This is a genomic window from Rathayibacter sp. AY1A5 (genome assembly GCF_002930875.1).
Classification (GTDB): domain Bacteria; phylum Actinomycetota; class Actinomycetes; order Actinomycetales; family Microbacteriaceae; genus Rathayibacter.
The window spans coordinates 171117-212543 of sequence record NZ_PSTM01000003.1 but is presented as its reverse complement, the minus strand read 5'-3'; the positions used below and the strand labels follow the sequence as shown (position 1 = coordinate 212543).

Here is a 41427-nt window from a genome sequence, read left to right as displayed (position 1 = left end):
CGGCTCGATGACGGGAGCGCCCAAGCGCCGGGCGGTGGAGCTGCTGCGGGAGTGGGAGGGCGGTCCCCGCGGCGTCTACTCCGGCGCCTTCGGCCGCCCTCCCCGACAGGACCCCTGCGATGACGCACCTCCCCTCCGGCCGCTCCCTGACCGCCTCCCTCGCGGCGCTCGCCGCCACGGGCGCGCTCCTGCTGGGCTCGCTGCCCGCCGCCGCGGTCGAGGCCCCGCCCTCGGCGTCCTCCGCCGTCGCCTCCGCCGCGGTCCTCCGTGCCGGCGAGCAGCTCGCGCGCGGCGAGCGCCTGGTGTCCCCCGACGGCGCCTCCTCCCTCGTGATGCAGACCGACGGCAACGCCGTGGTCTACGCCGCGGGCGGCCGTCCCACCTGGGCCTCGGGCACGCAGGGGCGCGGCGACAGCCTGCGGATGCAGGACGACGGCAACCTCGTCGTGTACGCCGCGGACGGGCGCCCGGTCTGGGCGAGCGGCACGGTGGCCGACCCCGGCGGCGAGCTGCGGATGCAGGACGACGGCAATCTCGTCATCTACCGCCGCAGCGGCTCGGCCGCGTGGGCCAGCAGCATCGGCGGCCGGATCGACGAGCCGCGCACCGACACCCTCCGCCGCGGCAGCACCCTCTACGCGGGGAACCGGCTCGCCACCCCGGGAGGCACCACGGCGGTGATGCAGGCGGACGGCAACCTCGTCGTCTACGGGCAGGGCGGGGCTCTCTGGGCGAGCGGCACCCGCGGCCGGGGCAACGTCCTCCGGATGCAGGACGACGGGAACGCCGTGGTCTACACCGCGGACGGCGCGCCCCTGTGGGCCTCGGACACGTCCGGCGAGCCGGGCGCCACGATGGTCCTCCGCGAGGGCGATCTCCGGATCGCGGACGACTCCGGCGTCCTCTGGAGCAGTGCCGCGCTCGTCGTGCGCGACTCGCTCTCCCCGAGCGGCCTCGTCGTCGCGGGCACGCGGCTGACCTCGGCGAGCGGGCAGTGGCGGGCGGAGATGCAGCGCGACGGCAACTTCGTCGTCTACGGGCCGAGCGGTGCGGACTGGGCGACGAACACCTCCTCCGCCTCCGGTGCCGCCTTCTCGATGAGCTCCGAGGGCCGGCTCGACGTGGCCGACTCCCGGATCCTCTGGCTGCGGTTCCCGAGGATCTCCTTCGGCATCGGCCAGAGCGGCGTCGTCGCGCCCTACCGCCTCGTGCTGCAGGACGACGGCCGCCTCGTCGAGTACGACGGCATCGGACGGGCCGTCTGGGCCAGCCGGGGCTGACGCGCGACGCATGATGGAGGGGTGAGCGATCCCGGCGACTTCATCCGCTCGGCCCTGGAGTACGAGGGCGACGTCTGGCGCGCGCAGGACGTGCGCGAGCGCCTGGGATCAGGGCTCGACTCGACAGGCGCCTCGGTCGGGGCGGTCCGCGGCACCGTCCGCGACGCGCTGAGGAAGTTCCGCTCGCTCGAGCACGACGACGTGACCGCCCTCTCCTCCGAGCTGTGGGAGCCGGCGGTGTTCGAGCCGCGGCTGGCGGCCGTCGTGCTGCTGCAGTCCCGAGCCGAGTGGCTGCGCGGCTCCGACCTCACCCGGCTCGAGGGCTTCGTCCGCGACTCCCGCGTGGACGAGCTGAGCGACCCGCTGGCCCGCGACGTCGTCGCTCCGCTCCTGGCAGGGCTGCGCGGTGCGGCGCGGACCCGGGCGGACGCGGTCCTCGACCGCTGGGAGGCGGAGGGCGGGCGCCTGGCGCGCGCGGCCTCCCTGGCGCGGGCCTCGGTCCCGACGGAGCACGGCTGAACGGCCGCTCGGACCGACCGCCCCGCGGAGCCGGACGCCTGCTCAGGCGGCCCGGTGCTCCTGAGCCGCCGTGCCGTCCGCCACCCGGATCCGCGTGTCGAACTCCAGGCCCGGATCGACCCGGTGCGCGATCAGGACCACCGTCCGCCCCTCGGCGGCGCGGAGCAGATCCCCGAGCAGGGCGTCGGCCACGGGAGCGTCCACCGACGCCGTCGGCTCGTCCAGCACCAGGACGCGGAAATCGGCAAGAAGTGCGCGTGCGAGGGCGATCCGCTGAGCCTGGCCGCCCGAGACGAGCGAGCCCCGCTCCCCCACCCGCGCGTCGAGCCCGCCGCGTGCAGCAAGCCAGGGGCCGAGCCCGACCCGCTCGAGCACCGCCTCGAGCACGGCGCCATCGGCCTCGGGCCGCGCGAAGAGGAGGTTCTGCCGGATCGTGTCGTCGAAGAGGTACGGCTGCTGCTCCACGAGCCCGACCCGCTTCCGCACCTCCGCCTGCGGCAGCGTGCGCGCCTCGACTCCGCCCAAGAGGTAGCTGCCGGAGTGGTCGAGGAAGCGCACCAGAGCGTGCGCGAGCGTGGTCTTCCCGGACCCGCTGCCGCCGGTGACGAGGACGCGCGCACCCTCCCGCAGGTCGAGCGAGACGCCCCGCAGCGCGGGCGTGTGCGCGCCGGGCCAGCTCACCGACAGGTCGCGCAGGACGATGCCGGCGCCCCGGGGAGCCGGGGCATCCGGGTCCACGTCCGCGTCGGTCGCGAGCGCCGGCGACGCCGCCTCGGCGTCCAGATCGGCCAGGCGCTGAGCGCTCGAGAGCGCGGTGCGCGCCGCCTGCACGGCGAGCGGCGCGGCGGCGGCGACCTCGAAGACCGCGAGCGGCACGAGCGCGACGACTCCCAGCGCCGGACCGCCGAGGTCGCCGATCACCGGGATCCCGAGCACGAGGCCCGCCCAGACCGCACCACCCGAGCAGAGGGCGAGGACGGCCGCGGCCAGTCCGGTGGAGGCCGCCCGTCGACGCGCCGCCCGGGCGAGCGACTCCTCCGCGCGTGCCACGTCCGCCAGAGCGTCACCCGCCGCATCGAAGGCGATGAGCACGTCGAGGCGGGTGACCAGCAGGTTGAGGCGCTCGGCGAGCTCCCCGCGCAGCGGCGCCAGCTCGCGGTCCGCCTGCGCGGAGAGCCGGCCGGCGCCCAGGGCCCCACCGGCGAAGGCGAGGACCAGCAGCGCCAGCAGCACGGCGCCCATCGCCGGCAGGAGCAGCCAGACGCCGACCACGGAGACCGCAGCGACCAGCGCCGCGACGACCAGCGGCTGCACGACGCGCAGCGGCACGTCCTGCTGGGCGTCGACGTCCGCCACCACCCGGGAGACCAGGTCGCCGCGGCGCACGCGGCCCAGCCCGTCCGGCGCGACCGGCACCAGGCGCTCGTAGACGCCCGCCCGGAGCTCCGCGAGCGCGCGGAAGGCGGCGTCGTGGCCGGTCAGCCGCTCGAGGTAGCGGAAGAAGGCCCGCGCCAGCGCGAACGCCCGCACGCCCACGACGGCCATGGAGAGGAACAGGATCGGCGGCTGCTCGGCCGCGCGGACGATCAGCCAGGCCGAGCAGGCCAGCAGCGCCACGACGGCCGAGGAGGAGAGCAGCCCGAAGGACAGACCCGGCAGGAAGCGGCGCGGCCCGGGCATCGCGGCGCGGAGGACGTCGGAGCGGTTCACCTCGCGACCGCCCCCGCCGGCGCCAGGGCGATCACGGCGTCGGCCGCCGCGACGGTCGCCGGCCGGTGGCTGGCGACGACGACGATCGTCCCGCTCTCCGCCAGCGTCCGGAGTCCGGCGAGCAGCGCCCGCTCGGACTCCTCGTCGAGGGCGGCGGTCGGCTCGTCCAGGGCCAGCACCGCGCACCCGCGCTCGAGCAGGCGGTGCACAGCGCGGGCGACGGCGACACGGGCGCTCTGCCCGCCCGAGAGGCCCGTCCCCTCGGCGTCGAGCCGACGCTCGGGGTCCACGTCGACCGCGGCGATCGCCAGGGCCCGCCGCACGCGCTCGGGGTCCGGCGAGAGTGCTCCGAGCCCGACGGCGGAGGCGACGCTCCCCGGGAGCAGGTCGGGCCGCTGGCCCGCCCAGGCGAGCGTCGACCGCAGATCCGCGACCGGCGACCCGCCGAGCAGCAGCGTGCCCGAGAAGGGCACGAAGCCCGCGAGCGCGGCGAGCAGCGTCGACTTCCCGGACCCGCTGGGCCCGGTCACCGCGGTGATCGACCCGACGGGGAGCACCGCGTCGACAGGAGCGAGCGTCCGCCCGCGTCCGTCGTCGACCGCGAGACCCCGCAGCTCGAGCGCCCCCGTCGCCGCCGGGGCCTTCCCGCGAGCGGGCAGGGCCGCCGCGCGCTCGAGGACGGCGAAGGCGCGGTCCGCCGCCTGCACCCCGTCCGCCGCCGCATGGAACTCGGCACCGACCTGGCGCACCGGCAGGAACACGTCCGGCGCCAGCACCAGGACGAACAGCCCGACGGCCAGCCCCAGCGAGCCGTCGACGAGCCGCAGCCCGATCGAGACGGCGACCAGTGCGACCGAGAGCGAGCCGGCGAGCTCCAGCACGAAGCCGCTGACGAAGGTCACCCGCAGCACCTTCATCGTGTGCACGCGGTAGTCCTCGGTCAGCGCGCGGATCCGCGTCGCCTGCCGCTCGGCCCGCCCGAAGATCTTGAGTGTTGCGAGGCCGCCGACGGTGTCGACGAAGCCGGACGCGAGCGCCTGCAGCCGCTCCCACTGCCGCGCCTGCACGGCCTGGGTCGCCCAGCCGATCAGCACCATGAACACCGGGATGAGCGGCAGGGTCACCACCAGGAACACCGCGCTGAGCGGATCGGCGAGGAAGACCACGAGCGTCAGGAGCGGCGTCGCCACCGCGGTGGCGATCAGCTGCGGGAGGTAGCGGGCGAAGTAGCCGTCGAGGGAGTCCAGTCCGCCGCCCAGCAGCGCGACGACCCCGCCCGAGCCCCCTTCGGAACGGCCCGCCGGGCCGAGCTCGACCAGTGCGGCGAGGACCGCCTGCCGCAGCTGCGCCTTCGCTCCTGCTCCTCCGCGCACCGCGTTCACCTCGGTCGCCCAGGCGAGAGCCGCCCGCGCCGCGACGACCGCGAGCAGGGCGGCCAGCAGCGGCGCGAGATCGTCGGCGGTCCTCCCGTCGACCGCACCGGCCACCAGCTGCGCCACGAGCCACGCGAAGGCGACGATCGCCAGGGTCCTCGCCAGCGCGAGCACCCCGCCGAGCAGGAGGAACACGCGGGCCGCCCGGGCGTAGCGGAGCAGGCGAGGATCGAGGGGCTTCACGTCAGTGGGCGTCGACCGGGATGTGCGCGCGGCTGATGCGCTTGCGGAAGATCCAGTAGGTCCAGGCCTGGTAGCCGACGATGAGCGGCACGAACACCAGGGCGGTCCAACTCATGACCGTCAGCGTATAGGGCGTGCTGGAGGCGTTCTCGATCGTCAGCCCGTAGGCGGGGACGTTCGAGGCCGGCATCACCGCGGGGAACAGCGTCGCGAAGAGGGCGAGCACGGCGAGCGCGATGGTGCCGGCCAGCAGCGCGAAGGCGCGTCCCTCCCGGCCCCGCGTGATGGCGAGCCAGCCGCCGACGAGGGTCGCGGCCGCGCCCGCCGAGAGCGCCCAGGAGGCGGTGCTCCCCTGGCCGAGGTTGGTCCAGGCCAGGAAGACCGCGGCGACGACCACGGTGAGCAGCCCCGCGCGGGTCGCCAGGCGGCGCGCACGCTCGCGGATCTCCCCCTCCGTCTTCAGGGCGACGAAGACGACTCCGTGCGTGAAGAAGAGCAGGAGGGTCGTCGCTCCGCCCAGGAGCGCGTAGGGGTTCAGCAGGTCCAGGACGGTGCCGGTGAAGTTGTGGTCGGCGTCCATCGGGACGCCCTGCACGATGTTCGCGAAGGCCACGCCCCAGAGGAAGGCGGGCACCGCGGAGCCGACGACGATCATCGTGTCGAAGCGCCGCTTCCACTGCGCCTCCGGACGCTGGTGCCGGTACTCGAACGAGACGCCGCGGGCGATCAGCGCGAGCAGGATGAGCAGAAGCGGCAGGTAGAACCCGCTGAAGAGCGTGGCGTACCACTCCGGGAACGCGGCGAACAGGGCGGCGCCGGCGACGATCACCCACGTCTCGTTCAGGTCCCACACCGGGCCGATCGTGTTGATCAGCACGCGGCGGTCGGTGTCGTCGCGCCCGAGGAACGGGAGCGACATGCCGACGCCGAAGTCGAACCCGTCGAGGACGAAGTAGCCGATGAAGAAGAACGCGACGATCCAGAACCAGAGAACGGCGAGATCCATGAGGGGTGCCTCCTAGTAGACGGTGCCGACGAGCTGCGGGCGACCGCTCTCCTCGTCGACCTCGGGAGCGTCGTCGGGGCCGGCCTGCGCGGCCCGCTTGATCAGGCGGAACTCGACCACGGCGAGCGTGCCGTAGATCGCGGTGAAGGCGAGCAGCGAGATCAGAACCTCGAGGCCGCTCACTCCGGGCGAGACTCCGTCGGCGGTCTTCAGCAGTCCGAACACGAGCCACGGCTGGCGGCCCATCTCGGTGAAGACCCAGCCCACGATCATCGCCATCAGCGGCAGCGGGGCGGCCCAGATCGCGACCTTCCACATCCACTGCTTCGGCTCGCGGCCCTTCCGGGTGAACCAGAGGCCGGCCGCGGCCACGCCGATGGCCAGGACGCCGAGCGCCATCATCCAGCGGAACGACCAGTAGGTGACCCAGATGATCGGCGTGTAGTCGCCGGGTCCGTAGACCTGGGTGTACTGCGCCTGGAGGTCGTTGATGCCCTCGACCGTGCCGGTGAAGGTGTGCGTCGAGAGGAAGGAGAGCAGGTAGGGGATGCGGATCGAGAACAGCTCGCTCGAGCCGTCCGGCGTGCCCCAGGTGAAGACGGAGAAGGAGGCGTCGACGCCTGTGGAGGTCCTGTAGAGCGCCTCCGCGGCCGCCATCTTCATCGGCTGCGTGTCGACCATCGCGAGGCCCAGCGAGTCGCCGGTGAACAGGGTCAGGCCGCCGCTGACGAGCATCATCCAGGCGCCGAACCTCAGCGCGGGGCGCATGGTCTCGAGGTGCTGGTTCCGGGAGAGGTGGTAGGCCGCGACGCTGATGATGACGGCGGCCGAGACCATGAAGCAGGCGAAGATCGTGTGCGGGAACGCGGCGAGAGCGACCTTGTTGGTGAGGAGCGCCCAGATGTCGGTGAGCTCCGCGCGGCCCTTGGTCTCGTTGATGCGGAAGCCGACCGGGTTCTGCATGAACGCGTTCGCGGCGATGATGAAGTAGGCCGAGAGCGTGGTGCCCAGCGTGGTCAGCCAGATGGTGGCCAGGTGCAGCTTCTCGGGCAGCTTGTCCCAGCCGAAGATCCAAAGGCCGATGAAGGTGGCCTCGAGGAAGAAGGCGAGCAGGCCCTCGAACGCCAGCGGGGCCCCGAAGACGTCGCCGACGAAACGGGAGTAGTCGCTCCAGTTCATCCCGAACTGGAACTCCTGGACGATCCCGGTCACGACGCCCATCGCGAAGTTGATCAGGAAGAGCTTCCCGAAGAACTTCGTCAGCTGCAGGTAGTGCACCTTCCCGGTGCGCACCCAGCAGGTCTGGAAGATCGCGACGGTGAGCGCCATGCCGATCGTGAGCGGCACGAACAGGAAGTGGTAGATCGTCGTCAGACCGAACTGCCATCTCGACAGCAGGAGCGGGTCCAGGAGTTCGTTCACAGCTCCGAGAGTAGGTCGGCGGAAGGGGTCCGACGGCCTCCGATCCCAGTACTGGGGCGGATGTGCGGCCTTCCGCGAGCTCCTGGCGGCACCCTTTCCGGGGTGGCCCCGGACGCCCCTCCGAGCGCTCCCGCCGACCGGTCGCTCGACGTCGAGACAGTCCCTCTCGACGTCGAGGGAGTCCACCGCGCGGCGACTGCGGAGCGGGGCTCGCCTCCGTCGGACCAGCCGCCGCCGGCCTCTCGACGCCGAGCGATCAGGCGGGCGACGGAGCGCTGAGACTTCCTCTCACGGGCCTTCAGCGGATTCCCAGGCGCACATCCGCGCGATCGGCTCTGGGAAACCGTTCAAGAGACTCCCGGGGCCGATGCCGAGGCGCCGTCGGCGGGCGCCCCGCGGTCAGCCGGCGTCGACGCGCGAGCGGGAGCCGGAGAACCAGGCGGGCGCCTGGAAGCCGTACTTCAGCACGGGCAGGTCGCGGGTGAGGCGCCAGTAGCCCAGTGCTGCCGCGACGCCGATCCCGCAGACCAGGAGCGGCACGACCGGCCCGATGACGTCGAGCCAGCGCTCTCCGTCGAAGAGCAGCAGGGCGCTCGTGGCGAGCGAGACGAAGAGGACGTGCACCACGTACACCGGGAGCGTGTTGCGGCCGATGAAGGTGATCCAGCCCGCGCCGCGCCGGTTCGAGAGGAAGCGGGCGACCACGAGCCCGGCGAGGACCGCCAGCACGCTCACCAGGACCAGCCCGATCGTCAGCAGCGGGAAGCGGGCGCGGACGGCGAGGATCACGCCGGCGAGCACGAGGAACAGCACGCCGAAGCCGACTCCGCTGAGGATCCCGCGGCGCTCCACGAACGCGATCACCGCGTTCCGCAGGTAGAGGCCGAGCAGGAAGAACATCAGGTAGCGGGCCATGCCGTCCCAGGCGATGTTCCCGGTGCCCTCGGAGGTGCTGGAGCGGACGGCGTACCAGACCACGGCGATCGCGGTCGCGATGCCGATCTGCACCCGCCAGTCGATCCGGCCCTGCGCGAGCTTGGCGGCCACGAAGAAGATCGTGAGCGCGTAGAGGAACCAGAGCCCGTTGTGCGGCATCACCGGCTGGAGGAGCAGCGCGAGCGGGTCGGACTCGTCGGTGCCGCCCGGGTTGGGCACCACCAGGAAGAAGAGGAACCGCACCACGGACCAGAGCAGGAAGGCCCAGACCAGCAGGCTCAGCCGCGAACGCCAGAGCTCCGGCCACGACCGGGTGAGCACGGAGCCGGCGAACAGCCCCGAGGCGAGGAAGAACAGCGGCATCCGGAAGGTGATGAGGAGGAGGTTGATCTCGTTCCACGAGTCGGGGGCGATCCCGGCCGTCGTGGTCCACTGCACGGAGTGGGCCAGGGCGACCAGGATGATCGCGATGCCCTTCGCCGTGTCCACCCAGGTGATGCGTGCGCGTGCCATGAGTCCTCGTCGTGATCGTCCATCGGAAGTCGGCCGGCGGCGACGATGGCGATGGCGATGTGCAAGTGTCGCACGGCTGTGCATCCTCTGTGATGTTCTGCGCGTATTCGATCACGGCGATCCGGTGACGGAGAGACGGCCACCGGGTGCGCGGGTCCTCGGACGGCCTCCTCGTGGACGACGCGCCCCCGCCGATGCCCGAGGATCGAGCCATGACTCGAGCGACGCCCTCCGGCTCCGCCCCCGGCCCCCGCCGCATCCGCCTCCGCCTCCTGGTCGCGCTGCTGGTGCTCGCGCTGGTCCTCGCCGGCGCGGGCATCGCCCTCTCGCTCGCCTCGCGGAGCGGAGGCGCGGGCGCTCCGGCCGCGAGCTCCCCCGACCCCGGCCCGACCTCCTCCGTCGACATGGCCGAGCGCGTCGCCGGTCTCGAGAAGCGCTTCGCCGCCGGGTTCCCGCAGCACAGCATCGTCCTCACGGGCAGCTCCACGATCGGCCGCTGGACGACCTCCAAGGAGGACCTGCGTCCGCTCGAGACCTACAACATCGGGATCGGCGGCACGACCGTCGCCGATCACCTCGCGTGGCTGGACCGCATGGTCGTCCCCTTCGATCCCCGCGCCGTGATCGTGTACGTGGGAGCGAACGACATCAGCGGCGAGGAGGGCTCGCGCACCGGCGCCCAGACCGCCGGCGCCGTCGTCGAGTACCTCCAGCGCGTGGAGGAGGTCGCCCCCGACGCCGAGCTGTTCTACGTCGAGATCGCGGAGACGCCCGCCCGCGCCTCCGTCGGCGCCGAGGTCCGCGCCGCCAACACCGCGGTCAGCGCCTACGCCGAGACGGACGACCGCGTCACCTTCGTCCCCACCGCCGACGCGCTCGTCACCTCCGACGGCTCTGTCGACCCCTCCCTCTTCGTCGACGACGGCCTGCACTTCGACGAGGCCGGCTACGCCCGGTTCTCGGAGGCGGTCCGCGCGGTGGTCCTGCCCGCTCTGGAGTGAACCGGCGGGCCGACGCACTGCAGCCCCGCTCGACGTGAGCGGCCCGGGGACACCGCGCCCGGAGCCCCCAGTGTTGACCCTGAAGGGGGACACGGCCCCTCCGCCGCGCGCGCCTATCCTGGCCCCGCGTCATCGCCGACAGCGCCCTCTGCACCGCCGCAGACCGCCGCTCGCTCAGCAGCGCCGACCGTCTCGGAGTCACCGATGCCCCGCTCGAGGATCCGCCCCCGCGGTCTCGCCCTGCTCACCGTCCTGGCGATCACGGCCGCCGCGCTCGTCGCCGGGCCCGCGGGTCCGGCGTCCGCCGCTCCCGTCGTGCCCGCCGGCTTCACCGACTCCCGGGTGGCGGCCGTCCCCGCGCCGACCGCCCTCGCCTTCACGACCGACGGGCGCACCCTCGTCTCCTCGCAGACCGGAGCGATCCGGGTGATCCGCGGAGGCAGCCTTATCGCCACCCCGGCCCTCGACCTGCGCTCGAAGGTCTGCGCCAACGGCGAGCGCGGCGTGCTCGGCCTCGCGGTCGACCCGGCACCGGGCTCGCGCACCGTCGTCGTCTACTACACCGCGAAGGGCTCCGACTCCTCCTGCCCGACCAACGCCGGCGGCACGGTGAACCCCGCGGGAGCCCCGCGCAACCGCGTCTCCTCGTTCCAGCTCGGCACCGACGACCGCATCGACCCGGCCTCCGAGCGCGTCCTCCTCGACGGCATCTACTCCCCCGCGAGCAACCACAACGGCGGCGACCTCGCCATCGGCAAGGACGGCCTGCTCTACGTCAGCGTCGGCGACGGCGGCTGCGACTACCGCGGCGGAGTCGGCTCGCCGGGCGGCAGCGGCTGCGGCGGCCGGAACGACGCCGCCCGCGACCCGAACATCCTGAACGGCAAGATCCTCCGGATCACCCTCACCGGCGGCGTCCCGGCCGGCAACCCCTACCTGGGCACCGGGACCGCCTCCTGCCGGCTCGCCCCGGCCGCCGAGGGCCTGCGCTGCCGCGAGACCTTCGCGAGCGGCCTGCGCAATCCGTTCCGGATGGCCTTCGACCCGAACGCGACCGGCACCGTCTTCCGCATCAACGACGTGGGCCAGGACGCCTGGGAGGAGATCGACCAGGGCGTCGCCGGCGCCGACTACGGCTGGAACACCCGTGAGGGCCACTGCGCGAAGACCGGCTCGGCCTCGAACTGCGGAGCCGCGGCGCCCGCCGGGCTCACCGACCCGGTCCACGACTACGCGCACAGCAGCGGCTGCGCCTCGATCACGGGCGGCGCCTACGTCCCCCGCGGCGTCTGGCCGGCCGCCTACGACGGCGCGTACCTCTTCGGCGACTACGTGTGCGGGAAGATCCGGACCCTCGGCCGCACCGGCGCGGCCGGCGACCTCGTGACCGGCCTCGGCGGCAGCAGCGCAGTCGCCATGGCCTTCGGTCCCTCGCGCGGGACCCAGGACCTCTTCTACACCAGCTACGCGAACGGCGGCGAGGTCCGGCGCCTCGCCTACACCGCCGCGGCGAACCGCGCTCCGACCGCGGCCCTCACCGCCGCCCCCTCCTCCGGCGCGGCTCCTCTCGCCGCGCGGCTGAACGGCTCGGGCAGCAGCGACCCGGAGGGCGGTGCCCTGACCTACCTGTGGTCGTTCGGCGACGGCACCCCCGACCGCATCACGACCGGCCCGACCTTCACCCACAGTTACGCCGCCGGCAGCTGGACCGCGTCCCTCCGCGTCCGCGATCCGAAGGGAGCCGTCTCCGCACCCGCGACGACGAGGATCACCTCGGGCGACAGTGCCCCGACGGTGAGCATCACCGCACCCGCCGACGGAGGGGTGTTCGTGACGGGCCGGAGCTACGGCCTCCGCGCCACGGCGACCGACGCCGAGGACGGCGTCCTGCCCGCCTCGGCGCTCACCTGGACCGTCCAGCGCCGCCACGCTCAGCACACGCATCCCTTCCTCGGGCCGCTGACGGGGAACGACCTCTCCTTCGTCGCCCCCGGCCCGGAGGACCTCGCCGCCGCCGCGGACAGCGACCTCCTGATCAGCGTCACCGCGACTGACTCGAGCGGAGTGTCGACGACGGCGACGCGGACGTTCTCCCCGCAGAAGGTGTCCGTCACCCTGGCCACCGCTCCCGCCGGCCGGACGGTCGTCGTCAACGGCACCGAGGTCGCCGGAGGCACGACCGTCGTCTCGTGGGCGGGCTCGGCCCTCCAGCTGGAGGTCCCGGACCAGACCGACGCGTCGGGCACGGCCTACCGGTTCTCGTCCTGGTCGGACGGCGGCGCCGCCTCGCACAGCGTCGTCACTCCCGGGAGCAGCACCACGCTGACCGCGACCCTCGTCTCCGCCGGGCTCCCCGGCGCTCCGACCGCCGTCACCGCCACGGCGGGCTCGGACGGCACGGCGACGCTCGCGTGGTCGCCCCCCGCGGGGACCGGCGGCTCGGCGGTCACCGGCTACCGGGTGTCGCGCGACGGTTCGGACACGAACGGAGCCGGAGCCTGGAGCGCCGTGGTCGCCGCGACCAAGCGCTCGCAGACCTTCACGAAGCTGGTCCCGGGCCGCAGCTACACCCTCTCGGTGCAGGCGGTCACGGCGAACGGCACCGGCCCGGCGGCCTCCGCGCTCGTCGACGTCCCCTGACCGCCCGGCGTCCACCGGCCTCCCGGGCGCAGCCCTGCCGCCGCCCAGCCGTGCGCCCCTACGATCGAGCCATGCCGAGCATCCGGAGCCGCCGTCGGCCCCAGCCCCCGATCGAGTCCCCGGCGGGCGGGGGCGCCCGGTGAACGACACCCTCACCGGGATCCTGGACTTCGTCGTCAGCGTCCCCCCGGTCTGGCGGACGCTCCTCGCCGGACTCGCGATCTTCTTCGAGACCACGATCCTGGCGGGCCTCGTCGTCCCCGGCGACACGATCGTGATCGTCAGCGCGACCGGCGTGACCAGCCCGCTGCAGTTCGCGGCGCTGGCCGTCACGGTCGTCATCGGCGCCCTCTGCGGCGAGTCCGTCGGCTTCTACCTCGGCCGCTGGTTCGGGCCGCGGATCCGCGCGTCGCGCCTGGGACGCCGGCTCGGCGAGAAGAACTGGCTGAAGGCCGAGCGCTACCTCGCGCGGCGCGGCGGGTTCGCCGTGTTCCTCTCGCGCTTCCTGCCGGTGCTGCACTCGCTGATCCCGCTGACGGTGGGGATGAGCGGGATGCGCTATCGGACCTTCATGGCCTGGACGATCCCGGCGTGCGTGCTCTGGTCGTCCGCCTACGTCGGCGTCGGCGCGGCCGCGGCGGGCAGCTACCGGGAGCTCTCGGAGAGCCTGCACGGCGCCGGCTACGTCTTCGTGGGCGTCATCGTCGTCTTCGCCCTGCTCGTGCTCCTCGGGAAGAAGCTCCTGAACAGAGCGGAGGCGCGTCACCTCGACGAGTGACGCGCCTCCGGGCGTGGATCCGGGGAGGATCAGTCGACGAGACCCGCCGACTTCAGCCACTCGCCCGCGATCGCGGACGCGGACTTCTGCTCGTTGACGCTCTCGGAGTTGAGGGCGACGAGGTCGTCCGCCGTGAGCTTCGCGCTGACCGCGTTCAGCACCTCGGCCGCGTCGTCCGTGATCTTGCTCGAGACGATCGGCACGACGTTGTCGGCCACGAACAGTCCGTCCGGGTCCTCGAGAGCGACGAGGTCGTTCTTCTGGATGTTCGGGTCGGCCGTGTAGACGTTCGCCAGCTGGATCTGGTCGCTGGTGAGCGCGTCGACGGTGGTCGATCCGCCGCTGTCCTCGATCGCCTGGAAGGTGGTCGTGATGCCGTACTTCGACTGCAGGGTGTCGGGCCCGTAGGGGCGCGTCTGCAGCTCGGAGTTGCCGCCGACCACGATCGGGTCGGTGACGTTCTTGAGCGACGCGATGTCGGTCAGGTCCCACTTGTCGGCGAAGGCCTGGGTGACGGTGTACGAGTTCTGGTCGCTGGCCTCAGCGGCGTCGAGGGCGCGGAGGCCGTCGGGCAGCGCGTCGCCGAGCGCGGAGTACACGTCGTCGGCGGTGGTGGCCGTCGCGTCGGGCTCGAGCGCCTGCAGGAGGCTGCCGTCGTACTCCGGGAAGACGTCGATGGATCCGCTCTCGATCTCGGGCAGGTAGATCTCGCGCTGGCCGATGCGCAGCTGGCGGTCGACGGTGAAGCCGTCGTTCTCCAGCGCCTGCGCGTAGATCTCGGCGAGGATCTCGTTCGAGTAGTAGTCCTGCGAGCCGACCACGATGGTCTCGCTGCCCGCAGTCGCACCCGATCCCTCATCGAGCGGATCGCTCGAGGAACACCCTGCCAGTGCCACGACGGCACCGACCGCGAGTGCGCTGAGCGCGACACGGCCCTTCGTGAAATGTGCTGTGAACATTGCTATTTCCCTTCTTCGATGGGGATTCCCATCACCGCGCGTCGTCGGGGCGACGAGGCGCGGGAACCTGTGCGGCCGGCGGTGCCGGCCAGGCCGAGCACGACTCCGCGCGGCACGGCGAGCCGCTGGAGGAGGGCGAACAGGACCTCGCTGAGGAGCGTCAGCACGATCACCAGGATCGAGCCGGCGAGCATCTGCGGGTAGTCCCCCGACTTCACTCCACGGAAGATGTACTGCCCGAGGCCGCCGGCGCCGATGTAGTCGGCGAGCGTGGCGGTCGCGATGATCTGCAGCGCCGCCGAGCGGAGCCCGCCGATCAGCAGCGGCAGCCCCAGCGGGATCTCGACCTTCGTCAGGATCTGCCACTCGGTCATGCCCATCGAGCGCGCCGCGTCGACCGTGCGGCGGTCGACCGCCTCGAGCCCGGAGTACGCGCCGGCGAGCACCGACGGGATCGCGAGCACGACGAGGGCGATCACCGGAGCGCCGAGGCCGAGCCCCAGGCTCATCGCCGCGAGGACGAGCACGCCCAGCGTCGGCAGGGCGCGCAGACCGCCTGCGACCGGCACGGCGATGCCCTTGCCGCGCCCGGTGTGCCCGATCAGGTAGCCGATCGGGATCGCGATCGCGGCCGCGATCACGAGCACCAGCAGGCTGATGCCGACGTGCTGGGCGACACGGGTCGGGATCGCGTAGACCCCGGTCCAGTGCGCGGGGTCGGCGATCCAGGCGAAGGCCTCGGCGATGAGGTTCACGACGTCACCGCCCTCTCGACCGCGACCGGTCTGCGCGAGCGGCGCGTGCGGTCCAGAGCCGTCCAGGGCATGAGGAGACGGCCGATCAGCACCAGCAGTCCGTCGAGCACCAGCGCGAGGACGATCGTGAGGACGATGCCCGTGACGATCTCACCGGTGATGCCGCGCTGGAAGCCGTCGGTGAAGAGCAGGCCGAGGCTCTGGATCCCGAGCACCGCGCCGACCGTCACCAGGCTGACCGTGCTGACCGTGACCACGCGCAGGCCCGAGAGCAGGACCGGACCGGCCAGCGGGAACTCGACCCGCCAGAAGCGCGCCCAGCCGGAGTAGCCCATCGCGGTCGCCGACTGGCGGACGTCGTCCGACACCGCGCCCAGTGCGTCCGAGGTGGTGCGGACCATCAGCGCGACGCCGTAGAGGGTGAGGCCCGTGATCACGTTGGCGGTCGAGCGGAGCGGGATGCCCAGCAGGACCGGCAGCAGGATGAACATGGCCAGCGAGGGGATGGCGTAGAGCACGCCGAGCCCTGTCAGCAGGGTGCCGCGGCTCCAGCGGTAGCGGTTCGCGAACCAGCCGAACGGCAGCGAGACGAGGAAGCTGAGCAGGATCGGCGGGACCGACAGGGCCAGGTGCGCCAGCAGGTTCGCGACGATCGCGTCCGTGTTGTTGACGACCCAGTTCACGCGGCGGGGCCGTCCTGCGCGCGCAGCACTCCGGTCGGGCGCCCGTCGCCGTCGACCACGATGCGGGCGCCGTCGCGCTCCTCGATCCGGAGCGAGCGCTTGCCGCGGTCGGCGCCGACGAAGCCGGCGACGAACTCGCTCGCGGGGTTCGCCAGGATCTCGGCGGGCGAGCCCTTCTGCGCGATCCGGCCGCCCTTCTCGAGGATGACGACCTGGTCGCCGAGGAGGAACGCCTCGTCGATGTCGTGGGTGACGAAGACCACGGTCTTGTCGAGCTCGTCCTGGAGTCGCAGGGTCTCGCGCTGCAGGTCGGCGCGCACGAGAGGGTCGACCGCGCCGAACGGCTCGTCCATCAGCAGGATGTTCGGGTCGACCGCCAGGCCGCGCGCCACACCGACGCGCTGCTGCTGGCCGCCGGAGAGCTGGCTGGGGTACCGGGCGGCGAGCGCACGGTCCAGTCCGACCGTGTCCATCAGCTCGAGCGCGCGGGCGTGCGCCTGCTTCTTGGCGACCCCGTTCAGCCGCGGCACGGTCGCGATGTTGTCGATGACCTTGCGGTGCGGCAGGAGGCCGGAGTTCTGCATCACGTAGCCGATGCGGCGGCGGAGCGCGACGGCGGGCAGGGACGAGATGTCCTCGCCGTCGATCTCGATGGTGCCGGAGGTCGGCTCGATCATCCGGTTGATCATGCGGAGGATCGTGGTCTTCCCGCAGCCCGAGGAGCCGACGAAGACCGTCGTCTGCCGGGAGGGCAGCACGAGCGAGAAGTCGTCGACCGCCCGCGTGCCGTCCGGGTACTGCTTGCTGACGTTGCGGAACTCGATCACGAGGCCGCCCGCCGTCCGGCGGTGTGCGCGCCGATCTGTCCCTGGTCCACGACTGTGCCCGCTCTCGCTCCGCGCGTCCGGCCGTTGCACGGCCCGCGGCCCCGAACGGGGCCAGGCGGCAAGGAAAACACCATTAGCAGCCGCCTGCCAACCCGGACCGCGAAGTGTTGCGGGATGTTCCGGGAGCGACTAGGGCCTTGACAGCCCTAGCCGGTCAGGACTCCTCGACGGCTCCGTAGTGCGAGGTCATGTAGTGGCGCAGCAGCGAGCGGCTCTCGTCGATGAAGCGCTGGTCGCCGTTGGGGTCGATGAGGAACGCGCGCGTGAGCAGCGCGTCCGCGACCTCGATGGTCACCTCGAGGCGGAAGGACAGCTGCGCGCCGCCCGGGAGGCCGTACTCGGACGCGAGGATCTCGGCGAAGCGGCGGGCGAAGAAGCCGGCCTCGAACGCCTCGCCCGCGACCTCGGGGGCGTGGATCGTGTCGACGAAGCGGATGGAGCGGAAGCCCGGCTCGTTGCGGTGCATCTCGCAGAAGGCGTCGATCGCGCAGTCGACCGCGCCCCACCAGTTGCCCGGGTGGGTGTCGCGGATCTCGGTGATGACGCGGCGGCGGAAGCGCTCGAGAGCCCGCTCGCGCAGCGCCTGGAGGACGGCGATGCGGTCCGGGAAGTAGCGGTAGACCGTGCCGATCGCGGCTCCCGCGCGCTCGGCGACCATCGCCGTGGTCAGGCGGTCGAAGCCGACCTCGTCGACGACGGCGGCCGCCGCGTCGAGCAGCGAGGCGAGACGGGCGGCGCTGCGCACCTGCACCGGCTCGTTGCGGACCTGGGACGATTCACCGAACGGTCGATCGACGAGGTTTCCAAGAGGCACGGCGGGCTCCTTCGGTCGTGGTTCCTACAATCGTACGCACGGCGACCGCCGGTCGGGGTCGTCTCATCGAAAGTCCCTCGTGTTTCGCGCCCCCGGAAGGGCGACGGCTCCGCGGGTCCGATACACCCGGGAGAAACCATGTGCGGACGCTTCGTCCTCTCGCAGACCACCGCCGACCTGGTGGCGCTCTTCGACATCGACGAGCCGGGCGCCGACCTTCCGGAGCCGTCCTGGAACATCGCGCCGACCCAGCGGATCGCCGTCGTCGCGGAGTCGATGAAGGGGGTCGAGGAGGGCAGCCCGCCGCGGCGTCGGCTCGCCGGAGCCCGCTGGGGCCTGGTGCCCCGCTCCGCCGCCGACCCGTCCGCGGGGCCGCCGCTGTTCAACGCGCGGATCGAGTCCGTCGCCGAGAAGCCGTCGTTCCGCGAGTCCTACGCCTCCCGGCGCGCGATCGTGCCCGCCTCGGGCTGGTACGAGTGGCGGGTCGGCGCGGACGGGGCGAAGGCCCCCGTCTACGTCTCGCCGGGCGAGGGCTCGCTCCTCCTGTTCGCCGGTCTCTACGAGTGGTGGCGCTCGGCCCAGCCGGGCTCTCCGTGGCTGCTCTCGGCGACGGTCCTCACCCGCCCCTCCGCCGGGCCGCTCGCCGAGGTGCACGAGCGGATGCCCGTGCTGCTGCAGCCGGAGCTGATCGAGGACTGGCTGGACCCGGCGTCCCCCGGGGACGGCGAGCTGCTGCGTGCGGCCGCCGAGGGCGCGGCCGAGCTGGCCGAGGAGCTCGAGGTGCACGGCGTCGGTGCAGCCGTGGGCTCCGTCTCGGCGAACGGCCCCGAGCTGATCGAGCCCACCGGAGCCTGACGATCGCGTGAGAGCGCGATCCGCGGTCCGGCATCCGGTCTGACAGACTGGGCGGATGCCGCTGACGCCCGAGAGCAAGCCCCTGAGCGCAGGCAAGGCGGAGGTCATGCACCGCGCCGCCCGCCTCGAGGACCGACTCCACTCCTTCCGGATGAGGCGCGTGAAGCGCAAGGGCTACGTCCCTAGGGTCATCCCCTACACCGGCTACGGCTCGACGACGCAGCTGCGCGTCCTGGCCCGCGTCCTCTACACGCGGCCGACCCCTCCCGGGGTCGAGGAGGTCCGCCCCGTCGAGGGCGTGCGCGGCTGGCGGAGCTTCACCAGCGTCTTCGTGAGCGGGGCCGTCGTGACCGTCGAGGCCGACGGGCAGACCCACCGGGTGACGGCCGACCGCGGCGGAGTCGTCGACGCGGACCTCCCGATCACGCTCGAGCCCGGCTGGCACACCATCACCTTCTCGACCGCGGGCTCGAAGCCCGTCGAGGCGCCCGTCTTCATCGTGCGTCCGGAGGCGCGGCTGGGCGTCGTGTCGGACGTGGACGACACAGTGATGGTCACCGCGCTCCCCCGCCCCTTCGTCGCCGCCTGGAACACCTTCGTGCTCGACGAGCACGCCCGGATGCCCACGCCCGGCATGGCGGTCTTCCTCGACCGCTTCGCCCGGCAGTACGAGGGCTCCCCGGTCATCTACCTCTCCACCGGCGCGTGGAACGTCGCCCCGGCGCTCACCCGCTTCCTGTCGCGGCACCTGTACCCGGCCGGAGCGCTCCTCCTGACCGACTGGGGCCCGACGCACGACCGCTGGTTCCGCAGCGGCAAGCAGCACAAGGAGATGAACCTCCGCCGACTCGCGGCCGAGTTCCCGGACGTGCGCTGGCTGCTGGTCGGCGACGACGGGCAGCACGACGAGGAGATCTACTCCGACTTCGCGGACGAGCACCCCGACAAGGTCGCGGCGATCGCGATCCGCCAGCTCTCCACAGGCGAGGCGGTGCTCGCGGGAGGCCGCTCCAAGGCCGAGGACCGCTCCCTGACCAGCGGCACGACCTGGGTCTTCGCGCCCGACGGCGCGGGCATCTCCGAGCAGCTGACGGAGCTCGGCATCCTCTGATCCCGGACCGGCTCCGGGAACGACGGAGCCGTCCGCTCCCCGGGGGGAGGGACGGCTCCGGTCGATCGGCTCGGACTACGCCTGGTGGGCGGCCTGCAGGTCGAGGGTGATGGTGACCTTCTCGCCGATGAGCACGCCACCGGTCTCGAGGGCCGCGTTGTAGGTCAGACCGAAGTCGGTGCGGTCGATGGTGGCCTTGGCGGTGAGGCCGGCCTTGTAGTTGCCGTAGGGGTCGGTGCCGAAGCCGCCGAACTCCACCTCGAAGGTGACGGGCTTGGTGGTGCCCTTGATGGTGAGCTCGCCGTCGACGAGGAAGTCGTCGCCGTTCGGGCGGACGGCGGTCGAGACGAAGTGGATCTCCGGGTACTTCTCGGCCTCGAAGAAGTCGCCGGTGCGGAGGTGGCCGTCGCGGTTGGGCTCGTTGGTGTTGACGGAGGCGACCTCGGCGGTGGCCTCGACCTTGGAGTCGAGCGGGTTCTCGCCGGTGGTGAACGTGGCGGTGAAGCGCTCGAACTTGCCCTTGACCTTGCTGATCATCAGGTGGCGGACGCTGAACGCGACCTCGCTGTGGGTGGGGTCGATGACCCAGGTGCCGGCCTTGTAGCCGGGGATGGTGACGGTGTCGGTCATGGTTTCTCCTCGAGTGTGACGGTCGTCGCGGGGAGAGCGTCCCCGTCCGATGTATGCAAGCGCATCGACGTCGATCAGTATTCCATGTAGCGACAACTATTTCATCCACGTTCCGTCGAAGGATCGGCGGACACCGCGTGAACACGGAGCGCCGCACCCCGGACGGGGGTCGGAGACGCTCCCCGAGCAGTCGTCAGCGGCCGGCGGGAGCCGGGTTGCGGATGCCGAGGAGGGAGACGACGCCGCCGGCGACCAGGAGGGCGGAGGTCGCGACGGCGGCACGGGAGAAGCCCTCGACGTCGAGCGAGTCGCCGACCACGAGCGAGGTCGCAGCGATGGCGACCAGCCCCGCGATGCGCGAGACGGCGTTGTTCACGGCGGAGCCGACTCCGCTGTGCCCGTCCTCCACCGCGCCGAGGATCGTCGAGGTCAGCGGAGCGACCGTCACCGCGAGGCCGAAGCCGAAGAGGAGGATCCCCGGCAGCAGCTGGGTGGCGTAGTCGGCGCCCTCGTCGACGAAGGAGAGCAGGAGGAACCCGGCCGCGGCGATCAACGGTCCGACGCCCATGAAGAGCCGCGGGCCGAACCGCGCCGACAGCGACCCGGAGACCTGCGAGAGCAGGAGCAGCAGGATCGTCGGCGGGAGCGTCGCGAGCCCGGCCAGGGTCGCCGAGAAGCACAGGGTCTGCTGCAGGAACAGGCCCAGCGTGAAGAAGCCGAAGGAGAGCGCGCCGTAGACGAACGCCGTCGAGACGTTGCCGACGGTGAAGTTCCGCGACGCGAAGAGCGACAGCGGCAGCATCGGATGCGCCGCGCGCCGCTCCCACACGACGAACGCGACGAGGGCGGCGACTCCCCCGATCAGGGCGGTCAGCACGAGCGGATGCTGGATCCCGAGCCGCTCCTGCTCGATCAGCGCGAACACCGGCCCTCCCAGGCCGATCACCCCGAGCACCGCGCCGACGCCGTCGATGGGCACCCGGGTCCCCGAGTCGACCGCGCCGAGCCTGCGCAGCAGGACCAGCGTCACCGCGATCGGCAGCAGGTTGAGCGCGAAGACGTACCGCCACGAGCCCGCGTCCACCAGCAGGCCGCCGAGCACGGGCCCGGCGATCGTCGCCGTGCCGGTCCAGGCCGTCCACGCGCCGATGGTCCGGGCCTGCGCGGCGCCGTGGACGGTCGCGATGATGAGGGCGAGCGAGCTGGGCACGAGGATCGCGCCGGCGGCGCCCTGGAGCATCCGCGCCACGATGAGGACCTCGGCGGTGGGGGCCAGCGCGCACAGCAGCGAGGTGACGCCGAAGCCGATCAGGCCGATGGTCATGCTGCGGGCCCGGCCGATGCGGTCGGCGAGCGAGCCGGCCACGAGGATCAGCGCGCCGAGCGTGATCAGGTACCCGTCGACCACCCACTGCTGCACCGCGAGCCCACCGCCGAGCTCCCGGGTGATCGCGGGCAGGGCGACGTTGACGACGGTGCCGTCGAGGAAGGCGACGAAGGAGGCGAGGACGGCCACCACGAGCACCGCGCGGCGGCGCGTCTCGGCGGGGTCGGCGGAGGCGGTCATGCTCGGGCTCTGGTCACCCGCTCACCGTACCGGCGGCCGCCGCCCCCGGGGCCGGGAGGGCGGGCATCCGGGCCCCCGAGCGCGGCCGCACGACGGATCCAGACTCGTCGCCTACTCTCGTAGCCATGTCTGCGCAAGGAACCGCCCGCGGCGGCGTGCTCGCCCGGGTCCTCGGGATCGTCGGAGCCAGCCTCGCCGGGGGCCTGCTGATCACGGTCGGGGTCACTCCCGCCCTCGCCGTCACCGGTCTCGCCGAGAACAACCCGATCGGGCTGTTCGAGACGGTGCCGGAGTACCTCGAGCTCGGCCAGCTGGCCCAGAAGACCGAGATCTACGCCAAGCGCACCGACGGCTCGGACGAGCTGCTCGCCTCCTTCTACGCGCAGAACCGCGAGGAGGTGGCCTTCGACCAGGTCAGCCAGTCCGTGAAGGACGCGGCGGTCTCGACCGAGGACCCGCGCTTCTACGACCACGGCGGCGTCGACCTGCAGGGCACGATCCGCGCGGTGCTCAGCAACATCGTCGGCGGGGACCTCCAGGGCGGATCCTCCATCACTCAGCAGTACGTCAAGAACGTCCTCGTGCAGAAGGCGGAGTCGCTGAGCGCGACCGACGAGGCGGCCTCCGAGGCCGCCTACGAGGAGGCGACCGCGACCACTCCGAGCCGCAAGCTCAAGGAGATGAAGCTCGCCGTCGACCTCGAGAAGAAGTACAGCAAGGACGACATCCTCCTCGGCTACCTCAACATCGCGGGCTTCGGCGGGCAGGTCTACGGCATCCAGGCGGCGGCCGAGTACTACTTCTCGACCAGCGCGGCCGACCTGAGCCTCGCGCAGGCCGCGAGCCTGATCGCCACGGTCAACAACCCCAACGGCCTCAGGATCGACCAGCCCGAGAACATCCCGGACAACAAGATCCGCCGCGACTACGTCCTCGACCAGATGCTCCAGGAGGGGAAGATCTCGCAGGCCGACCACGACGCCGCCGTCGCCGAGGAGGTCGTCCCCGCGATCACGCAGACGCCCACCGGCTGCCAGACCGCCGGCAACGCGGCCTTCTTCTGCGACTACATCACCCGCGTCGTCCAGAACGACCCGGCGTTCGGCGACGACGCGGACACCCGCCTCGCGAACTTCCAGCGCGGCGGCTACAAGATCTACACGACGCTCGACCGCGACCTGCAGGACACCGCGGCCAACGCGACGAACAACGCCGTCCCCAAGGTCCCCACCCTCGACACCAACATCGGCAGCGCGACCGTCTCGATGGAGGTCGGCACCGGCCGGATCCTGGCGATGGTGCAGAACAAGGACTACGACGCGGCCGGCGCCGTGAACGGCGCGAACTTCTCCGCCGTCAACTTCAACACCGACACGGCCTACGGCGGCTCCGCCGGGTTCCAGGTCGGATCGACCTACAAGGTGTTCACGCTCGCGCAGTGGCTCGCGAGCGGACGCACCCTGAACGAGACGATCAACGGCCGCGAGCGCACCTTCTCGGGCTTCCCCGCCAGCTGCGCGCCGGGCGGCGAGCTCGACACCTCCTACGAGGTCAACAACGACGACAGCGAGAACGGCAGCTACAGCGTGCTGACCGGCACGATGCAGTCGATCAACACCGTCTACGTCTCGATGGCGCAGCAGCTCGACCTCTGCGCGATCCGCGACCGCGCGGTCGGCTTCGGCGTGAAGGCGGCCGACGGCGGCGAGGTCGACTACAAGCCGTCCGCCGTCCTCGGCTCGGACACGCTCATCTCCCCCCTCTCGATGGTCACCGCCTTCGCCGGCTTCGCCAACAACGGCACCGCCTGCTCCGCGATCGCCATCGACTCGATCACCGACGCGACCGGCGCCGCCGTCCAGCCGCCGACCTCCACCTGCAACCAGGCCCTCAGCCCCGAGCTGACGGCGGTCGCGAACTACGCCCTGCAGCGCGTCGTCACCGGCGGCACGGCCGCCCAGTCCGACCCGGACGACGGCATCGAGCACATCGGCAAGACGGGCACCACCGACAACGCGGAGTCGACCTGGATGGACGGGGCGAGCTCGCGCGTCGCGACCGTGGTCTGGGTGGGCAACATCGACGGCCACACCTCGATGCGCGAGGTCCGCTTCCCGAACTCGGAGCTCGAGAGCCGCCCGTACGCCTCCAACATCCGCCACTACATCTGGAACTCGGTGATGACCCGCGCCGACCAGAAGTACGGCGGAGACGACTTCGAGGAGCCCAGCAGCGCCCTGCTGAACGGCCGCCAGATCGCCGTGCCGACCGTCTCCGGCCGCTCGGTCGACGACGCCACGGAGGCGCTGGAGGACCTCGGCTTCGACGTCGAGGAGGGGGCGACCATCGACTCGTCGCTCCCGGCCGGCGTGGTGGCGGGCACCGACCCGGCCGCGGGCACGACCGTCGCGCGCTACTCCGACATCGCCCTGCTGATCAGCAACGGCTCGCAGGTCCCGGCTCCCGCCACCCAGGCACCGGCTCCGGCTCCGACCGGCACGGGAGTCCCCGCGACCGAGGCTCCCCCGGCGACGCCCACGGCGACCCCGACGGCGACAGCCACGGCGACTCCGACGGCGGAGGTCGAGGAGTGAGCTTCGACGCGGACTTCCTCGGCGTCCCCGCGGGTGCGCCGCGCCTGAGGGTCGAGCGCCCGGTGCGGCTCCTGCCGTACACGCACTTCGAGGTGCTGCTGGATCCGGAGCGGCGCCTGGCCGTCTCGACGGCCGTGAACATCGACGGAGCGCGCCTGGTCGAGCTCGGCCGCGGCGACGACTGGCACCTCGACGACCGCATCCCCGCCTCCGAGCAGACCGGGCCGGAGGTGTACGCCCGCAACGACCTCGACCGCGGGCACCTCGTCCGCCGCCGCGACCCCGTCTGGGGCGACCGGGACGAGGCCGCCGCGGCCAACCGCGACAGCTTCTGCTACACGAACGCCGCGCCTCAGGCGAGCGGCTTCAACCAGTCGCAGGAGCTGTGGCTCGGGCTCGAGACGCTGGTGCTCGAGTACGCGCAGACCTGGCGCACGCGCCTGAGCGTCTTCACCGGGCCCGTGCTCGCGGACGACGACCCGGTCTACCGCGGTACGGGCATCCCCCGCCGCTTCTGGAAGATCGCGGCGTGGAGCCCGGACGGATCGACGCTCGCGACGAGCGCGTACCTGCTCGACCAGAGCGAGCTCGTGGAGCGCGTGCGCGAGGGCCTGGTGCCGCTCGGCGGCTTCAGGACGTTCCAGCTGCCGGTCGCCGCGATCGGCGAGCTGACCGGTCTCGACGTGGATCTCCTCGCCGGGGCCGACGTGCTCGGATCGGCAGGACTCCGGCCGGAGCCGTGGCGCGAGATCGTCGAGCCGTCCGACGTGGCGAGCGGCCTCCTCCCCCGCTGAGGCTCCGCCGGGGGCAGGATGGGCGGATGAGCACCCCCGTCCTGGTCGAGATCACCTCCGGCGCCGTCGTCCTCCGCGACCCGGAAGGTCCGCTCGTCCGCGTCGACGAGGCGGGCTACCTCCGCGGCGACGGGGTCTTCGAGACCGTCGCGGTCCTCGACGGACGTCCCCGCGCGCTCGGCGAGCACCTCGCGCGGCTGGCCGGATCGGCCCGGGCCGTCGGGCTGACGATCCCGGAGGCGCCCCTCTGGTCCCGAGCGGTCGACCTCGCCGTGGCGGAGCACGACCGGGTCGACGACCTGACGGTCCGCTTCATCGCCGCCCACGGCTCGAGCGACTCCGCCCGGTGCACCGTGCGCGCGGCTCCGACTCCCGACTCGAGCGCGCTCCGGGAGAAGGGCGCGGCCGTCGTCGTGCTGGACCGCGGGTACGCGAGCGGTCCGCTCGCGCCGTGGCTGCTCCCGGGCGTCAAGACCACCTCGGGCGCCGTCACCCGGGCGGCGCTGCGCGAGGCGGGGTCCCGGGGCGCGGACGACGTGGTCTGGCGCACGAGCGACGGGCTTCTCCTCGAGGGGGCGACGTCGAGCCTGGTGCTCCTCGGCGACGGGGTGCTCGCGACGCCGCTCTCGGACAGCGTGCTCGCCGGCACGACGGTCGAGCGGGTCCTCGCGCTGGGCGAGCGCCGCGGGCTCGCGTCGTCGCGCCGCGAGCTGCCGGTCTCGGCGCTCACCGGTGCCGATGCGGCGTGGCTGGTGTCGAGCACCCGGCGGGCGATCCCCGTCCGCTCGGTCGACGGCGCACCGCTCGCGATCGACGCGGGCCTGACGGCGGCGTTCGAGGCGGGGCTGCTCGCCGGCTGATCGCGTCCGCGGCTCGGACTCCCTGCGCGTCAGGCCGCTGCGGCCAGCGCGCGGGAGGTGTGCGGGCCGACGCCGGCCTCCTCCGCGTCTCCGAGATCGGCGAGCGTGTCGACGTCCAGCCTCAGCGTCGACGAGCCTGGCAGCACGACGACCGCGCAGCCCGCGTCGCGGTGCCGGGCCAGCGAGCCCGAGCCGAACGCCGGAGCGACGAGGGCTCCGGCCGCCAGCAGGAGCGCCGTGGTGCCGCTCCCCTCGCGGTCCGGGACGACGGCCGGGAGCGACCGCGTCGCGAGCGCCTCGGAGAGGTCCGACGGCAGCAGGGCGGGCAGGTCCCCGGTCAGCACGATCACCGGGGCGCCCGGCCGGCGGTGGAGGGCGGCCTCGGCCCCCCCGGACACGGCGGCGTCGAGGGTCCCCGGGTCGGGCACCACCACCAGCTGCGGGTGCTCCGCCCGTGCGCGGTCGGCCGCACCGGCGTCGGAGGTGACCAGGAGAAGGCTCGCCACCGGCTCCGCGGCGGCCACGGCGGCGAGCGTGTCCAGGAGGAACGCCTCGGCCAGCGCCGCGCGGCCCGGCACGTCGAGGCGCGTCTTCGAGCCGCCGCGGCCCTTGAACACGACGACCGCGCTCCAGCCGGTCACGCGCGCTCCTCGCGCGAGGCTGCTCCGGCCGCGAAGCCCTCGGCGAAGGCCTCGTCGGCGCCGAGGCGGAACATGTCGTCGGGGCCCGTGCGGGTCAGCGTGCGGGCACCCGGGCTCTCGACTCCCGTCACCAGGCGGGCGAGCCCGCGGACGACGGCGACGGGGCGTCCGCTCGCCTTGCCCTTCACCAGGTCGCCGAGCGCGGCGATCTCGTCCGCGACGGCCGGCATGGTCACTCCCAGCGTGCGCCCCAGGGCGTCGACTCCGCCGCGGAGGTCGTCGATCACGAGGACGCCGGAGGCCCCGATGGCCGCGTCGGTCTGCCCGACCCGCCACGCGCGGCCCAGGGTGTCGCTGACGAGCACGCCCACCTCCACGCCGAGCCGCTCCCGGAGGCCCGCGCAGAGGGCCCGCGCCGAGGCGTCCGGGTCGACGGGGAGGAGGAGGACCGTCCCCTCCGCGACGTTGCTGGCATCGACTCCGGCCGCCGCCTGCACGATCCCGAGGCGGTTCTCCACGATGCGGGTGACGCCGGAGCCGTGCGCCCGGGTGGCGACGACGCGGACGGTCTCGGCCGTGATCGCGTCCTCGCGGTCGGCCGCGGCGACGACGCGCCCCTCCGCCTTCGAGACGATCTTGCTCGTGACGACGAGGATGTCGCCGTCCGCGGGCCGGTCCTCCTCGGCGGCGGCGGCGACGGCCGCGAGGATCAGCTCGAGCAGGTCGTCACCGGGAGTCACCTCCGGGATGCCGTCGAGGGCCCAGGCCTGCACGCGCGTCTCGCTCACCGGTCCATTCTCCCGGCTGCCGCGGGCGCACGGGTCCACGGCCCGGGATCGCCCGGGTGGACGATCGGCGGCGCCTCAGCCGGCGGCGAGGTACGCGGCGACCGCGGGCGGCACGTAGGGGGCGACGTCGCCGCCGAGGGAGGAGACCTGCCGCACCAGCGAGCTCGACACATGGGCGTGCGCGGGATCGGGCAGGAGGAACACCGTCTCGACGTGCGCGAGGTTGCGGTTCACGATCGCCATGGGGGTCTCGTACGCCACGTCGACCTGCGAGCGGATGCCCTTCACCAGGATGCTCGCGCCGACGTCGGTGCAGTAGTCGACGAGCAGGCCCATGCTCCACGAGGCGACGACGATCCGTCCCTCGACGCCCGCCTCCGCGATCGACTGCTCGATGAGCGAGACGCGCTGGGCGATCGGCAGCAGCGCGGTCTTGGCGGGGTTGTGCACCACTACGACGTGCAGCTCGTCGACCAGGCGCGCGGCCCGCTCGATCACGTCGAGATGACCGAGGGTCACGGGGTCGAAGGAGCCGGGGACGACGGCGATGCGGGCCATGCCGACAGAGTAGCGGGCGGGCACCGCCTAGCTCTTGGCGAGGAACTCCCGGTCGCGGTCCTGCACGCGGCGCGCGAGCGCGGCACGGAGCCGGTCGTGCGCGGCGAGCGACGGGTCCTCCGCGAGGAGCCGCTCGGCCAGCGCCCGCGCCTCCACGATCACGTCCGCGTCCTGCACCACCCGCAGCAGGCGGAGCGACGAGCGCCCGCCGGACTGCGAGTCGCCCAGCACGTCGCCCTCGCGGCGCAGCTCGAGGTCGACCTCGGCGAGCGCGAAGCCGTCGAGCGTCGCGGCGACCGCCTCCACCCGCTCGCGCGCGACCGTCCCCGCCTCCGCCGCCGTCACGAACAGGCACACCCCCGCGACGCCGCCGCGCCCGATGCGCCCGCGGAGCTGGTGCAGCTGCGAGACCCCGAACCGCTCCGCGTCGAGCACGACCATCATCGAGGCGTTCGGCACGTCCACGCCGACCTCGATGACCGTCGTCGACACCAGGACGTCGATCTCCCCCGCGGCGAAGGAGCGCATCACGGCGTCCTTCTCCTCCGTCGTCATCCGCCCGTGCAGCGCGGCCGACCGCCGCTTCCCGAGCAGCGGATGCGCGCGCACGCCCTCCAGCGTGGCCGCGACGGTCGTGAGCGGCGCGGCGGCGTCCTCCTCGGGCGGCTGCGCGCCCTCGGCGGGCTCCCCCGGCTCGATCGCCGGGCAGACGAGGTAGACCTGGTGGCCCGAGCGGATCTCCTCCTCGGCGCGCTCCCACGCCCGCGCGATCCACGCGGGATGGTCGGCGAGCGGGACCACGTGGCTCGTGATGCCGGGGCGCCCGGCGGGCAGCTCGCGGATGGTCGAGGTGTCGAGATCGCCGAAGACCGTCATGGCGACGGTCCGCGGGATGGGCGTGGCCGTCAGCACCAGCACGTGCGGCGGGGTGGCGCCCTTCCGGCGCAGGGCGTCCCGCTGGTCCACGCCGAAGCGGTGCTGCTCGTCGATCACGACGAGGCCCAGGTCGTAGAAGGAGACCGCGTCGCCGAGGAGGGCGTGCGTGCCGACGACGATCTTCGCCGTGCCCGAGACGATCCGGAGGAGGGCCGCGCGGCGCTGCGCCGCCCCCAGCCCGCCGGTGAGGAGGGTCGGCACCAGCTCGGCCGCGAGCTCCGGGCCGAGGGTCCTCGCGATCGAGCGGAGGTGCTGCCCCGCGAGCACCTCGGTGGGAGCGAGCAGCGCCGCCTGCCCGCCGCTCTCGGCCGTGGCGAGCATCGCCCGGAGCGCGACGAGGGTCTTGCCGGAGCCGACCTCGCCCTGCACCAGCCGGGTCATCGGGCTCTCGGCGGCCAGGTCGGCGGCGATCTCGTGCCCCACCGCGGTCTGGTCGCCGGTGAGGGCGAAGGGCAGCGCGGCGTCGAAGCGCTCGAGCAGCCCGCCGGGGCCGGGCACGCGGGCGGTCGCGGGGCTGCTGCGCGCCGAGGCCCGGCGCTCGAGCAGGGCGAGCTGCAGGAGGAACGCCTCGTGGAAGCGGAGCGTCTCGCGCGCCTGCGCCTCCTCGCCCTCCCGCTGCGGGCGGTGGATCAGCTCCAGCGCCTCGCCGAGGCCCAGCAGCGAGCGGCCGGCGCGCACCTGCTCGGGCATCGGGTCGGGCACGTCGCGCAAGCCGTCCAGCAGCACGCCGATCGCGGCCTGGAGCTGCCAGCTCGAGATCGCGCTGGTCGCCGGGTAGATCGGGATCGGCCGCTCGGCCCAGTCCTTCGCGAGCTCACCGCCTCCCGTCTCCGTCGCTGCGGCCTCCTCGTCGTCGAACAGGCGGTAGTCGGGATGCGTGAGCTGCGGGGTGTCGCGGAACATCGAGACCGTGCCCGCGAAGATCCCGCGCACGCCGCGGTGGAGCTTCGCCGCGCGCCAGGGCTGTCCGAAGAACGTCAGCGAGAGCGTGCCCGAGCCGTCCGAGATGACGACCTCGAGCAGGGTGCCGCGCCGGTTGCGCATCGGCCGCTCGCGCACCTCGCACACCTCCGCCACGATCGTCACGCTCTCTCCCACGGGGAGACGCGAGAGCGCCGTCAGCTCGCCCCGCTTCGCGTAGCGGCGCGGGTAGTGGCCCAGGAGCTCGCCGACCGTGCGGTACCCGAAGGCCTTCTCGACCGCGGTCGCCGTGCGCGGCCCGATCAGCGGCGCGAGCGAGGCGTCGAGGGGGTCCGGGATCACCTAGCGATCATAGGTCGGACCTCGGACGCGCGAGCCGGGCGACCGGGTCCAGCGCCGAGCGCGGCACGACCGACGCGAGCACCCGACGACCGGCACCCGCGGAGCCGCGGAGCGCGGCGGCCACGGCGGTCGCGTCGTCCCACGCCTCCGACTCGCCCGCGGACGGCGAGTAGCGCCGGCGCTCGACGCGCTCCCGGAGCCCCTGCAGACGTGCCGCCGCTCCGGGGTCGAGGGCGGGAGCCATGCGGGCCTCCTGCGCGCGCGGAGACTCCGTGTCCTCCACGGGGACGCCCAGGTCGCGGGCGGTCGCCAGCAGCTCGGCCCACGCGGCCTCGACGGAGCCGGAGCGCGCGGACCGGCGCCGCAGCGCGCGCTGGACGGCGCGCATCAGCCAGGGGACGAGCACGAGCAGCAGGAGCAGCACCCAGAGCGTGGCCGCGGGAGCCGCCGTGGTGCTCGAGGCGCCGACGGCACCGGGGGTCGGCGTCGCCGACGCGGCCGTCGGAGTGGGTGTCGCGGCGGGAGCGCTGGTCGCACCGGGCGCGGTGGTCGCGGTCGAGCCCGGGGCGGTGGGGCCCGAGGACGCCGTCGCGCTCGGCAGGGTGTAGGAGGCCGGAGCGCCGCGGCTGGGCGTCGGCTCGAAGGGCAGCCAGCCGACTCCCTCGAAGTACAGCTCGGGCCAGGCGTGCAGGTCGGAGGAGAGGACGCGGTAGGTGGTCAGGTCGCTGCCGCCGGAGGGCACGACGGAGCCGGGCTGGTAGCCGATGGCGAGCCGCGACGGGATCCCGAGCTCGCGCGCCATCACCGCCATCGCCGAGGCGAAGTGGACGCAGTAGCCCTCCTTCGTCGTCAGGAACGCCGAGAGCACGCCGACTCCGTCGCCGTCGTAGCCCTCCTCCGCGGGGGTGTCCTCGGAGTAGCGGAACTCGGACGAGCGGAAGTACGTCTGCAGCGCGCGCGCCCGGTCGTAGGCGGTCGGAGCCTCCGCCGTGACCTCCTCGGCGGTGGTGCGGACGATCTCGGGCACGTCGTCGGGGAGCGAGAGGTACCGGTCGACGCCGGACGGCGCGGGCGCGGCGAGCAGCTGCTGCGGGTCGGGCTCGAGCCGCAGCGCCTGCACCTGGTAGTCGTCTCCGGAGCGGGTCGTCGCGTCGCCGCGGATCGAGCCGTCCTGCACGTCCTGGAGCCAGCCGTCGCCGACGCCCGTCAGCGACGAGACCGGATACGGCACGGGGAGCCACTGGCTCCGCAGCGTCTCCACCGAGACGTCGACCTCCTCCGCCTCGCGCGGCACGCTCTCGGAGAGCCCCTCGGGCGCGATCGGCGCCTCGATCGGAGCGGTCTGCTCCGTCTCGCTCGGCGCCCAGTCGTCACCGTCGAAGTCCGAGACGGTCAGCACGCGGAGGTAGACGGGCAGGTCGGAGTCGGTGGCGTAGCGCAGCACGGTCACGGGGTTCGGGCGGCGCAGGTCCGCGCCGAGAGCGACCACCGGGTCGATCGCGCCGTTGAAGAGGCTGCCGGAGACGCCCGAGGGGGCGGTGGTGCGCGCGTAGCCTGCCGCCGACCCGGCGACGACTCCCGCGCCCAGGACGACGACGGTCACGGCCGCGAAGGCGGGCAGCACGGCCGCGGCCGCGCTCGGGCCGCTCGGGCGGCGAGGGGCGGCCGTGGCGGCGAGCACGCCCGCGTAGGCGAGCGCAGTGACGACGAGGCTCGCCCAGGACACCTCGGAGGGGTCCACGATCGCCGGCACCGCGAGCAGCGCCGCAGGGAACAGACCGGCCAGGGCGGGGAGGCGGACGGAGAAGGCGAACAGGTCGGCCGCCCAGGCGAGCACGACCACCCCGCCGATCAGGAGGAACGAGATGCCGTCGTCGGCGATGGCCGGGAGCCCCTGCTGGGCGATGGACTGGAAGCCGCCCTGCGCGAGCGCCTCCGCCTGCGCGACGGCGCCGGGCGTGGGGATCACGAACAGCAGGGCCCGACTGGGCACGAACATCGCGGTCAGCACGCCGACCATCGTCAGCGTGCCGAGGATCGGCGGGACGACGGGGTGCACGCGCAGAGCCCGGGCGGCGGCCGGGACGCCGAGCACCACGGCGACCGCGCTCGCGAGGAGCACCAGCCAGTCGACGCCGACGAGGAGCCGCCCGATCCCGGCGGCGGCGGCCGTGATCGCGAGGAAGAGCAGACCGCTCAGAGGAGCCGACCCGGCGCGCGGATCGCTCTCGACGCGGCGGCTCACGCCACCACCCGCAGAGCGAGGGCCTGCGCCCACGCCTCCTCGACGGAGGCACTCGGGTCGACGGACACCGCGTACCAGCCGAGCGAGGCGAGAGCCGCCTCCTCCTCAGCGGTGCCGGCGACGACGAAGGCGATCGCGGGGCGCGACTGCGCGGCCAGGGAGCCGAGGGCGTCGAGGTCCGACTCGAGGAGTCGGGTGAGGACGGCGAAGACCGGTCGCACTCCCCCGGTGTCGCGCATGTCGGCCGAGATCCGGGTCACCGCGTCGACCGACTCGCGCGAGGGCGCCAGCTCGGCCAGGCGCAGCAGCACGTCGTGCGCCACCTCGCGCTCGTCCTCCGAGTGCTCCGGCTCGCCGTCCGCACCCGTCTCGACGAGGTGGGTCTCGAAGCCGCGGTCGAGCAGGTGCACGGCGAGGGAGGCCGTCATCGACACCGCCCACTCGAGCCGGTCGTCGCCGCGCCGCTCGAGCACGCGCTCGGCCCGGGTCTCGAGGAGGATCCACGCGTGCGGATCGGTGTTCTGCTCGTCCTGGCGGACCATGAGCTCACCGGAGCGGGCGCTCGCCCGCCAGTGCACCCGGCGCATGGCGTCCCCCGGGCGGTAGTCGCGCGGGATCACGTCGTCCGTGCCGGCGCCGGCCGTCGCGTGCGCGACCGGGCTCGATCCGCCTGCTCCGTGCGCGTCCAGGACGTCGCTCTGGAGCGGCACGACCCGCGGAGTCACGACGAACGGCTGCGCAGCCCCCACGACGCTCTCGCGGAGCGCGAGCCCGAGGCCGTCGCCGCGCACCAGGCGCAGCGGGCCGATGCGGTGGATCCCGCGCCGCTCGGCGGGCAGACGGTAGCGGGCGCGCACGCGGCCGCCCGACGGGACGCCCGGCAGCCCGAAGACGCCCTCGGCGACCGGCCGGCCGACGACGACCCCGCGCTCCACGCGCTCGAGCCGGTCGTGGGCGCGCGCCCCGCTGCGGACGGCGCGGCCGCGGTTCTCGAGCAGCACGTCGACCTCCACCACGTCGCCGGCCGCGACGGTCTGGGGAGCGAAGCGGCGCTGCACTCGGAACGACGCCGGCGCCAGGAGCAGGGAGACGAGCGCGCCCAGGGGCAGGCCCAGCAGCACCAGGCCGACGAACAGCAGCTCGCGGAAATCTGTCAGCGGCGCGATCACCACTCCCGCGACGCCCAGCAGAACGAGCGCCCAGCCGCGCAGCGTCAGCGCGACCCCGCGGAGCGCGGGCAGACCGCCGAGACGGGACGACGGCGTCTCGGCGGCGCGGGCCTCAGTCGCCACGGTTGCCGAAGGGGACGGGGGTGGCCGCGACGATGCGCTGCACGATCTCGGTGACCGAGTGCGAGGATCCGGCGCCGGAGCGGCCGGGGAGGCGCGTGGCGGGCAGGAGGCGGTGGCCGAGCACGGGGACGGCGAGCGCGTCGACGTCGTCCGGCACCACGAAGTCGCGGTCGCTGAGGGCGGCGAGAGCCTTCGCGGCGGCGATCAGCTGGAGCGTGGCGCGCGGGCTCCCCCCGAGCCGCAGCTCGGGGTCGACCCGCGTGGCCTGCATGATCGCCACCACGTACTCCTGCACGGGTGGTGCGACGTACACGGAGCGCACGTAGGCCATCATCCGCTCGAGCTCGGCGAGGCCCACGACGGGCCGCAGCTCCTCGAGCGGGCTGGCCGAGTCGCGGGTGCGGATCATCTCGAGCTCGGCGCGCTCATCGGGGTAGCCGAGCGAGAGGCGGGCCATGAAGCGGTCGCGCTGGGCCTCGGGCAGCGAGTAGGTGCCCTCCATCTCGACCGGGTTCTGCGTCGCGATCACGGCGAAGGGGCGCGGGAGGAGGTGGGTGGTGCCGTCGACCGAGACCTGGCGCTCCTCCATGCACTCCAGCAGCGCCGACTGCGTCTTGGGCGAGGCCCGGTTGATCTCGTCGCCGATCAGGATGTTCGCGAAGACCGGGCCCGGCTTGAACTCGAAGTCGCGGGTCGCCTGGTTGTAGACCGAGACCCCCGTGACGTCGGAGGGGAGCAGGTCGGGCGTGAACTGGATGCGCGCGACGCTGCCGCCGACCGAGGCCGCCAGCGACTTCGCCAGGACCGTCTTGCCGGTGCCGGGGACGTCCTCCATCAGGAGGTGCCCACCGGCGAGGAACACCGTCAGCGCCATCGAGACCTCGGCCGACTTGCCGTCGATCACGCGGGTGAGGTTCCCGAGGACGGCGCCGCAGTGCGCCGTGAACTCCTCGCGGGTCAGGGGCGTCTCGGGAGCCGCTCGGCGGCCGACAGCGGAGCGGGTGTCTTCGAGCGACGTCATAGCTAGGGATTCTCGCAGTCCTGACGGGAAAAGGGTCCAGGTTCCGAGAGTTCGCAGTGTGCCGCCAGGCGGGAGCGCGCGGCGGCCGCCGGACGCCGTGGGCAGGGGTGCCGCCCTATGCTCGATCCGGTGACCAGGATCATCGCCGGATTCGCCGGCTCGCTCACCCTCCGGGTCCCGCGCGCGGGCACCCGCCCCACCAGCGACCGCGTGCGCGAGGCCGTCTTCTCGGCCCTCGAGGCCCGGGACGCCCTCGACGGCGCGACGGTGGTCGACCTCTACGCGGGCTCCGGCGCCCTCGGGCTCGAGTCGGCCAGCCGCGGAGCGAGCGCGGTCGTCCTGGTCGAGCGCGACCCGAAGGCCGCCCGGACCGCGGGCGAGAACGCACGGGCGATCGTGACCGCGGCTGCCAAGAACAAGCGGCCCGCCCCGCGGATCGAGGTGGTGACCGGCTCGGTCCGCTCCTTCCTCGACGGGTCCCCGGCCCTCAACACGGACACGGTGTTCCTCGACCCGCCCTACGACCTCGGCGAGGACGACCTCGCCGCCGATCTCGCCGGCGTGCTGCCGCTGCTGCGCGAGGACGCGGTGGTCGTCGTGGAGCGGAGCTCCCGCAGCCCGGAGCCGCGCTGGCCCGCGGGTCTGGAGCGGGAGCGGAGGAAGGACTACGGCGAGACCACGATCTGGTGGGCTTCACCGGCGTCGCCCGCGCCGGCAGCCTCACCCGCTTCCTCCGCGGCCGGCTGACCGGCCTCAGCCTGCCGCGCCGTCCCAGCCGAGGTACGGGTCCCAGCCCCCGCGCCCCTCGAGCGCGACCCCGCCCAGTCGCACCTCCGGGTCCCCCTCGCGGACGACCCCGAGCGGGACGAAGCCCTCCGGCAGCGCCGCGGCGGGCGGGAAGCACGCGAGCATCGCGTGGTCCTCGCCGCCTCCCAGCACCAACGCCCTCGCCAGGTCGAGGTCCACGCCCTCCACGCCCGTGAGCCCGCGCGCGTGCACGTCGACCGCCGCGGCATCGAGGTCGATCGCCACTCCGCTCGCACGCGCCATCCGACGGGCGTCGAGCACCACGCCGTCCGAGACGTCCATCATCGCGGTGGCGGTCCCGCCCGCGGCCTCGCCCGCGGAGATCGGCGCGGTCGGGCGCAGCTGCGCCTCGAGGAGGGACGGATGCCGCTCGCGGAGCCGGGCGGCGAGGTCGGCCGACGGCTCCCCGTCCCGCCGCGCCTGCTCGAACAGCAGGCGCAGCCCGAGCCCCGCTCGTCCCAGCGGACCGGCCACGGCGAGCACGTCCCCCGGCCTCGCACCGCTGCGGAGCACCGGCGGTCGTCCGTCGAGCGAGCCGAACGCCGTGATCGAGAGCGTCAGCGTCGCGGAGGCGGACAGGTCTCCCCCGACGACTCCGCATCCCGGCGCCATCGCGGCGCAGCCGGCGGCGAGGCCGCCCGCGATCCCCTCCAGCACGTCGACGCCCAGCGACTGGGGTGCCGCGAGCGCGACGACAAGCCCGGTGGGACGGGCCCCCATCGCCGCGACGTCGGCGAGGTTCGAGGCCGCCGCCTTCCAGCCCAGGTCCGCCGGGCGCGACCAGGCCAGCCGGAAGTCGGGGCCGTGCACCATCATGTCCGTGGTCACCACGAAGCGGCCGTCGGGAGCGCGCAGCACCGCGCAGTCGTCGCCGGGCCCGACCAGGGTCTCCGCGCCCGGGCCGCCGAGCCGGGCCAGCACCCTCGCGAGCACCTCGCCCTCGCTGAGCTCGGCCAGGGTGGGACTCCGATCCTCTGCCATGGTTCACACGCTAGCGTTGACGGCGATGTCCCCCCGCCGACTCCGCTCCCCCCTTCTCGCCGCCGCCGCCGTCCTGCTGCTCTCGGGCTGCTCGGCCAGCGTCGCCCTCGAGCCCGCCGCCGATGCGACGAGCACCGGCTGCGCGGAGGTCTCGGTGCGCCTGCCCGACGTGGTCGCGGAGCAGCCCGAGCGCGAGACGAACGCTCAGGGCACCGCCGCCTGGGGCACCCCGGCCGCCGTCATCCTCCACTGCGGAGTCGAGGTGCCCGGCCCAACGACGGACCTCTGCGTGAACGTCAGCGGAGTCGACTGGATCATCGACGAGACGCAGAAGGACGAGGACATCTACACGCTGACCACCTACGGTCGCGATCCCGCGGTGGAGATCACCGTCGACCAGAGCCGCGCGTCCGGATCCTCCGCCGCGCTCGACCTGGCGAACGCCGTCTCCTACGTCCCGCAGACGCGCGAGTGCACCGACGTCTCGGACGCCGACACCCTCGATCCGACGGACACGCCCACCGGCTGAGCTTCAGCGTCAGACGCCGAGGGCTCGACTCGCTGCGGTGAGCGCACCATCGGAGGTCGCCCCCAGCTCGCGCGCGCGGGACGCGAACACGGCGGCCGCGGCCTGCAGCTCGCGCTCCAGCGCGTCCACGCCTCCCGCGACGACCGTGCCCGCACGGCCGCGCGTCTCGACCAGGCCCGCCGACTCCAGCTCCCGGTAGGAGCGGGCGACCGTCCCCGCGGCGACGCCCAGCGTCTCGGCCAGCGCGCGCACCGGCGGCAGCCGCGTGCCGACCGGCAGCTCGCCCGCGGCGATCAGAGCGGTGATCTGCTCACGGATCTGCTCGAAGGGCGCCGCGGCCGCGCCCGCCTCGACGCGGAGCGCGAGCGCCGACGTCATCGGGCGGCGACCGGGACGCGGTCGAGCGCCGAGTCGAGCAGCTCGCTGATCAGGTCCGGGTAGTCCACGCCGCTCGCGCCCCACATGCGCGGGAACATCGAGACCGGCGTGAAGCCGGGCATGGTGTTGATCTCGTTGACGACGAAGCCGTCGGCGGTGAGGAAGAAGTCGACCCGGGCGAGGCCCTCGGCTCCGATCGCGTCGAAGGCGCGGATCGCGAGGGACCGCATCTCGGAGAGCTCGCCGTCGGTGAGATCGGCCGGGCAGACCAGCTCGATGCCGGACGCCCCGAGGTACTTCGCCTCGAAGTCGTAGAAGCCGCGGCCGGTGACGACCACCTCGCCGGCGACGGAGGCGCGGGCCGGAACACCGCGGCGGCCGCCGAGCACGCCGATCTCTACCTCGCGGCCGACGATGCCCGACTCGATCAGCACCCGCGAGTCGTGCGCGAACGCCTCCTCCAGCGCGGCCTCGAGCTGCTCGCGCTCGTCGATCCGGCTGACGCCCACGCTCGAGCCGGCCCGCGCCGGCTTCACGAACGCGGGCAGGCCCAGCTCGTCGAGGGCCGAGGAGGCGTCGCCCGGGTCGGCGCGCCACTCCGCCTCGGTCACGAGGTACCAGGGCGCCACCGCGAGGCCCGCGGCCCGCAGCACCGTCTTGGTGAAGTGCTTGTCCATGCCGAGCGCCGACGCGAGCACGCCCGAGCCGACGTAGGGCAGCCCGACGAGCTCGAGCATCCCCTGGACGGTGCCGTCCTCGCCCCACGGGCCGTGCAGGATCGGCAGCACCACGTCGACCTCGCCGAGCGAGCGCGTCGCGCCGTCCTCGGTCGTCACGGTGAGCTCACGCGAGAGGGCCGACTCCGGCCAGCGCACACGGGAGCCGTCGTCCTCGACGCGGGGCAGCGACGCGGCATCGAGAGCGAACTTCTCAGGACGGTCCTCCTCGAGCACGAAGGCGCCGTCGGAGGTGATCCCGACGGGGATCACCTCGAAGCGGTCACGGTCGATCGCCCGCAGCACCCCGGCCGCCGTTGCGCAGCTGATCGAGTGCTCGCTGGAGCGCCCCCCGAACAGAACGGCCACGCGGAGCTTGCTGGTCATCGAGGTTCCTCTCACCCTGTGGCTCGTCCGAATCCGTGGTCAGGTGCGGCGCGATGTCCTTCGGATCGAGCGTACCGGCGAGCACCTGCGACACCTGCTCGACGATGGGCATGTCGACTCCCCTGGCGCGCGCCAGCTCGAGGACCGGCGCGACGGAGGCGAGCCCCTCCGCCGTCTGCTGCATCGACTTCACCACGTCGGTGAAGCTGTAGCCCTGGCCGAGCAGGCGCCCGGCCGTGTTGTTGCGCGAGAGGGACGAGCTCGACGTCGCGATGAGGTCGCCGAGCCCAGCGAGTCCGGCCATCGTCTCGGCCCGTCCGCCGTACGCGACCGCGAAGTCGGTCATCTCGGCGAGACCGCGCGTGATGATCGATGCCTTCGTGTTCTCGCCGTAGCCGACGCCGTCGACGATGCCGATCGCCACGGCGATGAGGTTCTTCAGCACGCCGCCGAACTCGGTGCCGATCACGTCGGTGTTGACGTAGGAGCGGAAGTAGCGGTTGGTCGCCGCGAGAGCCACCTCCTGCGCGGTGACGAGGCTCTCGGAGGCGATGACCGCCGCGGTCGGCTGCTCCTTGGCGATCTCGAGGGCGAGGTTGGGCCCGGAGGCGACGGCGATCCGGTCGAGAGAGACCGGCAGCATCTGCGCGATCACCTCGCTCATCCGCTGGCCGGTGCCCTTCTCGACGCCCTTCATCAGGCTCACCAGCACCGTGCGCTCGGTGAGGAACGGCGTGATCGCCTCGAGGTTGCTCCGCAGCGACTGCGACGGGATGGAGAGGTAGACGTGGTCCGCGCCCTCCAGCGCCTCCTCGATGCGCGGCGTGGCCCGGATGTTGCGCGGGAGGTTGATGCCGGGGAGGTAGTCGCTGTTGCGCTTGGCCTCGGTGATCTCGCGGGCCAGCTCGGCGCGGCGCGCCCACATCACGACGTCGGAGCCGCCGTCGGCGAGGATCTTCGCGAACGTGGTGCCCCAGCTGCCGGCGCCGAGGACGGCGACGCGGCGGGGCACGGGGATGGGCGCCTTCCTACTTCTCGGACTCAAAGCGACCCGTGCCCTTCTGGTTGTGCTCGGAGGGGTTCCAGCGCTTCTCGGGCGCCGCCTCGCCGCGCAGCTCCTCGAGCAGGGCGGTGATCGCCGCCATCACGACCGCGGAGGCCTCGTTGAGGGTGGCGGAGTCGAGGCTGCGTCCGCGGAAGGCGGACAGGTCGACGGGGTCGCCGACGATCACGTCGACGCGCTTGCGGCGGAAGAGGGTGATCCGCTTGGAGTAGCGGCCCATCAGCTGCTGCGCGCCCCAGTGCGCGACCGGTACGACAGGCAGGCCGTACTGCAGCGCCATCCGCACCGCTCCCGTCTTGCCGCGCATCGGCCAGAGCTCGGGGTCGCGGGTGAGGGTGCCCTCGGGGTAGATGATGACCGAGCGGCCCTCGTCCACGAGAGCCTTGGCGGTCTTCAGCGGCTCGCTGCCGCGGACCGAGCCCGAGCGCTCGACGGGGATCTGCCCAGAGCCGCGCAGGATCGAGCCGAGCACGGGCACCGAGAACAGCGAGGCCTTGGCGAGGAAGCGCGGTGCGCGGCCGGCGCGCCACAGGGTCCAGCCCGTGATGATCGGGTCGATCTCGCTGTAGTGGTTCGGCGCGAACACGAAGGCTCCGGTGCTCGGGATCTTGTCGCCGTTCCGGATCCGCAGGTCGACCGAGGCGGTCATCACGGGGATCACCGCCGCCGCGAGGAACCAGAAGATGGACGGACGGCTTCGCTCAGACACCCGCCCATCCTCGCATCCCGCATCGGAGGGGCCGCGTCCCCACGCCCGGGAGCAGCGGGGCCCCGCGGTGGGAGGAGCGGCCCGGCCGCCGGGTACGGTACCGGCACGCCCCGTCCGCGTCGCCGCCCGTCGCCGTGGGACGCCGTCGGCCGAGCGCTCGGCCGACTCGCCGACTCGCCGATCGCGCTGTCCGGCCTGGTGCTCCTGATCGTGTGGGGAGTCGTGCTGCTCGCCACGCAGGCCGGACGCGACGCGGCTGCGCTCGGCGACGGCCTCCTGCTGACGCTCGCGGTCCTCGTCGGCGGCTCGGCGGCCGTCACCCTCGTGATCGGCGGGGTCGACGCCCTCTGGCGCGTGGCGGTGGCACCGCTCGCCCACGTCGAGGCGGAGGCGACCGGCGGCGTCGCGGTCCTCGGACGCGGCCGGCTCGGGGCGGGCCTCCGTCGTATCGAGCCGCGGTTCCCGCTGCCGACGCTGCGGCCCTACGCGGTGGTCGTGCCGCGCCGCCGGGGACTGACCGTCTCCTTCGGCGACTGGGGCGTCGTCGTGCCCTGGGCGCGGATCGCGCGGCTGGAGCGGCGGTGGGTGCTGGTGGGCCTGCGTCCGCGCGAGGCCCTCGAGGTCGTCCTGGCCGGCACGCGGCGCGGACGCCTGACGCTGGTCCTGGTCGAGTCGCCCGGACCGCTGGGCCTCCGGCCCGCGCCGGAGACGACGCTCGCGCTCCTCGAGAAGCGGATCCGGGGACGCCTGGAGGAGGACGCGGAACCGCCCGCGTGGGGCGCGCCCGGGCGCGACAGGACCCCGGGCCGCTGAGGACGGTCGTCCTCCGCGGCACCGAGGTCCCGGTGGGCGGCTACGCGTCGAGCGAGAAGTCGGCGCCCAGCAGCTCGAGCTTGGTGAGGAAGTTCTCGTAGCCGCGGCTGATGATGCCGACGTTCGAGACCGTCGAGGTGCCCTCGGCCGAGAGCGCCGCGATCAGGTGCGAGAAGCCGCCGCGCAGATCCGGCACGACGATGTCGGCGCCGTGCAGCTTCGAGGGTCCCGAGATCACGGCCGAGTGCATGAAGTTGCGCTGCCCGAAGCGGCAGGCCTGCCCGCCGAGGCACTCGCGGTGGATCTGGATGGTCGCGCCCATCTCGACGAGCGCGTCGACGAAGCCGAAGCGCTGCTCGTAGACGGTCTC

38 protein-coding genes and 1 pseudogene (1 of these 39 cut by a window edge) are annotated in these 41427 nt (G+C 73.4%); 14 read left to right on the top strand and 25 right to left on the bottom strand.

The features are described 5' to 3' along the window. Positions 1–7: 7 nt before the first annotated feature. The 3 genes and pseudogenes from C5B98_RS03400 to C5B98_RS03390 form a co-directional block, all read left to right on the top strand. A pseudogene (locus C5B98_RS03400) lies at positions 8–82 on the top strand (hypothetical protein); the annotation flags it as partial. Positions 83–119: 37 nt separating this feature from the next. Beyond that, positions 120–1280 (top strand): hypothetical protein, encoded by a 1161-nt coding sequence (locus C5B98_RS03395; protein ID WP_181065446.1) that lies wholly within the window; start codon positions 120–122, stop codon positions 1278–1280. A gap of 21 nt (positions 1281–1301) precedes the next feature. Then, positions 1302–1799 carry a DNA alkylation repair protein gene (locus C5B98_RS03390; protein ID WP_104327312.1) on the top strand — a complete coding sequence of 166 codons (498 nt, stop codon included), beginning with the start codon at positions 1302–1304 and terminating at the stop codon, positions 1797–1799. A gap of 42 nt (positions 1800–1841) precedes the next feature. Here C5B98_RS03390 and cydC read toward each other — a convergent pair whose 3' ends face one another. From cydC to C5B98_RS03365, 5 genes are all read right to left on the bottom strand, one after another. Continuing rightward, positions 1842–3509, bottom strand: coding sequence for a thiol reductant ABC exporter subunit CydC (gene cydC / locus C5B98_RS03385; protein WP_104327311.1), 1668 nt, complete (start codon positions 3507–3509; stop codon positions 1842–1844). Beyond that, positions 3506–5125: a thiol reductant ABC exporter subunit CydD gene (cydD, locus tag C5B98_RS03380; RefSeq protein ID WP_104327310.1), complete on the bottom strand. Its 1620-nt coding sequence runs from the start codon at positions 5123–5125 to the stop codon at positions 3506–3508. The genes cydC and cydD overlap by 4 nt, the downstream gene beginning before the upstream one ends. Position 5126: 1 nt before the next feature. After that, a complete protein-coding gene (gene cydB / locus C5B98_RS03375) occupies positions 5127–6131 on the bottom strand; it encodes a cytochrome d ubiquinol oxidase subunit II (RefSeq protein ID WP_104263596.1) in 1005 nt (334 codons plus the stop codon). Between the two features lie 12 nt (positions 6132–6143). After that, the gene (locus C5B98_RS03370) at positions 6144–7553 is read right to left on the bottom strand and encodes a cytochrome ubiquinol oxidase subunit I (protein ID WP_104233758.1); all 1410 of its coding nucleotides are present in this window, start codon (positions 7551–7553) and stop codon (positions 6144–6146) included. A gap of 399 nt (positions 7554–7952) precedes the next feature. Next, entirely contained in the window at positions 7953–9002 is a 1050-nt protein-coding gene (locus tag C5B98_RS03365; protein ID WP_104348320.1) for an acyltransferase family protein, read from the bottom strand. Between the two features lie 212 nt (positions 9003–9214). On the opposite strand from C5B98_RS03365, the gene C5B98_RS03360 reads away from it, so the two are divergent. The 3 genes from C5B98_RS03360 to C5B98_RS03350 all read left to right on the top strand — a co-directional run bounded on the left by C5B98_RS03360 (position 9215) and on the right by C5B98_RS03350 (position 13421). Next, positions 9215–10003, top strand: coding sequence for a GDSL-type esterase/lipase family protein (locus C5B98_RS03360; protein WP_181065445.1), 789 nt, complete (start codon positions 9215–9217; stop codon positions 10001–10003). A 204-nt stretch (positions 10004–10207) separates the two neighbouring features. Then, on the top strand, positions 10208–12643 hold the full coding sequence (locus C5B98_RS03355; protein WP_104327309.1) for a PQQ-dependent sugar dehydrogenase: 2436 nt from the start codon (positions 10208–10210) through the stop codon (positions 12641–12643). 139 nt (positions 12644–12782) lie between these two features. Beyond that, positions 12783–13421: a DedA family protein gene (locus C5B98_RS03350; protein WP_104223112.1), complete on the top strand. Its 639-nt coding sequence runs from the start codon at positions 12783–12785 to the stop codon at positions 13419–13421. A gap of 29 nt (positions 13422–13450) precedes the next feature. On the opposite strand, the gene C5B98_RS03345 is transcribed toward C5B98_RS03350, so the two are convergent. The 5 genes from C5B98_RS03345 to C5B98_RS03325 all read right to left on the bottom strand — a co-directional run bounded on the left by C5B98_RS03345 (position 13451) and on the right by C5B98_RS03325 (position 17519). After that, positions 13451–14380 carry an ABC transporter substrate-binding protein gene (locus tag C5B98_RS03345; RefSeq protein WP_104223111.1) on the bottom strand — a complete coding sequence of 310 codons (930 nt, stop codon included), beginning with the start codon at positions 14378–14380 and terminating at the stop codon, positions 13451–13453. Between the two features lie 2 nt (positions 14381–14382). Further along, a complete protein-coding gene (locus C5B98_RS03340; RefSeq protein ID WP_104225632.1) occupies positions 14383–15135 on the bottom strand; it encodes an ABC transporter permease in 753 nt (250 codons plus the stop codon). After that, positions 15132–15818 carry an ABC transporter permease gene (locus C5B98_RS03335; protein ID WP_104223109.1) on the bottom strand — a complete coding sequence of 229 codons (687 nt, stop codon included), beginning with the start codon at positions 15816–15818 and terminating at the stop codon, positions 15132–15134. The genes C5B98_RS03340 and C5B98_RS03335 overlap by 4 nt, the downstream gene beginning before the upstream one ends. Further along, a complete protein-coding gene (locus tag C5B98_RS03330; RefSeq protein ID WP_104225631.1) occupies positions 15815–16645 on the bottom strand; it encodes an ABC transporter ATP-binding protein in 831 nt (276 codons plus the stop codon). The genes C5B98_RS03335 and C5B98_RS03330 overlap by 4 nt, the downstream gene beginning before the upstream one ends. Positions 16646–16859: 214 nt before the next feature. Beyond that, complete coding sequence (locus tag C5B98_RS03325) at positions 16860–17519, bottom strand: TetR/AcrR family transcriptional regulator (protein WP_104223107.1); 660 nt, start codon at positions 17517–17519, stop codon at positions 16860–16862. 138 nt (positions 17520–17657) lie between these two features. On the opposite strand from C5B98_RS03325, the gene C5B98_RS03320 reads away from it, so the two are divergent. Beyond that, positions 17658–18374 (top strand): SOS response-associated peptidase, encoded by a 717-nt coding sequence (locus C5B98_RS03320; RefSeq protein ID WP_104246545.1) that lies wholly within the window; start codon positions 17658–17660, stop codon positions 18372–18374. A 55-nt stretch (positions 18375–18429) separates the two neighbouring features. After that, positions 18430–19485 (top strand): App1 family protein, encoded by a 1056-nt coding sequence (locus C5B98_RS03315; RefSeq protein ID WP_244229442.1) that lies wholly within the window; start codon positions 18430–18432, stop codon positions 19483–19485. A gap of 75 nt (positions 19486–19560) precedes the next feature. On the opposite strand, the gene C5B98_RS03310 is transcribed toward C5B98_RS03315, so the two are convergent. Then, the gene (locus C5B98_RS03310) at positions 19561–20115 is read right to left on the bottom strand and encodes a YceI family protein (protein WP_104223105.1); all 555 of its coding nucleotides are present in this window, start codon (positions 20113–20115) and stop codon (positions 19561–19563) included. Positions 20116–20308: 193 nt separating this feature from the next. Next, positions 20309–21682, bottom strand: a complete 1374-nt coding sequence (locus tag C5B98_RS03305) for a DHA2 family efflux MFS transporter permease subunit (RefSeq protein WP_104327308.1) — start codon at positions 21680–21682, stop codon at positions 20309–20311. A gap of 125 nt (positions 21683–21807) precedes the next feature. Here C5B98_RS03305 and C5B98_RS03300 point away from each other — a divergent pair, with 125 nt between their 5' ends. The 3 genes from C5B98_RS03300 to C5B98_RS03290 are packed head-to-tail and all read left to right on the top strand — an operon-like array spanning position 21808 to position 25930. Continuing rightward, a complete protein-coding gene (locus C5B98_RS03300; RefSeq protein WP_104223103.1) occupies positions 21808–24276 on the top strand; it encodes a transglycosylase domain-containing protein in 2469 nt (822 codons plus the stop codon). After that, entirely contained in the window at positions 24273–25070 is a 798-nt protein-coding gene (locus C5B98_RS03295; RefSeq protein WP_244230625.1) for a DNA/RNA non-specific endonuclease, read from the top strand. The genes C5B98_RS03300 and C5B98_RS03295 overlap by 4 nt, the downstream gene beginning before the upstream one ends. Before the next feature lie 26 nt (positions 25071–25096). Continuing rightward, the gene (locus tag C5B98_RS03290; protein ID WP_104327307.1) at positions 25097–25930 is read left to right on the top strand and encodes an aminotransferase class IV; all 834 of its coding nucleotides are present in this window, start codon (positions 25097–25099) and stop codon (positions 25928–25930) included. Between the two features lie 29 nt (positions 25931–25959). Here the strand turns inward: C5B98_RS03290 and cofC are convergent, their stop codons facing one another. The 7 genes from cofC to C5B98_RS03255 form a co-directional block, all read right to left on the bottom strand. Beyond that, a complete protein-coding gene (gene cofC / locus C5B98_RS03285; protein WP_104327306.1) occupies positions 25960–26571 on the bottom strand; it encodes a 2-phospho-L-lactate guanylyltransferase in 612 nt (203 codons plus the stop codon). After that, positions 26568–27359, bottom strand: a complete 792-nt coding sequence (locus tag C5B98_RS03280) for a coenzyme F420-0:L-glutamate ligase (protein ID WP_258062224.1) — start codon at positions 27357–27359, stop codon at positions 26568–26570. Before C5B98_RS03280 ends, cofC begins: the two co-directional genes overlap by 4 nt. Before the next feature lie 75 nt (positions 27360–27434). Continuing rightward, a complete protein-coding gene (coaD, locus tag C5B98_RS03275) occupies positions 27435–27917 on the bottom strand; it encodes a pantetheine-phosphate adenylyltransferase (RefSeq protein ID WP_104223138.1) in 483 nt (160 codons plus the stop codon). Positions 27918–27944: 27 nt separating this feature from the next. Then, positions 27945–30116 carry an ATP-dependent DNA helicase RecG gene (locus C5B98_RS03270; RefSeq protein ID WP_374953045.1) on the bottom strand — a complete coding sequence of 724 codons (2172 nt, stop codon included), beginning with the start codon at positions 30114–30116 and terminating at the stop codon, positions 27945–27947. A 7-nt stretch (positions 30117–30123) separates the two neighbouring features. Then, positions 30124–32361, bottom strand: a complete 2238-nt coding sequence (locus C5B98_RS03265) for a DUF3488 and transglutaminase-like domain-containing protein (RefSeq protein ID WP_104327305.1) — start codon at positions 32359–32361, stop codon at positions 30124–30126. Beyond that, entirely contained in the window at positions 32358–33653 is a 1296-nt protein-coding gene (locus C5B98_RS03260) for a DUF58 domain-containing protein (RefSeq protein ID WP_104327304.1), read from the bottom strand. The genes C5B98_RS03265 and C5B98_RS03260 overlap by 4 nt, the downstream gene beginning before the upstream one ends. After that, complete coding sequence (locus tag C5B98_RS03255) at positions 33643–34674, bottom strand: MoxR family ATPase (protein WP_104225624.1); 1032 nt, start codon at positions 34672–34674, stop codon at positions 33643–33645. Before C5B98_RS03255 ends, C5B98_RS03260 begins: the two co-directional genes overlap by 11 nt. Positions 34675–34803: 129 nt before the next feature. Here C5B98_RS03255 and C5B98_RS03250 point away from each other — a divergent pair, with 129 nt between their 5' ends. Beyond that, a complete protein-coding gene (locus C5B98_RS03250) occupies positions 34804–35421 on the top strand; it encodes an RsmD family RNA methyltransferase (protein WP_104327317.1) in 618 nt (205 codons plus the stop codon). Positions 35422–35427: 6 nt separating this feature from the next. Here C5B98_RS03250 and thiL read toward each other — a convergent pair whose 3' ends face one another. Continuing rightward, positions 35428–36462 (bottom strand): thiamine-phosphate kinase, encoded by a 1035-nt coding sequence (thiL, locus tag C5B98_RS03245; protein WP_104225623.1) that lies wholly within the window; start codon positions 36460–36462, stop codon positions 35428–35430. Positions 36463–36487: 25 nt separating this feature from the next. On the opposite strand from thiL, the gene C5B98_RS03240 reads away from it, so the two are divergent. Further along, positions 36488–36991, top strand: coding sequence for a DUF3515 family protein (locus C5B98_RS03240; protein ID WP_104223096.1), 504 nt, complete (start codon positions 36488–36490; stop codon positions 36989–36991). A 9-nt stretch (positions 36992–37000) separates the two neighbouring features. Here C5B98_RS03240 and C5B98_RS03235 read toward each other — a convergent pair whose 3' ends face one another. The 4 genes from C5B98_RS03235 to C5B98_RS03220 are packed head-to-tail and all read right to left on the bottom strand — an operon-like array spanning position 37001 to position 40244. Then, a complete protein-coding gene (locus C5B98_RS03235; RefSeq protein ID WP_104223095.1) occupies positions 37001–37369 on the bottom strand; it encodes a GntR family transcriptional regulator in 369 nt (122 codons plus the stop codon). Continuing rightward, positions 37366–38472 (bottom strand): D-alanine--D-alanine ligase family protein, encoded by a 1107-nt coding sequence (locus C5B98_RS03230; RefSeq protein ID WP_104327303.1) that lies wholly within the window; start codon positions 38470–38472, stop codon positions 37366–37368. Before C5B98_RS03230 ends, C5B98_RS03235 begins: the two co-directional genes overlap by 4 nt. Next, complete coding sequence (locus C5B98_RS03225) at positions 38369–39484, bottom strand: NAD(P)H-dependent glycerol-3-phosphate dehydrogenase (protein ID WP_181027083.1); 1116 nt, start codon at positions 39482–39484, stop codon at positions 38369–38371. Before C5B98_RS03225 ends, C5B98_RS03230 begins: the two co-directional genes overlap by 104 nt. 16 nt (positions 39485–39500) lie before the next feature. Beyond that, positions 39501–40244, bottom strand: coding sequence for a 1-acyl-sn-glycerol-3-phosphate acyltransferase (locus C5B98_RS03220; RefSeq protein WP_258059294.1), 744 nt, complete (start codon positions 40242–40244; stop codon positions 39501–39503). 198 nt (positions 40245–40442) lie between these two features. Here C5B98_RS03220 and C5B98_RS03215 point away from each other — a divergent pair, with 198 nt between their 5' ends. Beyond that, positions 40443–41057, top strand: coding sequence for a hypothetical protein (locus tag C5B98_RS03215; protein ID WP_104327302.1), 615 nt, complete (start codon positions 40443–40445; stop codon positions 41055–41057). A 40-nt stretch (positions 41058–41097) separates the two neighbouring features. Here C5B98_RS03215 and murA read toward each other — a convergent pair whose 3' ends face one another. Then, positions 41098–41427, bottom strand: the final stretch of a protein-coding gene (gene murA, locus C5B98_RS03210; protein WP_181065448.1) for a UDP-N-acetylglucosamine 1-carboxyvinyltransferase. The gene runs 993 nt beyond the window's last position; 330 of the gene's 1323 nt are visible here — the last part of the coding sequence; its start codon lies off the right edge, out of view; it ends in the stop codon at positions 41098–41100.

Excerpts from the sequence above, each read along its gene's own strand:
- cydB (WP_104263596.1), bottom strand. The coding sequence starts at position 6,131 with ATGGATCTCGCCGTTCTCTGGTTCTGGATCGTCGCGTTCTTCTTCATC.
- C5B98_RS03230 (WP_104327303.1), bottom strand. The coding sequence starts at position 38,472 with ATGACCAGCAAGCTCCGCGTGGCCGTTCTGTTCGGGGGGCGCTCCAGC.
- C5B98_RS03345 (WP_104223111.1), bottom strand. The coding sequence starts at position 14,380 with ATGTTCACAGCACATTTCACGAAGGGCCGTGTCGCGCTCAGCGCACTC.
- thiL (WP_104225623.1), bottom strand. The coding sequence starts at position 36,462 with ATGGCAGAGGATCGGAGTCCCACCCTGGCCGAGCTCAGCGAGGGCGAG.
- C5B98_RS03240 (WP_104223096.1), top strand. The coding sequence starts at position 36,488 with ATGTCCCCCCGCCGACTCCGCTCCCCCCTTCTCGCCGCCGCCGCCGTC.
- C5B98_RS03235 (WP_104223095.1), bottom strand. The coding sequence starts at position 37,369 with ATGACGTCGGCGCTCGCGCTCCGCGTCGAGGCGGGCGCGGCCGCGGCG.
- C5B98_RS03255 (WP_104225624.1), bottom strand. The coding sequence starts at position 34,674 with ATGACGTCGCTCGAAGACACCCGCTCCGCTGTCGGCCGCCGAGCGGCT.
- C5B98_RS03320 (WP_104246545.1), top strand. The coding sequence starts at position 17,658 with ATGTGCGGACGCTTCGTCCTCTCGCAGACCACCGCCGACCTGGTGGCG.
- C5B98_RS03300 (WP_104223103.1), top strand. The coding sequence starts at position 21,808 with ATGTCTGCGCAAGGAACCGCCCGCGGCGGCGTGCTCGCCCGGGTCCTC.
- C5B98_RS03310 (WP_104223105.1), bottom strand. The coding sequence starts at position 20,115 with ATGACCGACACCGTCACCATCCCCGGCTACAAGGCCGGCACCTGGGTC.
- C5B98_RS03315 (WP_244229442.1), top strand. The coding sequence starts at position 18,430 with ATGCCGCTGACGCCCGAGAGCAAGCCCCTGAGCGCAGGCAAGGCGGAG.
- C5B98_RS03365 (WP_104348320.1), bottom strand. The coding sequence starts at position 9,002 with ATGGCACGCGCACGCATCACCTGGGTGGACACGGCGAAGGGCATCGCG.
- C5B98_RS03360 (WP_181065445.1), top strand. The coding sequence starts at position 9,215 with ATGACTCGAGCGACGCCCTCCGGCTCCGCCCCCGGCCCCCGCCGCATC.
- C5B98_RS03305 (WP_104327308.1), bottom strand. The coding sequence starts at position 21,682 with ATGACCGCCTCCGCCGACCCCGCCGAGACGCGCCGCCGCGCGGTGCTC.
- C5B98_RS03290 (WP_104327307.1), top strand. The coding sequence starts at position 25,097 with ATGAGCACCCCCGTCCTGGTCGAGATCACCTCCGGCGCCGTCGTCCTC.
- C5B98_RS03355 (WP_104327309.1), top strand. The coding sequence starts at position 10,208 with ATGCCCCGCTCGAGGATCCGCCCCCGCGGTCTCGCCCTGCTCACCGTC.
- coaD (WP_104223138.1), bottom strand. The coding sequence starts at position 27,917 with ATGGCCCGCATCGCCGTCGTCCCCGGCTCCTTCGACCCCGTGACCCTC.
- C5B98_RS03395 (WP_181065446.1), top strand. The coding sequence starts at position 120 with ATGACGCACCTCCCCTCCGGCCGCTCCCTGACCGCCTCCCTCGCGGCG.